Here is a 45727-nt window from a genome sequence, read left to right as displayed (position 1 = left end):
AGTAGACGGATTGCCAGGGCGGCAGGTCGTGGGGCAGGTGGCGCCAGGCGATGCCGGTGCGGTTGACGTAGAGGATGGCGTTGAAGATCTCGCGCATGTCGTGGGTGGCGACGCGGCCTTTGACGCCCGACCAGGCCACCCCCAGCTCAAAGGCTTCAGCGTCGTCAAACGGCGATGGGTCGTCGAACGCACCATGTCTTGGTGATGGTGGGGTAGGTGCGGCGATGCGGATCATGGTGGCGGAGGTGGTGGGGAGGGTTTCGTAGTCGCGGGCCAGCAGCCGACGATTTTCTTGCCGGCGTCGATACGGCTAAACCCACATAACACGCAAAGTACGTGAATCAGACGTCCTCTGAGATCAGGGCTTTCGGGCCTTGGAGGGATGTCCAGGATCATGGAGAGCATGGGTAAGAAGCGGCAGCGGTCTCGCCGGGGTTTCACGGCGGAGTTCAAGGCCCAGATTGTCGAGTTGTGCCGGCGTGATGATCACACGGTGGCGCAGGTGGTCCGGGAGTATGACCTGACCGACACCGCGGTGCGGAACTGGATCCGGCAGGCTGACCTCGACGCCGGCACTCGTTCGGACGAGCGGGCCGAGCTGGCGGCGTTGCGGCGGCAGAACCGGCAGTTGCAGGAAGACGTCGACATCCTGAAACGGGCGACGGCTTTCTTCGTGAGGGAGACCCGGTGAGCGTGTATCCGTTCATCGCCGCGGAGAAAGCCGGCAAGCACAAGGTCAAGCGTGCGTGCGGGCTGCTCGAAGTCTCCCGGTCCGCGTTCTACCAGCACGCCCGCGGCGTCGTGTCGCAGCGGCGACGCGTCGACGAGGTGCTGACCGTCAAAATCCTCGCCGTGCACGCGGCGTCGAACGGCACCTACGGGGCGCCGCGGATCCACGCCGAGCTGGCCGCTGCAGGCGCCCGGCACGGCCGTAAACACGTCGCCCGGCTGATGCGCGGGATCGGCTGCCGTGGCGGCAGCCCGCGCCAGCAGCGCAAGATGTCGGCGATCTTGAAATTCCCCAGGTCTGAGCGTTTTCCGATCACGTAATTCGGTTCTGGCGATGACCTTGTGATCAGCAGATGTTGGCGTGTCGCCTGTCGTCCTATGTGGATTGTGATAGCTGACCGCGGTGCGATCTTGAACGGCTGCTGCCGCACCTGGCGAACGTCACCATCGACCGGGTCCACGAGACCGGCGGCTGGATAGTGATCGAGGCCAGATCTGGGCGTGACCGGGCAGCGTGTCCAGGCTGCGCTACCGAGTCGGGGCGGGTGCACGGTCGCTATCACCGGCAACTGGCCGACACCGCTCTGGCCGGACGGCCGGTCGTCATCCAGCTCCTGATGCGCCGTTTGGTCTGCCGCCAGGACGACTGCGCTCGGGTCACGTTCGTCGAGCAGATCCCCGGCCTGACCACACCGCACTCCCGATACAGCCCGCCGTTACGGAAGGCGTTGATGGCGATCGAGGTGGCCTTGGCCGGTCGACCGGGCGCCAGGCTGGCGCGGAGGCTGGGCATGCCCGTCGGGCGTGACACCATGCTCAACCTGCTGCGCGCCGCACCGCTGCCGCAGCCGGGCGTGGTTACCGCGCTCGGCGTCGACGATTTCGCCCTGCGCCGCGGACACGTCTACGGCACGGTGTTGCTGGATATGGACACCCACCGGCCGGTCGACGTGCTGCCGCCTGCAGCAGCCAGGCACCGTCAGCGCCAACCTGCTCGACATACGCGGCGACCGCGTCCGCCCCGCTCGGCTGCCGCTCGTGACGCACCGAACGGCCATAACGAGCACCCCAATGCTCAGGCATCACCACGGCCAACCAGAGTTCGTCGACCTTGGCCAACGCCTCCAGCGCGGCCCGCATGGTCTCCGCGACCAACTCGACCCGGCTTAGCCGGCGCACCGCGGCCAGCACATGCGTCGAATCCGTCCTCGCACGACCACGAGATTTCACCAAGCCGGCTTCGGCGAGCCGGTCGACCATCACCTTCAACAGCCGATCCGCACGATCGCCCTGGGCGAGACGATCACGAAACTCACTAAGCACCGAGTGATCGAAACCCGGCTCGGTCAACTCCATGCCCAACGCATATTTCCAGTCGATGCGGCAGGCCACCGCCCGAGCCGCCTGACGACCGGTCAGGTTCTCCGCGTACTGCAACACCGACACCAACGCCAGCCGCGCCGGCGAGACACCACGCCGGCCATCCGAGGGAAACCAGCCGACGAAATCGTCATCGACGAACAAGTCCTGAAGCAGGTCCTGCACCCGCATCGCCGGCGTCCCCTTCGGACTCGCCGCCCACGCGACCCGCGCCGTCTCCTGCGTTCCGCAGCTCGGCGTCGATATAGTCCGCGAATCTGGGCTTTGAGCTGGGCAAACGCCGGTAGGCCCAGTGACAGGGCGTGTCACTAGGCGGCTGTGTTGTCGCAGGTCAAGCGGTTGCGGGTGTCGCGTCGAAGATCCGGGGCGGCTCGGTGACCCGCAGCTTCGTGAGCAGGGTCTTCTGGGGTTGGGACAGCTCGGTGCGCTGGGCGAACGTGCCGGCAGGGCCGGTGAGCACGCCCAGGTGCAGCCGGTCGATCTCGGTGCGGATCGTCGTCCAGGTGTGGCCGGTCTCAGTCTCGGCAACCCGGATGAGCAGCAGGGCCAGCCAGCAGAGCAGGATGTGAGCGCGGATGCGGTCCTCGCGGCGGTGGAACACCGGCCGCAGGTCGAGGGTGATCTTCATGTCGCGCCAGCCGCGCTCGACTTCGAGGAGCTGCTTGTAGCCCAGAGCGATGTCCTCGGCCGACAGTTTCGGGTCCGAGCAGCGCAGCAGATACTTGCCGTCCAGGCGTTGTTCGGCTTTGACCTTGGCCTGGTCGAGGCGCAGCAGACCCTTCGGGGTGACCCGCAGGAACCGGTTCAGACCCGGCTTGGTCGAGATCACACCGCGCAGCTCGGCGCGTTTGGTGGCAGACAGCCGGTCGGTGTCATCGATCAGGTCCGTGAGCTGGGCGATCAGCCGTTCCGGACGGCGGCGTCCCGGTCGGCGGCTTCGGAGTTGTAGCAGATGACGAACCGGTCGTCGGCGTCGATGTTGACTTCCTTGACCTGCAGGTTCTCCGCGACGCTCGCGTAACGGCCCTGCCGGGCCAGCGCGGCGTCGGCTTCGCTGGTGCCGGCTCGTAGTTTCTCGCCGAGGATGTAGTGCCCGCCGCCCTGTTGCAGGAAGCGACGGTTCTCGGCAGATGCGAAGCCGCGGTCGGCGACCCAGACGACGCGGGCCAGACTCCACTCGCGCATGTCGGTCTTGACCTGCCGGATCAGGGCGGAGTCGCCGGTGTTGCCGGGCCAGCACCAGACGCGGACGGGAATGCCGGTGCGGGTGACGGCCATCCCGACCACGACCTGGGGCAGGTCGTCGCGGGAGTCCTTGCTCTTGCCATGCGTGCGAAACCCGGTCTGCCGGGCCGCTGCCGGATCGTCGTCGGCCACGACTCGGCCCTGCTGGTCACGCCACAGTGGTTCGTCGGCCTCGTCGAGTTCGAAGTAGGTGCTGGTGGTATCGAAGAACAGCAGGTCGACCTCGAGGTTGAGCAGGTCGGCGATCTGGCCATAGACCCCGCGGGTCAACGCGGGTTCGACCTCGATGAGCTGGTCCATCGCCCGATAGCAGGCGTCGTCGGTGACGTGTGGCAGGCCGGGCAGGTACACGTCCTGGCAGATCCAGTCGGCGGCGGCCAGCTTGCTCGACGGGGCCAGGGCCCGGTTGGCGACCAGGGCGAACAGCGCCCGTTCGACGTCGACTTCCCGCCGGGAGGAGCCGACCAGCGGCCGCAGGTGCGGCTGCGGCGAGGGCGTCGGCCGGGGCGAGCAGCCGTGACAACGCGTCCACTAGGCGGCGGATACCGGCCACGTCGAGCTGGTCCTCGCGGCCGAAGGAGTACAGCACCCGGGTCTTGGACGCCTTCGTGGCCGGGTCCCACTCGTTGTGAGCCAGTTGCAGGTAGCGGATCGTCTGCCCGTCGCGGGTCTTGCGGGTCGACGCTTTCAGTACACGAGGCACGACCGTACACCGACTATGAGATCGGGCATAGATGAGCAGCTCAGCAAAGTTATCCACAGGCAGGCGTGTCACTAGGCGTTTTCGCGATTCCCGCCATGCGGCAACGCCCTGACCTGCACCTTCACCCCGCGACACCGACTATATCGACGCTGAGCTGCGGAAACGCAGGCGTCTCGGCCGGGATAACGCTTCCCGAACTGCGCCCCATCGACATCCGACGATCTCATCAGGGCGCGCCGGGCGCGGACCGCCCGACACGCCGGTCAAGATCACCAACAGCATCCCGCTTCTGCGCCAGAGCCATTCGTGTGGCACAGTCCCTTTCCCAGCGTGGCCGTGCCTTCGAGAAGCTACCCGTGCTGGTTCGGAGGATGTGTGTCAGCTTGGGCAGTTGCCAAGGTAGGTCGGGGGCCCTGACACGCGGAATCGGTGTCGCGGCCGGGCGTGGCGGACGGCCGGGTGTCGACCGCAACACGGTCGTCGGTTATCGGACGGCTCGGGCGTAGGTGCTGGCGGTGAGTCTGAAGGCGTCTCGGAAGTGTCGGTTGAGTTGGCTGCCTACCGACGGGTCCAGCGTGTTGAGCGTCAACGTGATCAATCCAGGTCGGCGGCGGTCGGTCCGCGCGCGGCGGCCCCGGCAGCGGAGTTCAAGCCGATCAGCCTGGCCATGCACATCCACGGCCCGTTCAGCGAGGGCGGAGCCAGCTACGAGGCACACCTGTACCAGGCCCGGCGCCTCGGTGTGGACCTGGTCTGGTGGACCGATCACGATTGGCGGGTCGCCGCTCACGACCACCGGCTGGCGGTGCGTTCGACGGCAGCCCGGAACCGGAGGCCGGTCTGCCTGGACCTGGACGCAGAGCACGGAAGGCCTGCTCGCCACGACAGCGGCCACGTTCGTCAACGGCCCGCACAGCGCGGACGACCCGGGCCGGGCGTTGCGGCTGTCCGCTCGTGGTGCCGGAGTGACCGGCGGGATCCTGTGGCAGGTCGGCTCGGCCTGGAACTCGACCTATCACACGTGCATCGCCGACACCGTGTTCACGCTGGACGTGCTCCCGGAGCAGGCCGGGCCGGACGCGATCCTGCTGATGCAGATGAAGCTGTCGTACCACCCGGCCCGCGGGGAGCAGCCGGCCGGCGAGTACGTCCTGCGCTACCGGATCGGCGGGGCCGGGCTGCCGGCGTACACCAGCAGCGGCCTGCTCGGTGTCGTTGATCTGCCCGCGCTGCCCGGGGCCTGGACCCGGCTGTCACTGCGGCTCGCCGAGGACATCGGGGGCTCTGGCCGGGGCTGGTCGCCGCCGACAACAGCCTGCGGGGGCTGCGGGTGGGCGTCGCTGCCGGACCGGGCCGGCCGGTGAGCTTCGTGGTCGACCGGTTGACCTTCGAGCGGACCCGCCGGGCCGGTCAGGCCCGGTGAGGAACTGCGGCCCGAGATGCTGGCGGCGTACGCGGAGGAGTACGCCGACGTCAAGCACTACCGCGCGTACGAGATCTCCCTGGCCCGCCATCTGAACTGGTACGGCGGCGACCAGAAGCTGCCCGCCTTCTGGTCGCCACCGGCGCGCGACGACGACCCGGCCGCCGCCGCGAAGATGGTCACGTTCCTGCACGCCCACGACGGCATCGTGTGCTGGAACCACCCGCTCGACGTGGAGACCCGGGAGCCTCGCCAAGCTGATGACCGAACGCGACCTGTTCGGCGTCGACCTGGTCGAGATCGGCCGCGAGCCGCAGGAGGACCTGCCCTGGGTCCTCGACGTCGCGGCGCGCAACGCGCTGTTCTTGACGGCCGTCGGGGCCAGCGACGACCACGACGGCGGGGACAGGCTCGCCGCCTGGGCGCCGACCCGCCTGCGGAGCGACGTCGTGCCCGCGCTGCGCCGGGGAGCGGCCGGGTTCGTCGACCCGGTCCACTATCGGGGAACGATGGACCTGCGGGTGGCCGGCGACTCGGCGACGGGCGCCGTCAGCCTCACCAAGGCCACTTCGGGGCAGGTGGACGCCGTGGCTACAGCGCTGCCCGCCGGGTCGTTCCTGGGGTCGTCACCGGGGTGACCAACTTGCCCGGGACCAAGTGGCTGACGCCCGCGACCACGGTGCGGGGGTGCCGGCCGGGACGCTGACCGACGGCCGTTCCCACTCACTGTCCGGCCCGGGCCTGGCGCGTACGTGCGCACCTAGGTCCGCATGGCGGACAACCACCTCATCGCCGCCTCGAACCCGGTGTGACTGCTCCCGAAGGCACCCAAGAAGGGCGTGCCGGCCGACCGCAAACGGCAGCTCTGACCCACTCGCGGTCCCACCTGGCCCTCTCGCGGTCAGACCCGGACCAGCCCGCTCTGATAAGCGATCACCACGAGTTGGGCGCGGTCGCGGGCGCCGAGCTTGGCCATCGTCCGGGCCAGGTGCGACCTCACGGTGAGCGGCGACAGGTAGAGCCGCTCGGCGATCCTTTCGTTCGACAGGCCGTGTGCCACCAGCGTCAGCACCTCCCGCTCGCGGTTGGTCAGCTCGTCCAGTTCCGGCGCCACGGGCAGCGTCGACGCCATCGGCTGGCCGAGGAAGTGACCGATCAGGCCCTTGGTCGCGGTCGGGGAGAGCAGAGCGTCACCGGCGGCCACCACCCGGATCGCGTGGACCAGGTCGGACGGCTCGACGTGCTTGCCGAGGAATCCGTCGGCGCCCGCCCGCAGCGCGAGCAGCAGGTTGTCGTCGTCCTCGAAGGTGGTCAGCACCAGCACCCGTACCCCGGCCATCTCGCTGTCCTGAGCGATCTGCCGGGACGCCTCCAGGCCGTCCATCTCTGGCATGCGCAGATCCATGAGGACGACGTCAGCCCGCTCCGACCGGGCCAGCTCGATCGCTTCGCGGCCGGTGGCGGCCTCGCCGACGACCTCGATGTCGGGCTCGGGATCGACGAACATCCGGAACCCTGCTCGGATCAGCGCCTGGTCGTCGGCCAGCACCAGCCGGATCATCGGGCCGGCGCCGTCAGCTCGACGTGCAGCCGGTAGCCGCCGTCCCCGGACGGCCCGGCCGTGAACGCGCCACCGTTGGCCGCGACGCGCTCACCCATCCCGAGGATGCCGAAGCCGGAATCGGGGTCGGCCGGGCGGGCGCCGATCGCGTTGCTGATGTCGACGGTGATCCCGCCGGACGTGTAGGCGACCGTCAGCCGGGCGAGGCCGCCGCCGTACTTCTGCGCGTTGGTCAGTCCCTCCTGGATGATCCGGTAGGCCGCCAGGTCGGCCAGGGCCGGCAGCTCGCGGGTGCTGCCCCGCTGCTGGTGCTCGACACGCAGCCCGGCCGCGCCGAAGTCGTCGAGCAGCCCGGCCAGCTGGGCCAGCCCCGGCACCGGCTCGACGACCAGGGTGTCCCGCCCGCCCGGCCGCCGGAGCAGTCCGACCACCGACGCTAACTCGCGGAGCACGGTGTCGGACAGGCGGCTGATGTTCTCCAGCGCCGGGGCGACCTGCTCGGGCCGGTGCGTGAGTATGTTGCGCGCCCCGCTGGCCTGCACCTTCACCGCGGCGATGTGATGCGCCACCACATCGTGCAACTCGCGGGCGATGCGTACCCTTTCCTGCGCGACCCGCAACTGTGCCTCCTCGTCCCGGGACTGCTCGGCGTGGCGGGCGCGCCGCTCTACCTCGGCGACGTAGGCCCGCCGGCTGCGGGTCGCGTCACCGACCGCCACGCCCACGCCGAGCCACGCGATGGTGCCCAGCATGTCGGCGGTGGTCCCTGCCCATATCAGCTGGCCGGCGACCAGAACGGCGGCGGCGGACGCGGCGAGGATCCAGCTCCGGCGCCGGTCGGCGCCGATCGCGTACGTGTGGATCAGCACCGCGATGATTCCGGTGACCAGCGGGTTCTCGGAGTGCTGGAGGATGCTCAGCGCGAGTGCCAGCGCGACGACGCCGACCAGCGCGACGACCGTCCAACGGCGACGCGCCAGGACGCCGATCAGCGCCAGAGCGGCCACAGGGCCGTCCCACGGCCCGACCTGGGGACGGCCCGGGATGTCGAGCAGGAGCAGGAGGATCCCCGCGACGACGAACGCCAGCGTGAGGAGCAGGTCCTCGACGACGGGGTGGCGCCGGAGCTGATCCAGGTCCATGCGGCGATGGTAGGCGGGCGTCGCCGCGGCCCGCATCGTCTGGTAGGACTAGCTCGCGCGGACCGGATTGGTGCTGTGGTAGTAGGCCGGAATGCCATCTTCTGTAGGATTGCCGATTAGAGCGCAGCGGGCCGATGGTCTTGGCCATGAAGCGACTGTTGACCGGCGCCGCCCTCGTGGCCCTCGCCCTGCCTTTGATCACGGCGTGTTCCTCCACCGAGGAGCCCGCCACCGCGCCGACCCACCAGCACGCCTCGTCCGCGGCGGCACCACGGGTGCTACCGCTGCGACCCGGCGAGCACTTCCAGGAGGTCAAGTACGCGAAGCCGATCACGCCCGCCCCGCCGGAGGGCGGCCTCGACGAGTACCGCTGCGTGATCCTCGACCCGAAGCTCACCAAGCCGCAGTTCCTGACCGGCGTCCAGTTCACGCCGCAGAACGTGCCCATCGCCCACCACGCCATCACCAACGTGATCGCCCCCGAGCACGCGGCGGAGGTCCGGGCGAGAGACGCCAAGACGCCGGAGGAGGGCTGGACTTGCTTCGGCTCGGTCGGTGTCGGCGAGTCGACGTGGGTGGACAACTGGACGCCCAACGTGCAAGAGACCCTGCTCGAAGGCAACCTCGGCTTTTCCCTGGCCCCCGGCAGCCTGATCCTGATGGAGACCCACTACAGCCTGCTGGGTACAGGCGGCAAGCCGGCCGGCACCGATCAGTCCACCGTGCGGCTGCGTCTCACCGACGGCAACGCGGACACCATCAAGCTCGACTCCGTGGCCCAGGTGGCGCCGATCGAGCTGCCGTGCGCGACCGAAGAGTCCGGCCCGCTGTGTGACCGGGCCGCCGCGGTCGCCAACGTCAAGAAGCGGTTCGGCGTCGCGGCCGGTTCCATGGAGGAGAACCTGCTCAAGATGTGCGGCTACGCCAAGCCCAAGCCCGGCACCACGCAGCAGTGCGACACGCCGGTTCCCGGACCGATGACGGTGTACGCCGCTCGCGGGCACATGCACCTGCTCGGCCGGGCGATCAAGGTCGAGCTGAACCCCGGCAAGCCGGATGCGGAGATGCTGCTCGACGTGCCCGACTTCAACTTCGACGACCAGGCCCTGCAGGTGCTCGCGCAGCCGATCAAGCTGAAGGCCGGTGACCTGCTCCGGACGACGTGCACGCATGACGCCGCCCTGCGCCGGCAGTTGCCGCAGCTGAAGACCCTGCCGCCGCGCTACGTGGTCTGGGGCGAGGGCACCGCCGACGAGATGTGCCTGGGCATCCTGACCGCGTCCAGCGGCTCATGAGCCCGGCGGCTGGCCGGGTCCTGCTGCCACTACGGATGTTCCTCGGCCTCACCTTCGCGTACGCCGGCCTCTCCAAGCTTCTCGACCCGAGCTACCTGGACCCGTCGTCCCCGGCCGGCGTGAGGCAGCAGATGCTGGCCGTGGCGGACACCTCGCCGATCGGCTTCCTGGTCACCCTGAGCGCCGAGCACGCGCCGGTGACCGGGCTGGCCATCGCGATCGGCGAACTGCTGGTCGGGGTGGCCGTTCTGGCCGGAGTATTCACCCGGGCGGCGGCCGCCGGCGGGCTGTTGCTGGCGCTCAGCTTCTTCCTGACCGTGAGCTGGACCGCAGACCCGTACTACCTGGGCGCCGACATCTTCGTGGCGTTCGCCTGGACGCCGCTGACGATCGCCGGCGACGGCGGGGTGCTGTCCCTGCAGAGGTTCCTGACCACGACGCTGAAACGGCGGGACCAGGGGCTGGACGCCAACCGGCGGGTGCTACTCCTCGGCGGATCGGCGGCGACCGTGCTGGCCGCCACCGGCGCAACCGTCGCGCTGGCCCGCCGCGACGAGCCGCCGGCCGGTGGTGGTGGCAGTGCGCAGCCGGGGACCGTGATCGTCGCGGCGGCGGATCTCGCCGTCGGGGCGTCGCTCAAGTTCACCGCTCCCGGTGGTCAGGCCGCCTACCTGCTGCACCCGGCGGCGGACACGTTCATCGCGGTGAACGCGGCCTGCACCCACCAGGGTTGTCCGGTCGAGCACACCGGCGACGCCTTCCGCTGCCCCTGCCACGGCGGGACCTACGACCGAGACGGCCGGGTCACCGGGGGGCCGCCACCGGCGCCGCTCACCCGGATCCCGGTCGAGGTCGTCGACGGCATGGTCACCACCGCCTGAGCGACCGTCGTCGCCGCTCGCGCGCTCTCACCCGTCGCGGCGTCCCGCGTCGAGCGCGCGGGCGGCGGCGGTGGTCCGGCGGGTGGTGAGCGCGGCGACCATGTCGGCCACCCGGCGAACGGCCGGTGAGCTCTCGCCGGTGCGGGTGGCCAGGGCTAGGTCCACGGTGGCGGCGCCGGTCAGCTCGACGTAGGCGACACCGGCCAGGGCCAGGCTGCGCACCGGCTCCGGGACCAGCGCCACCACCAGTCCGGCGGCCACGAAGACCGCCAGCGCGTGGCCGTCTCGCCCACCTCCATCACCAGGTCGGGGTGGAAGCTGGCCTCCGCGCAGGCCGCCATCACGTGCTCGTGCATCGACGAGTGTTGCCCGGAGAAGTGCGTCACGAACGGCTCGCCGGTCAGCCGGGCCAGGTCGAGGCGACGGCGGCCGGCCGCCAGGTGATGGTCGGGGAGGACCACGCCCAGGCGTTCGGTGCACAGCAACCGCACGTCGACCTCGGGGCGGTCCACCCCGTCGGGCCGGAGCACCGCGAGGTCGTAGGCGACCTCACCGGGATCCCACGTGGACTGTGACAGGAAGTACTGCAACCGTTGCACCGCCGCGTGTTGCGCCCCGACAACCGGCTCGGAGCCAGCCAGCCTGGTCAACGTTTTGTTCCGGTCCCGCGGCGCCAGCAGCCCGGTCAGATAGTCAGGGAAACCCCGCCGCTGCGCCAGCCGCGAAACAACTCGTCGGACTCGGCCGCGTAGTCCTCCAACGGTCCCGCAGCCGGCGGACACACCGCACGAACCACCAGCACCCCACCCACTCGACCCGACACCATCCGGTGCAACGCAGCAGAGTGGGTGAAGGTTACGAAGCCGACAAACTACCGCTAGGCGACCGACCGATCGGCGTCGAGTCCCACCAGGCGCACATTCCAGCCGCCCACCTCGGGCGGATGGATCTGGGTCATCGACTTGAACGGCGCGAGGCTTGCGCCGTCGCTGATCACGGTGGTGCCGACGGCCACGTCGTCGAGGAGTCAGCCGCCCTCGTTGCCGACGTACCGGAAGCCGAGCAGGATCTCCTTCCCCGCGTACGCGGACAAGTCGTACCGGTGCGGCCGGAAACCCTCGGTGGATCCGGTAACGGCAGGCCCGTCGGGACCGTCGACCGTTTTGTCGCCGGGGATGGCGGTGTAGGTCTTGCCGCCGTCGGTGGAGACGAGCACGTACCCGAAGTCGTAGCCCTCTTCGGCGCCGTACCTGGCCTGGAACGTGAGGGCGGCGTTCGAGGACGGCACGGACACCTTGGTCACGGCCGAGGAATCGGTGTTGTTCTCGTTGCCGGAGAACATCACCGCGTCACCGGGGCGGTCCGGGTCGCTGGACGTCACCGTCCACGACAGCGGTGTGACCGGAAACGTCGGATCGCCGTTGAACCGCAGCGACCGCAGCTTCGAGCTGTCGCCCAGCGGTATGTAGTCGGCGCCGTTGGGCGGGGCACCCGGGGTGGCGTAGGCGCTGTCGTCGGCCAGGTTCACCGGCGAGCTGACACTCGCGGGCGTGGCCTTGAACTTCTCGATGCCGGACATGGTCCCGCGCTCGCCTTCGACGATCCGGTCGGTGAGCACGGAGATCTGATAGGCGTGCAGGAACGTGGACAGCTTATCGCCCTCCGACTCGACCAGGGCGCGGATACTGTCGAGGCCCTGTCGGTCCGCGTCGCGGTGCAGCTTCGTGCCGGTCCTCGCCGCGGTGATGGTGCTGGGCGCCCTTGCCGCGATGGTCCAGGTGAACGGCACACGACTGCACGACGGCGTGTCGCTGGTCGCCCTGGGCTTCGCGTTGTACGCCGTGCTGGTGTATGGACCCAGCTTGCCGATGGCGGCCGGCGCCAGCCTGGCGACCCTGCTGTTCAGCACCGCCTTGATCATGATGCGGCCACCTCCATGGCTGGGCTGGCGGCGGTTCGAGCTGCTCGACGCGCTCGAGGTGTTCGGTCAGATGGTCGCCTACGGCGCGGTGATCTGGGCAGCGGCCCTGATCGTGCGCCTCCTCCGGCAGCAGCGGGCCATCGTGCGGGAACGCCGGGCCGGCGTCGAGCGCGATCGCCGGCACCTGGCCCAGATCGCCGTGGCCGAGGAACGCACGAGGATCGCCCGCGACTGCACGACATCGTCGCCCACTCGCTGCCGGTGATCGTCCTGCACGCCAACGGAGCCTCGTACCTGCTCGACGAGGACCCCGGCGAGGCGCGCGAGGCGTTGCACACGATCAGTGTGACCGGACGTGACGCGCTCGCCGAGATCCAGCAGCTCGTCGAGCACCTGCGCAGCGACGCCGTCGATGCGGGCGGTCCGAGCCCGGCCGAACCGGAACAGATCGACGCCGTGGTCGAGCGGGCCCGGGGTGCCGGCCTCACGGTCGACCTGGTCGTGGACGGCGTCGCGCCGGCGATGCCCGGTGGGGGCGCGCTCGCGGTCACCCGGATTGCGCAGGAGTCGCTGACCAACACGCTCAAGCACGCCGGCCGCCACCGTGCACGTCCGGTACCGGCCGGACGCCGTCGAGGTCGAGGTCGACGGCCGGGTCGCGGCGCCGCACCGTTCCGGCGGGTTCGGCCTGGTCGGCATGCGCGGGCGGGTTCACCTGTACGGTGGCGAGTTCGTGGCCGGACCCCGCGAGAACGGCGGCTGGCGGGTACGGGCGAGCATCCGGCTCGGCGGGGCGGCCGAACGGGCGGTGAAGGTATGATCCGTGTCGTGCTGGACGACCAGCAACTGGTGCGGACCGGGCTCCGCATGGTGCTCGACCGGCAGCCGGACATGACGGTCGTCGGTGAGGCCGGCGACGGCGCCGAGGCCCTACGGCTGCTGAGGGGCACCGAGGCCGACGTCGTGGTGATGGACCTGCGGATGCCGGTACTCGACGGGGTGGCCGCTACCCGCGAGATCTGCGCCGCCGGCCCGGAGCCACGCGTGCTGGTGCTGATCACGTTCGACACACCGGCCAGGAGGCGTTCGCCGCGCTGCAGGCCGGAGCACGCGGCTTCCTGCTCAAGAGCGTGCCACCGGACGATCTGCTGACGGCGATCCGGACAGTGACCGGCGGCGAGGCGGTGGTGGCCCCGCGGATCACCCGGCGGCTGCTCGACCGCTTCGCCGGGCGGTCGCAACGACCATGGTCGTTGCGACCGCGTTCGTGCTATTGTGTTCCGGTGACGCGTCCCGGATCCGAAACAGCGCGGCGTAGCCGTCGGGAGCGGCCCGCGAAACCCGCACTTACCAGACAGGGGATCATCGATGCCGGGCTAGGCATTTTGTCTGCGGAAGGCCTGGCCAAGGTGACCATGAGACGAATCGCGGGCGTGCTCGACACCGGTCATGCGTCCCTCTACGTGTACGTACGCGACACCGAGGATCTGCACGCCCAGATCCTCGACGCTCTGCTGGCCACCGTTAAGTTTCCGAGCAGCGGCAACTGGCGTACACGGCTTAAGGATCTGCTGACCGGCTACGGCGAGGTGCTGCGCAACCATGCCGAGCTCGCCCGCATGGCGCTGTCCACGCAGCCGAACGGCCCACACTTCACCGCGATCGTCGAGCAGGTACTGGCGCTACTGAAAGAAGGCGGCGCCGACGACCGTTCGGCCGCCTGGGGAGTTGACCTCCTCCTGCTGGTGCCCACGGCGCTGGCCGTCGAACACAGCGCGGAAGTCTCGCCGAGACTGGAAGCCGAACGGCTCTCTGACATGGAGACCCGTATCCAGACCGTCGACCCGCAACAATATCCGAACATCGCCCGGCTCAGCGCCGACCTTGTTGCCGGCGGCGGCCTGATCCGAAGCCTCTGGGCCCTGGACGTGGTGGTCGACGGCATTCTCGCGCGTACCGCCGCCAACCGTATGCAGTAGCCGAACCCGCGTACTGACGCTGGACCCGCAACTTCTGGCCGACGGAGATGACAGGAGCCGGGTGACGGGAGACTGTCACGCCCGGATCTGAGGGAGCCGGGAGGTGAGACCCCTCCCGGCCACCCGACCACTGTGTTCGGTATCCCACTCGGTCCGCGTGAACCCGGAGTGCTCGGCACTCGTCTTCAGGGTACGAGTTCCTTAAGGACGACACGGAGTAGCAGAGTGCACACAGCCGACAACAACTACGCGTTCTCCGCCTTGGCGGCCGTCGAAGGCCTCCGGCTGGACGCCGAACAGGCCGCCGTGCTGAGGGGTGGATTGCAGTCAGGTTTCCTGGCCCGATGCATGCACCCGGTCACTGTCGAGGATCTGGCTGAGTCGACCGCCCTGGACCGGTCACGCGTCGAGCATCTGTGCCGCGCGCTCCGCGCGATCGATGTCCTGCACGAAGAGTTCGGCCACTACCGGCTTGCTCCGTTCTATGCCGCGCTCGTCACCGGAGGCGCGGACGGATACGCCCTCGACGTCCTCAACGGATCGGCAGTGCGTCAACAACTCTTCACCGACCTCTTCGCCTCGGCCGGATCGGCGGCCTTCTGGAGCCTGGGGCATGCGGAGCAGCGAGCACTTGCGGCGAGCGTGAGCGTCGATCCGTTCACGTCACATGGCCGAACCGTGATGACGTCGCTGATCGAAGGCAACCCGGCCTGGCACGAGGCCTTCTCCACGGGAGCCCGCTATCTCGAGTTCGGCTGCGGGCTCAGCGGAGCGATGCTGGCCGCTGCCGCGATGTATCCCGCACTCAGCGGTGTCGGCATCGACATTTCCGCAGACCTCATCAACGTAGCCCGGGCCCGCGCGGTCGCCCTGGGTCTGAGCGACCGGATCGACTTCATCGTCGCCGACGCCGCCGTCTACACCTACCCGCATCCCTTCGACGTCGTGCTGTGGAGCCAGTTCTTCTTTTCTTCAGCCTCTCGACCGGCGGTCCTCGCCAATGCTCGCGCGCAACTCCGGCCCGGAGGGCTTCTGATCGCTCCGGTACTCATCCCGGCCGAGCAGCCAGAGACCATCCGCAGCGCGCTCGACACGCTGCTGGTCCGTTCCTGGGAAGTGCCACCCATGACCAGCGCGGAGCTCGAATTCGAAGTCGCGGCGGCTGGCTTCGTGGACATCACCGTTCACCGCAACCGTTTCGGCACGATGCTGCTAGCCCGCCGTCCCAGCCTGGTTGGCCGGGACGAGCGGGGATCATCTGTCCGGTGAAAACCGCTCAGCTGCGTGCCGGGTAGTGATGACGTACTTGCCGCGGACGCCGCCCGCTTCCCGCCGCCGATAGGCTTCGGCCACGGCGTCCATGGGAAAGATGGAGTCCACGAGAGGCCGGATCGTACCCAACTCGACGTAACGAGCGCGGGGTCGGTGTGGACGTGGCCGCGAGCCTGTTCGATGTCGCTGAGGGCAGGTCGGTCGCCAAGGGGTCGGTCGACCGCATTTCGTTTTCTGTGGTCGATGCCGCCGCCTGCACCGACCCGCGTCCGTTCAACGTGGTGTTGTGGAACCAATTTTTGTTCACCGGCGCGTCCCGGCCGAAGTCCTCGCCAACGCCTACACACGGCCGCGGCCGGGAGACCTTCTGATCGTCCCCGACCCGGCCTCTCCGGCCTCGAGCAGGTCCCTGCCACGGGAATCGGAAAACCCTCGATGACCTGAACGCCGCGGGTCGAATTTACGTCGTTACGATATGGCTGAAACCAGATCAACTGACTTCCCGGTCACCCGGCGTTGTCCGTTTTCTGAGCCGTCTGAGCAGGCGAAGGTCCGCGAGGAGCGTCCGATCAGCAAAGTACCGCTGCACGGCGGTGACGAGGCATGGTGGGTCTCCCGGTACGCCGAGGCACGGGCGATCCTGACCGACTCCCGGTTCTCCTCGGACCGCCGTCGGCCGAATTTCCCGATCCCCGGCTTCGACAAAGCCATGCGCCAGCGCCCCCAGGCCCAAGCGCCCAGCATGATCGGCATTGGACGGCGAGGAACACGCGGCCGAGCGCCGTGCCCTGATCGGCGAGTCCACCGTCCGGCGGATGGCCTGCCTGCGACCTCGCATCCAGGAGATCGTCGACGGGTTCATCGACGACCTGCTCGCCGCCGAGAAGCGCCCGGTCGACGTGGTACGGGCGCTGGCCTTGCCGGTAACGTCCCTGGCGATCTGCGGACTGCTCGGCGTGCCGTCGGGGTCGACGAGGTCCGGTTCAAGTCCGACTCCCCCGTCTACGGCGCGTACGAGCTGCCGGGTCACCTGGTGAGGGCGGTCATGCGGATCGTGGCGGACACCGGCGTCTGCGTCGGCGAAGGTCAGTGCGTGCTGACCGATCCCGGCGTCTTCGACCAGGACGACGACGGCATCGTCACCCTGCTCACCGACCGGCCCGAGGGCGGCGCCGCGGACCGGGCCGGAAACGCCGTCGCTCTCTGCCCGACCTCGGCCTCATCGATCATCGAGGACTGACGAGCCGGGCGACGACCGCGCCGGCCAATCCGGTCGGCCGAGCCAGGCGCGGAGGATCCAGAGCGGCGACGGCCTGGTCAGCCCCTCGGCCACCAGGCCGGGCGGCAATCACCCGATCGAAGACAGCACAGGCGAAGCCCCTGGTCGGGGCATCGGGTTTTGGTCGATTTGCTGTCTTACCAGGAGCCTCGCCCTCATCGATCTCCGGCCCCGCCTCCCCGCACAGACCTACAAGATCAAGTTGGTAAAGGCTCAATGACGAAAGGTGGGCGTCGTGGTAGTCACACCACCGTACGTTCTGCAGACCAATCCCGTGTGGGCCGCCCTGACCGGGCCACAGTGTGCCTTGGCGATGAACAGAGGCGACGCGGTCAGGGTCTCACCTGGTGGTACGGCGTCATTCGCCGCCGTCCGCGATCATCTTGAGTCCAAGGCATGGGATGACCTTCGCTACTTGATGGGACCTGGCGAGGTATGCACGCTGGTGACGGGCTCTCCAGTCGCTCCGACTGGCTGGGAGGTAATTGACGCGCGGTCCGCCGTGCAGATGGTCCGTGACCCCGGACCCTCCCCGGCCGCGGTCGAGTTGGTCGAAGAGTTCGAAGTCCCCGGGTTCAGCTGGCTCGGCCCGCCACCGTGGAGTCCTGTGAGTACAGTTCGCCGCTGGAGGCGGCCGGTTGCCGCGGCCGGAGAGCGCCTTCGTGTCTCGGGCTGGGTGGAGGTGGTTGCGGCGGGCCGCTCCCGATCAGCGGTGGCCGCTGCCGCGGCCGCAGCAGTTGTACGAGCGGAGAAGCGAGGAGATCACGCCTTCTTCTACGCAGGCGCCGACGATGTCCGGCTGCTCGACCACCTGGACCGTAAAGGATTTCTCCTGTGCGCGACCGGGTGGTTCACACGGCTTCGTCATGAGGGATGAGGCGCAGTCTGGCGGTATCCAACGCCCGCTCAGGACCCGCATCACACGGCTCGTGACTAATTACTTCGACCTGAAAAAGTAGATCGATGGTTATCGGCGTGGCCGGCTGTGTCGGCCACGCCGGTTCCGTCATCATGGTCGATGGCAGGAAGTCGTTGTAGCGCAAGGGATTGCGTGATGCTCCGGACTCGGAATGTGCAGCCGTCGTTGTGGGAGTCGGTACTGCCGGAGGTGTGCCTTCGGCTGCCCGCCGAGCTGGAACGTGTCGATGTGTGGCTGGACGACGAGCGGTTCTTCGCCACGTTCGTGCCGCACTTCTCGACGCGGATGGGCCGGCCGAGCATCCCGATGGAAACCTACCTGCGGTTGATGTTCCTCAAGCACCGCTACCGGCTCGGCTACGAGTGGTTGTGCGCCGAGGTAACCGACTCGATCTCGTGGCGGCGGTTCTGCCGCATCGACATCGACGGCCGGCTGCCGCATCCGAGCACGTTGATGAAGCTGACCACCCGGTGCGGGGACGCAGCGATCACCGCGCTCAACGAACAACTGCTGGCCAAGGCGGTCGAGGCCCGAGTGGTGAAGACGGGAAAAGTCCGCGCCGACACCACCGTGGTGTCGGCGAACGTTGACTACCCCACCGATACCGGGCTCCTCGCCAAGGCGGTGACCAGAATGTCGCGGATCGTCAAACGGATCCAGGCCGCCTGCGCCGCGCCACGCACCGCGTTCCGGGACCGCAGCCGGGCGGCCGGGCGGCGGGTCCGCGCGATCGCAGCCCATCTGCGTCTGCGTAACGCGCAGGCCCGCGAGCAGGCACATGCCACCGTCACCAGGATCACCGGGCAACTGGCCGGGCTGGCCGAGCAGACTTCGGCCGAGGCGCAGGCGGTGTTGCGCAATGCCCGCCGAGGGCTGACCCGGGCGGCCGGGCGGGCGCGAGGACGACTCCGCCGCGCCGCCGACGAACTCGCCGTCATGATCCAGCGCACCGGCATAGTCGTCGCCCAAGCCCGGCTACGCCTGGCCGGTGGTAAACCGACGCCGCGACCCGGCTGGTCAGCCTGCACGACCCTGATGCCCGCCCAATCGTCAAAGGACGCCTCGGCCGGCCCACCGAGTTCGGCTACAAAGCCCAGATCATCGACAACGTCGACGGCATCGTCCTGGATTACACCGTCGAGCAGGGCAACCCGGCCGACGCCCCGCAACTGGCACCCGCGATCAAACGGATCACCAATCGGGCCGGCCGGCCCCGCAACGGGTGGCCGCGGACCGCGGCTACGGCGAAGCCGGCGTCGAGACCGATCTACTCGACGCCGGCGTGACAACGGTGGCAATCCCACGCAAAGGCAGACCCGGGACCGCCCGCCAAGCCCACGAACGGCAGCCAAGCTTCCGCCGCCTGGTCAAATGGCGAACCGGCTGCGAAGGCCGCATCAGCCATCTCAAACACCGCTACGACCTGCACCGCACCCGCCTCGACAGGCTCACCGGCGCCCGAACCTGGTGCGGATACGGCATCCTGGCCCACAGCCTCACCAAAATCACCGCCCTCGCAGCCACCCAGACGTGAACGCCCAGCACCACAAATCTCCCACCGCCGGCGCTACCCCATCCGCCACAGCGACGGAGAATCACTTTTTCAGGTCGAAGTAATTAGCCAGTCCGTCAGCTTCTCCGCGTCGACGACCGTGCACTCCCGGAACCCCAGATGAGCGCGGATCTCGGCCCTGTGCCGCTTGATCGTGCGCCCGGCCCACTCGTAGAAGCCCAGCGAGCCTGCCTCCACGCCCAGCTGCCGCGCGGCGAACTCCACCACGTCCTCATGCAGCTCCGCCCGGCCGCGCGGGAACCGGCCGAACCGGCCGTAGAACTTCAGCAACAGCGCAAAGCCGAGCTGCGTATCGCGGTGCTTCGCCGCGACCAGGTCCTGCTCAGCACCGACCAACGTCCAGTGCTCAACCAGGTCCCCAAGACTCATCAAAGGACGTTTCACAGCCGGAGACCATTCCGACGCCCAACACACCCCGACAGCCCTCACACCTAGATCATCTTTTTGGCCCCTGGTGTCGTGGTTCTTACCAACACCCCGACCTGGCGGAGTGCCAGGGTTGGGCGCACGGGGCCACGAATCCGCCGCACCGCCTGAACGCCTCGCGGTTGCTGCCGCGGATCCTCCTGGCCGGCAGCCGGTACGACGTGTCCACCCCGTACGAGTGGTCGGTGAGCCTGTCCCGTCAGCTGCCGAGCGCCACGCTGCTCACCTACGACGGCGTCAGCTCCGGCTCCTATGACGACAGCCCGTGCGCCCGGCAGGCCATCGACGCGTACCTTGCTGACCGGCCGAACCTCGCCGAAGGGCACGCACTGCCCGGCGGTCGACCCCCAGCCCGAAACCGGAGCCGCGCGCGCCCTTCGTGAATCGGAGGCCGCGATGACCCGGTGGTGACGAAGTCCCGCGCCGACAGACGAGACCTCCGGGGTGGCCCTGACATCAGGGCCGCCCCTGACGTACGGCGGGCACCTCTGACCGCGATCCCCTCTATCCCATTTCACCTTGGAGATCACATGCCCACTCGACGATCCGTCCTGATCGGCGCCGGCGCCACCGGACTCGCCGCCGCCCTCCCGGCGGCCGGCATCCTGGCCGCCCACCGCGCCGCCGCGGACTACGCCGAGCTCGTTCCCGACATGCTCGCCGCCGATCGGCACCGCCTGACCACCGGCGGCCGGGTCGACGATCCGGACTCGCGCTGACCCACCTGGCGGTGCGAGCGACCGGTCCGGCCGCAGTCCGGCTGCGTACCGGCACCGGCTGGTCGGAGTGACGGGAGGTGGCCGACTGCCCGGCTGGGAACGACCGCAAGCCCGGCGGCCGGCTGCTGCTCGCCGACGGCGCGTCCGGTTACGAGATCGAGGTCAAGAACGGCGGCGCCGCGTCGGTGCTGGAGCTCAACGCGGTCGACGGCCCGCGCCACCGCCGCGCCGAGCCCCGTGTCGGTGCTGCGCGCGCCTGAAGTCTCCCGGCTGCCCTTCGGCAAGCTGCCGTGATACCTGTCGAGGGCGGCGTGGAGCGCGGACGAGAGCTATCGGCTGGAGCCGGACGGCGTCACCCTGGATACCCCGCCGGCCTTCTACCCGGTGCAGACGCTGACCGTGCACCACAGCGGCGGCGGCGAGCACGAGAACGAGGGCCTGGACGCGGGGGCCTGATGCGGGCGGTCTACTACATGCAGGCGGTCGACTTCGACTGGGGCGACTTCGGTTACCAGCTCGCCATCGACGCGGACGGCAACGTGTACGAGAGCACGTACTCCGACCCCGATCCCATCCCGGTCTTCGGTCCTGAGCTGTCACCGGAGCGCCGGCCGATGGGTGTCAACGGCTCGCACGTCGGCGCCTTCAAGGCCGGCAACATGGGCATCTGCATGATCGGTCACTTCGTGACCCGGCAGCCGACGCCTGCCGCCCGCTATTCGCTGGTCTCGGTGCTGGCGATGCTGTCGGCGATCAGCGGCCTGAACCCGGTCGGCCGGACCGACTACGTCAACCCGGTCAGTGCGAAGGCCGCCACGGTCGACATGATCACCACCCACCGCGACTGGCACGCGGCCAACCCGGACTCGGGCGCCACCGAGTGCCCCGGTGAAGCCTTCCATCGGGTCTTCCCGTCGGTGCGTCAGGACGTACGCGACCTGCTCCGCTGACCAGACCCCGGGCTGAGAGCGGCCGGACCGGCCGACCACGGCCTGGCCGCTCCCTCAGGTGGGACCGACGCCGAACCCTTGGAGTCCCTGTGCGCATCCTGTTCACGTCCGTGCCGGCCTTCGGTCACCTGCTTCCGTTGCTGCCACCGGCGACGGCGGCGCGGGCCGCCGGTCACCAGGTGGCCTTGCAATCCCATGGGTCAACGGGTACGGCGGCCCCGTCGATCCCGCTTCTCGAGGCGGGCCCGAGCCCGACCGAGACGCTGGCCGCCATGACCCGGCCCGGGGAGTCCGACCCGACGGACTTCGCCGTCGAGTTCTTCGTCGAAGCCAGGCTGAATCTCGGTGCGCGGGCGGCGTTGGCGGCTGCCCGGGACTTCGGCCCCGACTTGGTCGTCGCCGAGTCGTCCGACTACCTGGGCCCGTTCGCCGCCGCGGCGCTCGGCGTGCCCTGGGCGGCCTACGGCACCTTCCTGCCGCTGGCCGAGCCGTTCGCCGCCGCGCTGGCGCGACGAGGGGGCGGCAAGTTCGGCGAGCACGGTGTACGCCCGCTCCGCCCTTCGCGTACGTCGATCCGTGGCCGGACCGGCTGATCCGGCCGGCCGACCGCTATCCCGCCCCGCGCCTGCCGATCCGGCCGGAACCCTTCGCTGGCGAGGGTCCTGCGTGGACCATGCCGCCGTTCCCCGGCGGTGCGGATCGGTCGACGGTCCTGCTCACCTTGGGCACGGCCGCCGACGACCGCGAGGTGCTGACCCGGGTCGTCGTCGCCACCACGGCGCTCGACGTTAACGTGGTGGTGGCGCCGCACCAGACCGATGACCTGGACATGAGCCGGCTCGACCCCGAGCTGGTCCTGGTCGCCGGCTTCGTGCCGATGGCCGATCTGCTGCGCTCGGCCGACCTGGTCGTCTCCGCCGGAGGAGCCGGCACCGTACTGTCCACGCTCGGCGCCGGGCTGCCCTCGGTGCTGCTCCCGTTCGGACTGGACAAGCCGATGAACGCCGAGCGCGCTGCGGCCACTGGTGCGGCACTGGTCGTCACCGATCCGGACGCCATCGGCGAAGCCGTCGCGAAGGTACTCGGCGACGAGGCCTACCCGGCCGCGGCCGGCCGCATGGCCGACGAGATCAGTGCGATCGACAGCCCCGCGCGCGTCGTCGACATCCTCACCGAGCGAGCCGTTTCCAGGCCGAGCATCAGAGGGGGGGTCCCGTTGCCGTGAGCGACATGCAGGAGAGCACCGCGCCGGAGGGTACGCCAATCGTGCTGGTCACCGGTCATGGCACCGCCCAGCGGGCGCTGGGTGAGCGGCGTACGACCAGGGTCCTCGGCCCACTGCACCCGGACATCCCGGCGCACGTGCAGAGCGGGCTGACCCGCCAGATGATGTTCCTGGACCCGCCTGACCACACCCGTTTGCGCCGGCTGGTCTCGGCGACCTTCACCGCCCCGCGCGTCGAGGCGACGGGCGGGCGCGTCGAGGGCGTCGCGGGCGAGCTGCTCGAGGCGATGGCTGGCCGGGAGACGGTCGATCTGGCTCGGCGCGGGCGCGGTCCAGCAGGCCGACCTGGCGGTGACCAACGAACGCACCCGCGAGGCCCAGGTGGCCTTCTCCGCCCTCCTGAACCGGCTCCCCGATCTCCGCCTCGCCGTCCCCGCCGGCGAACTGACTCGGCGGTACGATTTCATGACCGGACTGCACCGCCTGCCCGTGACCGGGATGCGGTGAACACGCTGACCGGGCAGGTCGCCCTGTGCCGGGCGCAGGGACCGGTCAGCTTTCGCCTCGGGGTGGTTGATCGCGGCAAGCCGAGTCGCGGCGATCGGCCGGTGACGCTGACTGCGCAGAGTGACGGCTGCTTAGCGTGTGGGTCACCGATGACGACTGGAATGGCCGGATCTGTCGGGCCGAAACGGCCGCCTGGGCATTCTGGGGCACCCTCGAAGGGCACTTCTGCGCAACTCTTCGTGATCGCCGTGCCGAATATGCCCCCGCTCTGAACACGACCGCCGGTTGCAGCCGTTCTAGGCGCAGAACGTGGCGATTATAGGAAGGATTCAATCTTGAGGCGCAACGACGTACGGGTCCTGGGCGCGGTCGGGCTCGCGGTGGCTATGCTGGCGACGGCCGGATGCCAAGACTCGGGAACCGCCGGCGGCGGTGACACCACGGCCGCCGCGTGCGGTGGAAAGATCGCGATCTTCGGCGCGTTCACGGGCGCGGACGCGGGTCAGGTGCTCTCCTCGCTCAACGGTGCGAAGCTCGCGGTGAAGAAGTTCAACACGGCCAACCCGGACTGCAAGGTCACCATGCAGGAGTTCGACACCCAGGGTGCTCCCGACCAGGCGACGCCGATCGCCAACCAGATCGCGCAGGACCAGTCGTTCGTGGCGGTCGTCGGTGGTCACTTCTCCGGTGAGTCGAAGGCGACGATGCCGATCTACGAGGCCGCCGGCATGGTGATGGTCAGCCCGGAGGCGACCGCCGCGGAACTCACCACGGGTGGCAACAAGGCGTTCCACCGGGTCGTCGGCAACGACAACTCGCAGGGAGGGGCAGCCGTCGAGTACCTCAAGAACGTCGCCAAGAGCAAAAACGTGTTCCTTGTCGACGACGGCTCGACCTACGGCGCCGGCATCATCGCCACGGTCAAGCAGGGTCTCGGCTCGTTGGCCGCGGGCGCCGACAAGGTGCAGAAGGACCAGACCAACTTCGACGCCACCATCTCGAAGATCAAGGGTGCCAAGGCGGATACGATCGCGTACGGCGGCTATACCAACGAGGCAGCCCCGCTGTTGAAGCAGGCCCGCGCGTCCGGGGTGAAGGCGAAGTTCATCGGTTTCGACGGCCTCTATGACCCGAACTTCCCGAAGGGCGCCGGCGAGGCCGCGGAGGGCGCCTCGGTGCTCTGCCCGTGCGGGCCGGTCGCCAAGGCCGGTGGCACCTTCGGCAAGGACTACGAGGCCGAGTACCGCGAGCCGGCGGGCGCGTACGGCGCCGAGGGCTTCGACGCCACGACGGTGCTGCTGGACGGTTTCAAGGCGGGTAAGAAGACCCGCGCCGATCTGCTGGCCTGGGTCGACGCGTACGACAAGCAGGGCGTCTCGAAGAATATCAAGTTCGATCAGAACGGTGACGTGGACAAGTCCAAGGTCGTGGTGTGGTCGTACAAGATCACCGGCGGCAAGATCACTCCTGAGCAGGAGATCAAGCTCCACAGTTGATGCGACAGATCTCGGTGACCGGCAGCCTCGCCGGTCACCGAGCCCGCGCCGGGCGCACCCGGAAACACTCGGATCGTCAGGCGGCATTACCTTGTGGATTCCGTCGCGGCGGGTGGCACGAACCTGGGATTCGGATCGCGAGGCGGGGGGCCAAGATCGAGCTGTCAACATCGCCATCGTGGAGGTTAACCATGTGCCATTTCTCAGCTCTGTCCACCGGTCTCGCGCTGGCCGGTCTTGCGCTGGCCTTGTCGGCCTGCGGCGCGCCCGGCGACTCGGCGTCGTCCGGCACATATGCCCCGGCCGGCTCCGGGTCATCGGCCGGGGCAACGTCGCAGATCGGCTCCTCGTCGCAGGCGCCGGACGGTTCATCGGCACAGGCGCCCGGCGGTTCATCGTCGCAGCAGCCGGGTGGTGAGGGCGCGGCGAGCACCCGCGTCGACCCCGCCGCGGCGACTAAGCAGATCCTGGCCGGCAAGCGCCAGGGCCTCATCCACATCGCCGAGGACGACAAGGACTGGAGCGCCACGTACGAGGGCCCGATCGCCATCGGCACCGGGACCGACGACGGCGCCCTCTTCCGCATCATCCCGTCCGGCAAGGGCCGGTTCCTGATCGAGGCGCTGCGTGCGCGCGAGGAGGGCGGCCGCTGGTGTGTGAACGCTGACACCCGCGACGAGACGGTCAGCCTGGGCACCGTCAAGTGCGCGGCGAACGCGAACACCCTCTTCCGGATCAGCCCGACCGGGAAGTCGGACGAGAAGGGCCGGCCAACACACGACATCATCAACGAGAGGTTCGGCGCCGTGCAGGTCCGCAACGACGGCTCGGCGCTGTACATCCAGGAGGTCGGCGACGGCGGCACCCGTGGCACCTACAGCTTCGTCGACCGCGGCGCCGGCCGGTAGGGGCACGAGCCACCCGGTAACCCTGTGGCGTCGGAGCTCATGACCGCGACAATGGCTGGCACGGACGAGGCCGAGGTCGTTGTCGGCCATTCCGCGCGCGAGGTTGCGGGTCGGCGACGTGTTCCTGAAGATCGACGCTGATCAGAGGCGCGTCGATGTCGATATCGAGACGATGGCCCTGGCGCCGATCCCGACTCCGCAGATCCGCTGGCGCAAAGCATCCGGTGCTCGCGCTCGGCGCCCTGCCCGGCACGGCGCTCGGCCGGCTCTTGGGAGTAGCTCGTCACCAACGGCGTTCTCCCCGCCGGCCTGGTTGCCCGCAACCGCGAGGTGGCCCAGGCCGCGCTCCGGCCGTGGACCCGGTGTCATCCATGGCGATCTGCAGATCAGCCACATGTTCGTCGCTGATGACGAGATCACCGGCGTGCTCGACTGGCCCGAGGTGTCCTGGGGCGACCCCATTTCGATCTGGCGACCTTGGCCCTCGGGGCAGGAGGAGCACCTGGTCGACGTCATCGCCGTCTACGGCGCTGGCGTCGACCTCGACGTGATCTGCGCCTGGTGGTCGGTGCGCAGCCTGCTGTTCAGCCGTGGGCTGATCGAGCACCGCATTGACCCGGCCATGTCGGGCTGCGAGTTCGACGTGCTGGGAGCATCGAGGTAGACCATGACCTTCGGGAAGCGCCGCCCAGGCGGTCAACCTCTGAGCGCTTGATCCGGGCGAAGCAGGCAGTCCGGTAAATTCAAGATTGATTTCACCCTTGAATCGTGTTGAAGATCGACTTCTCTACATCCTCGGTCACAGGGTTGTCTGGGAAACTCGGCATGATGCTGCCCGTGTCCGGCGTTCACGCTTCGCCGGCGAACATCACGACCATCGCACAAGCCGCCGAACGGCTTGGCTACGACTCGCTGTGGACCTACGAACGCCTGCTGCGTCCGATGGCGCCGTTGCTTCCCGGTCCCGACGGCGAGCTGGAGCGCATCCCCGACGTCTACCGCGTCACCTTCGAACCCTTGCAGACCCTGAGTCACGTGGCCGCGCTGACCAGCCGCATCACCCTGGGCACCAACATCGTCAACCCGCTGTTTCACGCACCAGTCGTGCTGGCACGCAGGTACGCCACGCTCGACCAGTTCAGCGGCGACCGCGTCGTCGCCGGGCTCGGCCAGGGCTGGATGCCGAAGGAGCTCGCGGCCGCCGGCGTACCCCTGAAGCACCGCGGAGCCGGCTTCGACGACATCATCGCGGCGGTATGGGCCTGCTGGGGACCTGACCCCGTCGAGTATGCGGGCCGCTTCTACGCCATCGAAGCCTCCGAGACCAACCCGAAGCCGGGCCGGGGCGACACCCCGATCGTCGTCGGTGCGAACACCGACGGTGGCATCGACCGGGCGGCCCGGATTGCTGACGGCATCACGCCGCTGGCCTGGACGTTGGACGGGGCGATCGCCCAGGCGACCCGCTTCCGCGCGACCGCCGAGGAGCTGGGGCGGAGTGCGGCCGCGCTCACGGTGACAGCGCAGACCAACCACCCGATGCAACCCAAGCCGATCAGCGGGGACCGGCCGTTCCTCGCCGGTTCCCCGCGGCAACTCGCCGAGGACATCGAGCAGCTGCGGGAACAGAAGATCGACGGGGTTCTGTTCGCGTTCCCGCCGTCCGATGACCTGGATACGCAGATCGAGATGATCGAGAAGCTCCGTACCCTGGCACCTGCGGCATAGTCACGGACGTCGGCGACGCGATCTGCAGGGCGTTCTGTTCGGCCTGCCCACCATGGTCCCGCACGGAAAGGACGATGGCTGTGCGGGGCCTCGACGCCCGGGTGGTGGCGCCCGGGTTGACTTGTTCGCCGAGGTTCCGACGGCGAACATCTACGTGTTCAGCTTCATCCAGCACGACTGGGACGACGACTCGGCCGGATCCTCGCGACGATCCGCGGCGCGGCCCCCGCGAGTACAGGACGCTGCTGACCGAGGCCCGCTTCGCGGTCGACCGGATCGTCGCTACTCTGTCCCGCTTCTCGATCCCAGCGACAGGACCTGCGCGAACTTGGCATGCTCATCGACATCGGCATGACCCTCGGGCGCCGGGGTGCCGAGATGAAGATTGATGATCGGGCCTGGCGTGGTGGCGTGACACGAAGAGGGGCCCTTCGGTACGAGCAACGGCGAGAGCAGCCAAGGGCGGAGAGAACGGGACCGGCTGACCTGACGTGGCGGGCCCTCGTGGGTGGCTGGCGTTGCTTGCCGTCGGCCACGCAGACGTGTCACAAGGCAGTCTGCATAGGACGGTAGAACTCACCTCTCGATTTCTGAACCATGAGCCGCTGTCGGTCGTTCCAATGCTGCAGACCTGCGACGAATCTAGGAGCGGCAGTGGCGAACGCGGTTCAACGCAATGCGGAGAAGGTTGAGATCGGACGCACCGCGTTGCGTAGTGTGGCTGCCTTGCTCGGTGTTGCCGGGATTGTGGTCGGCGTCCTGTCGGGATGCACCGAGGACAAGCCCGGCGTTGCCGGCAGCGGTATTGGTGGGACATCAGGGCTTCGCGGGCCGGGCAAGGTCGGCGTCGTCCTGCCTGATACCACATCCTCGCAGCGCTGGGAGAGGCAGGACGCACGGCATCTTCAGAGTGCTTTCGCCGCTGCTGGCGTACCGGTGGACATTGAGAACGCCCACGGTGACAGAGCCCGGTTCGTGAAGATCGCGGAAGACATGATCTCTGAGGGCGCCAGGGTTCTCATCATCGCCAACCTCGACTCGTCGTCCGGGAAAGCAGCACTGGATCTGGCCCGAGCTGCGAGCGTCAAGACGATCGATTACGACCGCCTCACCCTCAACGGTGGCGCGGACTATTACGTCTCATTCGACAACCGTAAGGTCGGCGAGCTGCAGGCGCGGGTGCTCAAGGACTGCCTCGGCGAGAAGGGCTATCGAAACCCCGTGATCGCTGAGCTCAACGGCTCCGAGACGGACAATAACGCCAGCCTTTTCAAGGAAGGCTACGACGCCGTGCTGCAGCCGATGTACGACGCGGCGCTCTACACCAAGGGTCCGGATCAGTGGGTACCTGGATGGAGGGAGATGGATGCCGTCGCCATTTTCGACCAGATGCTCTCCCAGCAACCTAGGATTCAAGGTGTTCTTGCTGCTAACGACGGCATCGCCAACGCCGTCATCGGGGTGCTGAAGCGGAAGGGTCGCGGTGGCAAGGTACCGGTCACGGGCCAGGACGCGACTGTTCGAGGCCTGCAGAACGTCTTGGCCGGGGATCAGTGCATGACCGTCTTCAAGGATCCGAAGGCGCAGGCCGAGCTTGCGGCGAAGTTGGCCATCACTCTCTACAACGGACGCGCTCCCGACGTCGAAAAAGTGATTAAGGATCCTGAATCCGGTATCTATCTGCCGTTCGTCAGGCTTACGCCCCGGGCCATCACCAAAGCCGACGTCAAGCAGCTCATCGCTGCCGACTCCGTCGATCGCGCTGAGATTTGTGTCCCGGATCTTGCACAAGAGTGCGAGCGGGCCGGGATCTAGACCGGGCTCGGCAACGCCACCTCCCGGTTGTGCCCCCACCGGGATGATGTCAACTTTCGCCGTGGTTACCCACTCGTGATCATCTATACCTTCCTTGGTTGGCCTGCAGCCTTTGTTCCCGCCCGCGAGTCGCAGTCCGGCTCGCGGGCCGGGTGGTAGCGGTCCGTCGGGGTGGCTTGGCTGAGCGGTCTCCCCTTCGGGGCAGGTGAAGGCCGCGGATCACCCTCGCGGAGGCCGTGCGCACCGAACCAAGCTCAGCGCCGGCATCACCGCACTCCGTGACAGCGGCACGTGTCTGGCGATGTTCAACCCCGGACGACGAATTCCTGGCGATCAGCGGGTGGGGCGGGATCTGATGGACCACGGCCGGGCCGCCGACGCATAGCCGCAGGGCTGCGCCACGCCGCGAGCGAGGCCGGTCCACTCACCGCTGTCTGGAGCACGGACGGATGCGACGCCGATCGGCCCGTCCGACCGAGGCGTGCGAAGTTTGCAACGCGGACAAATCTCCCGCGAGAGCTCGGAAATGTCGGCGTCACATGATCCGAGTGTCATTTGGCACGACCATGGACGTAGCGACCATGGTCGTGATACGGTACTCGCATGACGCAGCCGGGACCCGTAGCCGCCGAGAGCGGACCGGCGTGGTCGTCGAGTCCATTGTGGAGATCTCACCTCTATGGGAAGCCACGCGATCCTCCGGTTTAGAGATTTGCGTCGGGTTCCCGATGCGCAGAATCGCCCTATGTCGCCCGGCTCGCCGCCGACCTCGTCGGGGGTGACCAGCTTGGTCCGCGGGCACGAACACCACTCCATTCAGCAGGGATGCAGTCGTAAACAACGGAGGCTTTCATGGAATCGTCAAGCGTCATCGTGGTGGGCGGCGGTCTCGTCGGGCTGTCTGCCGCGCTCTTTCTGGCCCGGCGCGGGGTTCCCGTCGTGCTAGTGGAACGGCACTCGGGCAGCTCAGCACACCCCCGCGCGATCGGATTCACGCCCCGGACACTCGAACTCTTCCGCGCCGCTGGTATTGCTTCGAGGGTGCCTGAGGCACCTGCGGGTACCGGCAGGCCCCGGCGCGTCAAAGTGGAGAGTCTCGCCGGGAAGTGGTGGCCCGAGGCCGAATGGACACCCGCCAAGTCGGTGGGTACGCCTCCACCGGACGGGTATTCGCCCAGCGGTAGCGCGGCGATCGCGCAGGACCGCTTGGAGCCGGTCCTGCGCGACAGCGCGATCGAGTTCGGCGCCGATGTCAGACTAAGCACTGAGCTGGTCTCCTTCGAGCAGGACTCCAGCGGGGTCATCGCGACGTTGCGGCGACGGGACACCGCTGAGGAGTACAGCCTCCGTGCGAACTACCTGATCGCGGCGGACGGTCACACCAGCCCGATCCGTGAGGCCCTGGGCATCGGGCGCGGCGGGCACGGCTTCATGCAGGTAGTGCGCAGCGTGCTGTTCCGCGCCGATCTCGAGGAGTACCTCGCATCGGGGATCAGCCAGTTCGAACTCGATCAACCCGATCTCAAGGGCATGCTTACGACGTACCGCGACGGCCGTTGGCTGCTGATGTTCTCCGATGACGAGGAGCGCGACGAGGACACCCTTAGAAAGCAGGTGATTCGGGCCGTGGGCAGGTCGGACGTCTCGGTCGAGCTCATCACCACGGGCCGCTGGGAGCTCAGCGCCTTCATCGCCGATCGGTTCTCCGCGGGTCGTGTCTTCCTCGCCGGCGACGCGGCCCACACACTCCCGCCCGCCCGCGGCGGTTACGGCGCGAGCACCGGCATCGAGGACGCCTTCAACCTGGCCTGGAAGCTGGCCGCGGTTCTGTCCGGCGAGTCGACCCCCCAACTGCTCGAGAGCTACGACGCCGAGCGACGCCCGATTGCCTGGCTGCGTCATGACCAGATCTTCGCCCGGGCTGACTACGCCTCCATGGCGACGGCAGAGGAGCAGCAGGTACCCATCATCGAGGACGCCGCGATGGAGTGGGGCCAGCTCTACCGATCCACGGCCGTTCTCGGCGCCGGCGATGAACTCCCATCGGCATTGCGGCCGCCGCAGTGGGCGGGGCAACCCGGCACCCGAGCGCAGCACCTGTGGGTGTCGAACGATGGCCACCGGTGCTCCACGCTGGACCTGCTGCACCACGAGTGGGTACTACTCACCGAGGATCCGGCCTGGCGCCACGCCGCGGCGGCGGCCGGCCGGACACTAGGGCTGAACCTTCACTGCATCATGGTCAGCGACACTCCCGAGGTCGATGTGATCTCGCCGCCGCATGACTTGGGCCGCCTGAGCCTCGACATGCCCATCGAGCAGATCGTCGCGGTCCCCGAGGGCAAGCTCGCGCTCGACCGCAACATTCCCACGCTCACCACCCACGAGATGTACTCGACGTTCCAGATGATGAATCTGCGCAAGCTCCAGCCGCTGTCCCGCGGCCTCATCACCGACGCGGCCCTCGACCGGATCGCCGCTGACCTGGCGACCGTGAAGTACACCCCGCCCACCCCCGATCCGATGGGGTTCCGCGCGGCTGTCCGGGCGGCTTTCGGTATCTCGAGCACCGGATGCACGCTTGTCCGGCCCGACGGCTACATCGCGTGGCGCACCGCCGACATGCCCGCAGACGCGACGGCAACACTCACCACGGCGCTGCGTGCCGCTGCTTCGTCGACGGCCAGAAGCACGGAAACGCCCCACACGGCCGCAGAAGTAGTCCCAACCGCGAAGACTATGTGAAAGGACACGAAAATGAGCACTGTATCTCTGGAAGAAAGAATTTTGAAGCTCGAGGACCTCGAGGCCATCAGAGACCTGACGGCGCGTTACGCCTCCGCAGTCAACAAGGGTTGGAACGGCAAGGAAATCGACGTCACAGCAATGCCCTCAATCTATGCCAAGGACGCATGATGGGACGCCGACTTCATGGGCATCCACGCGCAGGGCCTCGACATCATCATGGCCGGTCTGCCCGATAGCACCGCGATGGTCCAGTTTCCATGCACGCTTTTTTCAATCCGGTCATTACGGTGGACGGCGACAGCGCCACCGGCAGCTGGCTCATGTGGATCGCCTCCGCGATCGATGACGACCCGCGACTCGTGCACCTCGGCTGCGACATGACCTACACCCGGACCAACGACGGGTGGCGCATCCAGTCGGTGAACATGCAATTCGGCTCGATGCTCAAAACAGCGCCCTGAGCGAGCGACGAGACGCCGAGCCCTTGCCTCGGATCGGACCGCTCTGTGCCCGCCCAACACCGACGAATCAGCGCCTGCCCCACCACAACATCGAAGTGACGTCGTGTCTCGGCGCGACATCACCGTCGTGTCCTCTAGCGAATCCCATCAGGGAGGCTTCTCCATGGTTCCGGTCACGATCATCCGTCTCAGCGAAGGTGAGCTCATCACCAACAACGGCCCGTCGCAGATCCGCATCCTCGAGGACGGCAGCAACACCGTGCATCGCCTGGGGATTGGCGAGATTACCCTTCGCCGCATACTCCCTGCCCATTCAGCACTGCTACGCCCGGCACGACGAGGGTTTCCGGTGTGCCGTCGGGCACCGTGCGATTTACGGTGGGTCAGGACGACTTCGAGGCCGGCCCTGGCACCCGGGTGATCGTCCCGCCGGGTGCGCCGCACACCTTCGCCTGCCCAGGCGACGACCCCGCGGTCATGCTCTCCACCTTCACGCCGGACCTCTACAGGCAGTACTTCCGCGATCTCAAGAAGACGGTCGAGTCGGGGCGCATCCACGCCCGTTCATGAACGCGGGCCCTCGTTCAGAGGCGGTTATCCGGTGCGTCCTACGACGTTGCTATGCAGCGACCCATCCCGCGAGAGCGCCATCGCCGGCGGCGTTGCGGGGTGCAGGGGTTCCGGGAAACATAGATGGCGCCCGAGAAACCTGCCCTGGCTGGAAGTGCTGTCCGTCCACGCGCCGGACTACACCCATCCGGAATTCGTTCTCAACCGGGCACACACGTTCACCATCACCTTTGGCGACACCGCCCCGCCCTTGCGATACCGAGGCAAGGAATATCCACCGGCAGCCGCCGGAACGGTCACCGTGGTGCAACCCGATGAAGTCGTTCAGTCGCTGCTCACCGGTCCCACCGCGGCCTACTTCGCCACCTTCGCCCTGTTGGACCCACAACCATTGCTGGATGTCACCACAGACGGGGAACTACCCATTTTCGATCGGCTCACCTACACCGATCGTGATTTGTTCAGCGGATTCGCCATGCTGCACACCGCTCTGACCGACGGTACGGATGACACAACACTCCGGTCGATGTTCGCATCTGTGCTGGCAAGGCTGGTCAGCCGGCACGCGACCGCCGCCCGCGCCACCACCGAGGCGCATCGCCCCGCAGCCCTGCGACAAGTGCGGCAGATACTAAGCGAGCGGCTGGACACCAACATCGGCCTCGACGAACTTGCCGCCGCGGCCGGGTACAGCCGCCATCATCTGTTGCGCCGGTTCCGGCAAGCCTACGGAGTTCCGCCACATCGATACCGCACCCTACTAAGGCTCGCCACCGCAAGACCGCTGCTAGCCCAGGGCGTGTCCGCGACAGAAGTGGCGGCACGCTTGGGCTACTACGATCAAAGCCAGCTCAACCGGCACTTCAGGGAGGCCTTGGGCATCAGCGCCGGCGCGTACGCCCGAGCCGATGCAGACGCCCCGTCCGCGACTACGAACGTCTCCCCGAACACCACGCCGCCATCGTGCAATGGTCAATGAGCATCATCATGACCCGCCGACTCACCCGCCATCACCGACCCTGAAGCGGCTTCCAGACGGGCATTTGGTTCGCTGCAGCGGTCCGGGAGAGTTCGTAACACGAATGGTGTTTCTGGCATTTGGTTAGTAGAGCGCGGCGGCCGGCTAGCGGTCACCGAACGTGACGGAGAAGGCGTTAATTACGGGCTTCCAGCGTATCGTCCATCGGGTGCGGCCTGCGCCGGTCGGGTCCAGGCTGCGGGTTACAAGGTACAGGCACTTCATCGCGGCCTGCTCGGTCGGGAAATGACCACGCGCCTTGACTGCGCGGCGGTAACGGGCGTTCAACGATTCGATGGCGTTAGTCGAACAGATCACAGTCCTGATCTCGACGTCGTAGTCGAGGAATGGGATGTATTCGTTCCACGCGTTGCGCCATAGCCGGATCATCGCCGGGTATTTCGTTCCCCATTTCTCATCCAGTTCCTCCAGCGCGGCGAGTGCGGCGTCGGCGTTGGGCGCGGTGTAGATTTGTTCGATGTCCCGTTTGATCGCGTTGGAATTCGCGGGGGAGGTCAGCCGGAACGTGTTGCGGATCAGATGGATCTTATGCCGATATCGGAACGTGACTGGATAGGTGGGTCAGGCGGCTCGGCTATTGGAGGCCGGTAAGTTGATCAATCGTGTCCGCTCCGCCGTCGCCGTCGTATGACGAGTTGGTGGCGAAGGTTGCGGAGTTGACTGTCCTGTTGGAGCAGTCCTTCGTCTGGATCGCGGATCTTGAGGCCCGGTTGAAGCAGTCGTCGTCGAACTCGTCGAAGTCTCCCTCGTCGGACGGGCCTGGCCAAACCGGCGCCGAAGTCGCTGCGGGGACGGTCGGGCCGGGGTCCGGGACGGCCGAAAGGTCGGGACGGCGTCATCCTGGGACGCTTCGCGGATCCGGACGTGGTGATCCGGCATCTTCCGCAGGAGTGCGCCGGGTGCGCAGGCATCACGCCCTGTTCGTCCGCCTCCGCTACCGCCGCGACGACTACCTGCGCTTCGTCACCGACCCCACCGTCCCGTTCGAAATCAACCCGGCCGAGGTGCGACAAACGCTCCGGGCACAGCTCGCCGGCACCGGCACCGGCACCGGCGTCGACGTCAGCGAACTGGTGCCGCGCCGGCGGTGGCGAGCCATCCGGAAGTGGCGAGCAGGAACCCGCACGCCCTCGACCTCGACGACTACCTCGACGAGGTGATGGACCTGCTGACCAAGCAGCCGGCCCCGCACGAGATCCTGGTCAAGGGCGTGTTGATGCACCGCTGGGCCGAGCGCGACGGCACCTACGCCGAACTGGTCGCCCAACGTTCCAAGCCATTGGCCGGCCTTCCCGGCAGCTGATCCGCGTGGGGCCGTCAAGCTACTGGTGTCCACCTGCTGCGAAGATCACGTCGCCGGTGATCCATCGGGCGGCATCCGACGCGAGAAACACCGCAATCGGGCCGATGTCGTCAGGGGTTCCGAGCCGGCCCAGCGGGATGGCGGCGATCATCTTGGCCTCGGCAGGCCCGTCGAGGATGCCCGCTGCTCGGGTGTTTTCACCGAGAACGCCGCCTGGGGCGATGGCATTGACGCGGATTCCTCGCTCTGCGAGTTCTTTGGCGGCCACCTTGGTGATGGTATTCAGGGCGCTCTTGCTGGCGGTGTAGAGCGCAGAGTTGGGGGAGTGCAGCGTGATCCCAGCGGAGACGATGTTGATCACTGTTCCGCCGGTGATGTCTGTCTGGGCGGTGAACTCCTGTGTGGTGAGGATCGGTCCCAGCACGTTGGTGTCGAACTGCCGGTGGAATTCCTCCTGAGTTACCGCCGCCAGCGCCTGGAAGGTGAAGACGGCGGCATTGTTGACCAGGACATCGATCGGCCCAAAGGCCGATCGGGCCTCGGAAAACAGGCGTTTCACCTGGAGAGCATCGGTGATGTCGGCCTGAATCGGGATCGCCCGGCCGCCGTCGGCGGTGATCCTCTCGACAATGCGGCCGGCCTTTTCGGTGTCGCCGAGGTGATTGACTGCGACTGCGGCTCCGGCGGCTGCCAGAGAAACGGCTATCCCCGCTCCGATGCCTGTCGCGCCACCGGTGACTACGGCAGTGCGGTCCGCAAGTACGTTCACAACGCTCTAGCTCCTCGCTGACGATGAGCCCGGTCCGGCGGCACACTCTTTGCACCGGGCGGGCTGGGGCGGTGCCCGCGGTTCTAGGCTCAGGGGTGTCGGGCCGGTGCGCCGCCGCGGCGCCGCGATGGCGCACGAGGGCTGGATCGATGATCGTCTTCCTTGCGGGATATCGCCATATGATCCGCACCACCCATTTCAACATGATTTCATTGAGCCTTTTCCATCCTCAGTAGATCGGGTTCTCGACGTGGTGTAGAGCGAGGATGGCTTGCACGATCGCGGTCGTCCGGGACGGGCTACAGTGCAGCTTGGCCAGGACTTTCCAGGTCTTGAGGGTGGCGACGGCGCGTTCACCGCGAGCACGGATGCGGGCGTGGGATCTGTTCTCGGCCTTCTGCCGACGTGACAGCCGGTACCGGTGTCGTTTGAAGAGCGTGCGGACGGTGCCGCCTGCGCCTTGATATGCCTTGTCGGCGAAGGTCATCACGCTCGCGCTGGTCAGTGCGTCGACGATGCCGTGGGTTCGGGCGGCGGTCAGGGGATGGACGGCGCCGGGCAGTGCGGCCGGCGCCCAGACGAGGCGGCCGGCAGGGTCCGCGATGACCTGGACGTTCATGCCGTGCCAGCGGTGCTTGCCGGAGTAGTACGGCTTCTGATCGCGCACGCGGTCGATCGGGATCAGCGTGCCGTCGCAGATTGCGTACGCCAGCCGACCGATCCTGGTCATCGCCGCCTTCAGGTCGTCGGCGATCAAGGCGAGCAGGTCGGCGGCCTCCCGGACGTAACGCCAGGCCGTCGTGACAACGATCTCGAACCCGGCGGCTAGACGGGTCAGGGTGAGCGTCGAAGAACGAATAAGACGCTCAGGTTAAAGAACAAGCTCAGACCATGGCTATAGGCGGTAACCGAGGGATTACCCGCCAGATCGCGGTCCGTACGGTGGCTCGGCCGGTTCCCGCCTTGTGTTCTGCCACGTTACTCGGGTGGTGCGACAGCAGGGTGGCGGAGGAGGTCTGGTGGAGATCATCGGGGTGGATGGCCGGGCTGGCTATGCCTATGACGAGGATGGTCGGCTGGTGGCGGTCACGAACGCGGCCGGTCAGGTATGGCTCTACGACTACGATGCAGTCGGCCGGCTCGCCGCGGAGACCGATTTCGACGGGCGTTCACAGCACTATAGAGTATGACTCCGCGGACCGGTTGAGCGTTCGCACGAACGCGACCGGCGAGGCCACCCGCTATATCTACGACATCCTCGGTCGCGTCGTGGAGCGACGTACCGCGGGTATCGTGACGCTGTTTGAGTACGACGCGCGGGGCCACGTCGTCTCGGTGGTGAGCCCGGACGCGGAGGTCCGGTTCGAGCGGGACGGCAGGGCCGGGTGATCGCCGAGACGATCAACGGGCGCACCGTGCGCACCACCTACGACGGCGACATGGTCACCGCGCGTGTCACCCCTTCTGGACGGACGAGCGGGTGGAGCTTCGACACCGCGGGCCGGCCCGTCATGCTGTCCATCGCCGGCCACACCATCCGTTTCGACGTGGACGCCGCGGGCCGTGAGGTTCACCGGAGCACCGACGGCGTCAATGTTTTGCGGCAGGACTTCGACCGGGCCGGCCGGCTCGCTACGCAGCACATCGCCGGCGGCGCCGCCCGGGGGTTCGCCTGGGACGCCACCGGGCGCATCACCGCCATCACCGACTCACTGACCGGCGAGCGGACGTTCGCCGCGGACGATTCGGGCCGTATCCACGCGGTGCACAGCGATGGAAGACTGCTGGAGCGCTACGAGTACGACGAGACCGGCCGGCTGAGCGGTCGCGGCGATGACCGGTGGGACTTCGACGGCACCATGCTCGTCTGGTCCGGGGACGCGCGTTTCGAGTACGACGAGAAGGGCCGCCTGACGGCCCGCTTCGACGCCCAGGGCACCTGGCGCTTCGCATGGGACGCGGAGGGCCACCTCGTTCAGGTCGTCACCCCGGTCGGCGAGCGGTGGCGGTACCGCTACGACGGCTTCGGCCGTCGCATCGTCAAGCACCGCCTGGCCGGCGACGACACCATCCTGGAGGAGGTGCTGTTCGCCTGGTCCGGTGACCTCATGATCGAGGAGACCAGCGCCGGCCGGACGGTCACCTGGGAGTAACGGCCGGACGGAACAGCACCGGTCGCCCAGATCGACGACGGCCGGCTACGCACGATGATCACCGACGTGATCGGCACGCCCACCCATCTGGTCGAGGCCGATGGGCGGCTGAGCTGGTGGTCACGCGCCGACCTGTGGGGCCGGGCCAGCGAGACCGCGGCCACACCGCTGCGCTTCCCAGGGCAGTATCTCGACACCGAGACCGGCCTGCACTACAACCGGTTCCGCTACTACGACCCCGCCACCGCCCGCTATCTGAGCCCCGACCCGCTCGGCCTGGCCAGCGGACCCGACCCCACCGCTTACGTCAGCGACCCGCTGACCCTCGCCGACCCGCTCGGGCTCGCCACCTGCACACCCTCGCAGCCGTCCCTGAACCCCTTGGACCTCACCGGCCAGCCCCGGCCTCTCCCCCCGCAGGGTCCGTCCCAGCTTCCGTCCGCGCCCCTCCCGCCGTCGCCCCACGCACCCTCCTCCGGCAATTGGCTGGCAGGGACCAACACGACGTCAGCCGACCTCGTGAGAGTCTCCTCGGCGCAAAACGTCACGCTGCAGGACAGCCAGCAGGCCATGCAGCCGCTACCCGATCAGCAGCCACGCAACGACGACTTCCTCCACCTCGGTGAACAGCTGAATCCCACCCCGGACATGATCGTCCCGCGCGGTGAGGGCAAACCCGACCGTCTGCAGCCCTACGAGCCGTACGAACTGAAACCGATCCGGCTCCCCAGCGGCGAATACGTCAACCTGACCGTCAGAAACGTCGAAGGGCGCTGGTGGCGAGCAGTCGACAAGGGTCAACTGGTCGGCCCGCGACTGTCCGAGGTCAACAATACCGATACCAACGAGGGCGACCCGGAAACAGTCCTCACCACCAGCAGCCGAAACATCACCGGCGGCATGCGGAGCAGTCGGAGCAACGGCAGGTCGGATAGAAGTGGACGATACAGGCAGAATCATTCTCGCAATGTCAGCGATCCCCCTGAAATTGTAGCAAACTGGGCGCCGTCGGGAATTACGCTATACCGGGATCAGCGGCGACACATTGCGGCCCGTATAATAGCCGAAACACTTTCGGAAGTGCCCGGAGCGTTCGTCATTCACCTCCACGAGGAGCGAGCTATGGGGGTTGCTTGGTACGACTCCCACGAGGGTTTGGATCAAATTTCGCAATGGGCCTCCGGCTCTCAACAGTTCGACGCCGCGCGCGCTATCGTCTTGACTGCATGTACGACTGGCGATGATGGAAATCCCGTTTCTAGTTTCGGGCCAGAGCTGCTCTCCATTTCAATAAACGGGTCATACTTCCGCTTTCTACGAGCGGAATACACGGAAACAACCTCGTATCGGCTGATGTCGAGCCGGCCGGAAGAATGGAACGACCTGACGATACTGACGGAAACTTTGATTCAAATTTCAGTACTGGAACATATTTGACCCTGTTTGGGATCCGAGGACTGAAACTTCATATGTTCGGGTCACACGTTCTTTCGATCATCGACTGCCAGCGGCCGACGCTCCAGGAGTTTCCCATCCTTCCAGTCGACCTAGATTGAGCATCTCGACATCGGTCTCATCAACCCATGGCCCGACAACCGATACACCCGCTTCTGCCTCCACCCCGGACGGGTATTGGGAGAACTTTCGGGCGGCCGCCAGTCCCGTCGGGCCGAGGATCAACCCAAGAGGGGTTCGATTTACCGAGACAGGCACGCCTGTGCTGCCGACATGGCAAGAGGATGCGGGCGGGTCCGCCTACTCAAGCACGATTGGCGATCGGCAGTCCAGCAATGAGGATTTCACTGATCCGGCCAGTTACGAGACCCGGAAGCTTCCACCAGCGCCAACCAAAGCACCGCCGCCGCCGATCCCGGTAGTTACGCCACCGGTTACAGTGGTTACGCCACCGATCCGAGCGGTTACCCCACCGGTTCCAGTAATTACGCCACCGATCCGAGCGGTTACCCCACCGGTTCCAGCAGTTACGCCACCGATCCGAGCGGTTACCCCACCGGTTCCAGCAGTTCTGCGAGCACTTCGGGCGTTTACTCCAGCGCCCCTAGCACTTATGCCAGCCAGTCGTCCTGGACTTCCGAGGCAGACCGTCGTGCTGAGGAATACTACAATCAACAGTATTCCCAGAATCGGCAGGGTTTCACGGCGTTCGTCGATTCTCCGACGCTGGACACCGTGGCAGGGGTTGGTGACACGAGCGCGGAACTTCACGTGTTGTTCGGCAACCCGGACATTGATGCGACGAATCCGGACAGTACCCGCTATGTGGAATCGCTGGGCGAGCATCAGTGGTCCGGCCGTTTGCTGGATGTGCCGCCGGCTGCCTCGCCGCGGACTCTGGGTGATGTCCTCAGGTCCTTCCCCGGTGGGAAGGTTCACTACGGTGAGGGCTGGCACGGTGCGATAGCCCGGTTCGGCGAACTTGGCCCTGGCGGGTCCGGGATCGTGGCCTACCGGCCCGACCGCAGCAGCCGCCCCGGTGAATTCCCCGGCGAACGCCCCGTGTTCCTTCGTGGTGGCCGGCCCGGGGACCCGTTCCACGTGCTCACGGTCACCAGGACCGCGGACGGCAGGATCAGATTCACCGATCCGCAGTCGCGGGATGAGAAAGTGATCCCGCCGTTCGGGCCCGAAGGCACGGTGGTATTCGTCGACCTCAGCACGCCCGGCACCACGACCCAGGCCCCCGGCGACGGCAGCACCGACACCACCAGCGACAACGACGCCAGCCTGTCGTCGTTCCTGGAAGGCCCCGACACCACCGGCGACATCAACGTCGAGACCGGGCCCGCCGCGATCACCCGTACCTCACCGGCGGCGTTCAGCGACGTGGCGCCGGCCGCAGTCGCGAAGTCCACCGTCGAGACACCGACGGTGGGCGACCCCATCGACGTGACCACCGGCCGGATGATCCTCACCGAGACCGACGTCACCCTGCCGGGGCTGACGCTGGAGCGGACGTACCGGTCGGATTATCGGTGGGGCAGGTCGTTCGGCCGTTCCTGGGCGTCGACGCTGGACCAGGTGATCGCCGTTGATGGTGCGCAGGTGCGTTACCTTGCCGCGGACGGCTCGGTGCTCACCTACCCGTTGCCCGCGGAGGGTACGACGGTGGTGCCGGAGGTCGGCCGCGCGCTGCCGTTGCGGCGGCTCACTGAGGGTGGTTGGCTGCTCACCGATCCGGTGTCCGGTCGTATGTTGCTGTTCGCCGGGTCGGGTGGCGGGGAGTCCTTGCTCAGCGACGTCGTCGAGGGTGGCATCCGGTGGTCCGTGGAACGCGATGGTGACGGCACACCGACGGTGCTGCGCTCGTCGGCCGGCGCGACCGTCGAGTTCAGCTCGTCGGCGGGCCTGGTGACGAAACTGTGGCTGCCGGGTCCGTACGGGGATCTGGTGGCGGCCGCCCAGTTCGGTTTCGACCAGGACCTCAATCTGACCGAGGTGGTCAACTCCTCGGGCACGCCGGAACGGTTCCAGTACACCGACGGGCGGCTGGTCCGCTGGGAGGATCGCAACGGTGAGTGGTACACCTACACCTACGACGAGGCCGGCCGCTGCGTCAGCACCGATGGCAAGGGCGGCTACCTGCGCTACCAGTTTGAGTACACGCACGGCCGGACGGTCGTCACCGACTCGCTCGGCGCGGTTCGTTCGTACGAGCTCAACGACCGCTTCCAGGTGGTGGCCGAGACCGACGCGCTCGGCGCGACGACGCGCAGCGAATGGGACGCCGCCTACCGTCTCCGGTCGCAGACCGACGCGCTGGGCCGGATCATGAGCTACGAGTACGACGCCCACGGCCGGCCCACCGCGACCACGCGGCCGGACGGCAGCCGGTCGACGACCGTCTACGACGAGTTCGGGCGGGCGGTCTCCTGGACGGACTTCGACGGTGCAACCCGTACCCGCGAGTTCGGCGCCGACGGTCTGCTGTGGTCCGAGTCCGATGCCACCGGCGAGGTGATACGGACCGAGCAACTGGACGGGAACAGCCCGGGAACGCCGCTGCGGGCCGGCCCGGCGGCCACGATCCGCAACTCGGCGTTCCAGGTCACCTCGATGATGACGGAGGACGGCCCGACCCGCTACGAGTACGACGATCTCGGCCGCGTCGTCGCCACCGAGAGCGACGCCGGCTACACCCGTTTCGGCTGGACGATCGAGGGTGACCTGGCCTGGCGGGAGAACCCGGACGGCACCATCGAGGAGTACGTCTACGACGGCGAAGGCAACCTGGTCGAGGCCATCGACGCCGACGGACGACGGACATTGCGTAAGTACGGCGCGTTCGACCTGGTCACCGCCGTGACCGACGACAACGGCGCGCGCACCAGCTACGGGTACGACACCGAGTTGCGCCTCGCCACCATCACCAACACGGATGGCGAGACGTGGCGGTACACGTACGACCCCAACGGGCGGCTGGTCGAAGAGACCGACTTCGCCGGCCGCACCCAGCGCTACGCGTACGACGCCGCCGGTCAGGTCGTCGAGCACACCGACGCGGACGGCGAGGTCACCGTCTACACCTACGACCTGCTGGGCCGGGTGATCGAACGGCGCACCGGTGAGGCCGTCACCACGCTGGAGTACGACGGGTCCGGCCGGATCGTGGCGGCGGCCGACGCCGACTCGCAGATCAGGCTCGAGCACGACGCGCTCGGCCGGGTCATCTCCGAAACCGTGAACGGACAGACCGTCACCACGTCCTTTAGTGAACGATTCAGCCTGGTCACCGCGCGGACCCGGCCGTCCGGCGCCGTGACCCAGTGGTCATACGACGAGTCCGGCCGGCCCACGGTCCTAGCCGCTGCCGGGCAGCGACTCGACGCCGACCGGCTGACGGCCGAGGCGGGAGTCGCCGGGCGGGCTGCCGAGCTGGAGGGTGAAGCCGCCAGCTACACCCTCGACGCCCTGGGCCGGCCGATCACCCGGACCGACGCGACCGGCGAATGGCGCCTCGCCTGGGATCATCAGGACCGGCTGGTCGCGGTCATCACCCCCACCGGGGACCGCTGGCACTACCAGTACGACGCGTTCGGCCGACGAATCGCCAAACAACGGCGCGGCAGGACGGGCGCGGTACTCGAGGAGATCGAGTTCGTCTGGTCCGGTGACCTGCTCATCGAACAGAGCCAGCGCAAGCGCGGCGGCCAGCCGATCACCTCGACGTGGGAGTACCACCCGAAGCTGGCTGGCCCGGTCGCCCAGATCATGGACGGCACCCTGATCGCGGTGGAACCCGCCGCGACGAACCCGGACGTTGCCGGGTGGGCAGCCGGGGGCCGCTACCACGACCCGGAAACGGGCCTGCAGTACGACCGTTCCCGCTACTACGACCCAGCCACAGGCCGCTTCCTGCAACGACCGACAGCCCCCCTGCCGGCCGTCTGACCTTCACACCAAGCACCAGAAGAAAGGACTCCTTATGGACGTCGACGCCGCACGGGCACGAGCCACCGAGGCGCTCCGGCAGGCCGAGCAGGGCGGGCACCCGCTCGCCCTGCTCGATCCGGACAACCCGATCGAGCACGAGTGGTGCTGGCTGTTCCCTTTCAACACCGTCCGGACGATCGAGACCGGCGACTTCTTGGACAGCCTCGCCGTCGGCCCGCTGGTCGTGCCGAAGAACGGCAAACAGCCGTGGATCGCGCCCTCGAGCCCACCCGTGGAGAAATGGCTCAACGCCTACGCGGACCGAACCAACCTGACACCGCTCCCCATTCCCGTGATCTGAGAGGGCGGTCCGTGAGGTTATGCCCGGTTCTCGGTGAGGGTGAATAGGCCGGGTTGGCTTTCGGTCAGGATGTGTCGGTTGACCAGGCGTTTGAGCTTGGCGCGGATGCCTTCGGTGTCCTTGGGCTCGGTGCCGATGCCCAGCGCGAGGCAGACGTCTTTCGCCCGCAGAGCGCCGCGTTCCGGGGTGAAAACGGCGAGGATCCGCTGATAGGACTCGCTGATGACGACCGGCTCGGATGCGGTCACCTCGTCTGCGAGGATCTTGGTCAGGGTTTGGCGGGTGGTCGCCAGGTCGGCCAGCTCAGCGTCGATGGCAGCCACCTCGGCGGCGAGCTTGGCCTGCTGCTCGCGCAACTGGTCGCGGGCGGCGGACGCGGCGGCTTCGCGGCCGGCGATCAGGTCGAGGACGGTGCTCGTGTTCACGCGCGGGTCACCGCCAGGACGGTGTGCTCGTGCCGGTCAGCCGGCGCACGAGGTTGGCCGCCGAGGCCCACAGGGTGCGTGACACCGACGATTCGGGACGGCTCTCGTACTCGCGGACCAGGCGCCGGTGCAGCATCAACGTGCCGTTGATCTGTTCGACCACCCACCGCTTGGCGATCGGCACGAACCCCGGCTTCGTGTCGGAGCGCTTGACGACCTCGACGTCGACGCCGAGCAGCGCGCCGTGGATGCCCAGGTCGTGTTTGAAACCGGCGTCCACCCAGGCCAGGGTGACGGTCGGACTATGCTCGACGACCTTGTCCAGCAACCGGACACCGATCGCGGTGTCGGTGACGCTCGCGGCGGTCACCACCACCGCGATGATCAACCCGAGCGCATCCTCCGCGAGACCGCGTTTACGGCCCGGCACCTTCTTGCCGGCATCCTTGCCGGTGGTCACGGCCGGCACGTGGTTCGCGGCCCGGATCGACTGAGTGTCCAGCACGACCGCGGACGGATCTTCGCGTCGGCCGGCCTTCTCCCGCGCCTGGCACCGCAGCAGATCATGAATGGCCTGGTCCGTGCCGTCATCACGCCACAACGCGAAGTAGTAGTACGTCGCGGACTTCGGCGGCAGGTCATGCGGCAGATACGCCCACTGACACCCGGTCCGGTTCTTATAGAAGATCGAGTTCAGGATCTCCCGCAACGAGTAGCGGCCCTGATGCCCCGACACCGACGGATGCTTCGCTTTCCACGCGTCCAGGAACGGGCCCACCACCGCCCACTGCTCATCGGTGAGGTCACTGGGATACGCCTTTCGTTCGCCCATGACCAGCTCAACCCGCACCCCGGCCGGTCAGACATCGGCACCGCTCGAAGGTCACGACATCGAGCGATGACGAACTACGGAAAGCTCACAAACCGCCCTCTGATGAGAGGGCGTTCCGTGGCGAAGGATGAGTAGGCGGGGTACCTGCTATTTGGTGACACACGGACGTCCGACATCGTGGTGCCCTCCCACCCTGGAACATACGTGACTTCGTCGCCGCCATCCGGCGTCGGGCACGCCTGACCGACGTGGCTCGGGTCATCGCACGTGCCTGCGATGAGGAAGTCGATCCCGAGGGGGTTCCGCCGCTGCTCATGGAGGTCGTGCTCGGTGAGATCGAGAGATTGGCGAAGGCGATGATCGACCAGATACTAGAAAACGGGTTCGGCGCACCTCGATCCGAGACAGACTGCGAAGTTGGCCTGGTTCCTCGGTTTTCGAGTCACCCGAGGGCACTCCCACCGGCGCGCTCAGACCCTGGTAAATAAGGGTTTCAGGTGCGGTGGTGACGGGCCAGGCGTCGGGTCATGATGATGATCATGGACCACTGGACCATCGCGGCGTGATGTTGTGGCAGTCGTTCGTAGTCGCGGACGGTG

Annotated in this window: 49 protein-coding genes and 10 pseudogenes; 42 read left to right on the top strand and 17 right to left on the bottom strand. The window is 67.7% G+C overall.

Annotated elements, in window-relative coordinates; genetic code table 11:
• On the bottom strand, nt 1-235 hold a 235-nt coding region (locus QSK31_RS49355; protein WP_502873114.1), incomplete at its 3' end, for a transposase.
• A gap of 168 nt (nt 236-403) precedes the next feature.
• On the opposite strand from QSK31_RS49355, the gene QSK31_RS44970 reads away from it, so the two are divergent.
• From QSK31_RS44970 to QSK31_RS49025, 3 genes and pseudogenes are all read left to right on the top strand, one after another.
• On the top strand, nt 404-691 hold the full coding sequence (locus QSK31_RS44970; RefSeq protein WP_285691230.1) for a transposase: 288 nt from the start codon (nt 404-406) through the stop codon (nt 689-691).
• Nucleotides 688-1050 carry an IS3 family transposase gene (locus tag QSK31_RS44965; protein ID WP_285691229.1) on the top strand — a complete coding sequence of 121 codons (363 nt, stop codon included), beginning with the start codon at nt 688-690 and terminating at the stop codon, nt 1048-1050. The genes QSK31_RS44970 and QSK31_RS44965 overlap by 4 nt, the downstream gene beginning before the upstream one ends.
• Nucleotides 1051-1208: 158 nt before the next feature.
• A pseudogene (locus QSK31_RS49025) lies at nt 1209-1358 on the top strand (transposase family protein); the annotation flags it as partial.
• A gap of 229 nt (nt 1359-1587) precedes the next feature.
• Here QSK31_RS49025 and QSK31_RS44960 read toward each other — a convergent pair.
• Together QSK31_RS44960 and QSK31_RS49350 are read right to left on the bottom strand one after the other, a co-directional pair.
• Complete coding sequence (locus tag QSK31_RS44960) at nt 1588-2418, bottom strand: transposase (RefSeq protein WP_502873113.1); 831 nt, start codon at nt 2416-2418, stop codon at nt 1588-1590.
• Between the two features lie 22 nt (nt 2419-2440).
• Nucleotides 2441-4057, bottom strand: a pseudogene (locus tag QSK31_RS49350) (IS1634 family transposase).
• 965 nt (nt 4058-5022) lie between these two features.
• Here QSK31_RS49350 and QSK31_RS44945 point away from each other — a divergent pair.
• The gene (locus QSK31_RS44945; RefSeq protein ID WP_285691223.1) at nt 5023-5421 is read left to right on the top strand and encodes a hypothetical protein; all 399 of its coding nucleotides are present in this window, start codon (nt 5023-5025) and stop codon (nt 5419-5421) included.
• Nucleotides 5422-5537: 116 nt separating this feature from the next.
• On the opposite strand, the gene QSK31_RS44940 is transcribed toward QSK31_RS44945, so the two are convergent.
• Complete coding sequence (locus tag QSK31_RS44940) at nt 5538-5663, bottom strand: hypothetical protein (protein ID WP_285691221.1); 126 nt, start codon at nt 5661-5663, stop codon at nt 5538-5540.
• Between the two features lie 77 nt (nt 5664-5740).
• Here QSK31_RS44940 and QSK31_RS44935 point away from each other — a divergent pair, with 77 nt between their 5' ends.
• The gene (locus QSK31_RS44935; protein WP_285691220.1) at nt 5741-6118 is read left to right on the top strand and encodes a hypothetical protein; all 378 of its coding nucleotides are present in this window, start codon (nt 5741-5743) and stop codon (nt 6116-6118) included.
• A gap of 263 nt (nt 6119-6381) precedes the next feature.
• Here the strand turns inward: QSK31_RS44935 and QSK31_RS44930 are convergent, their stop codons facing one another.
• Together QSK31_RS44930 and QSK31_RS44925 are read right to left on the bottom strand one after the other, a co-directional pair.
• Nucleotides 6382-7041, bottom strand: a complete 660-nt coding sequence (locus QSK31_RS44930) for a response regulator (RefSeq protein ID WP_285691219.1) — start codon at nt 7039-7041, stop codon at nt 6382-6384.
• On the bottom strand, nt 7038-8183 hold the full coding sequence (locus QSK31_RS44925) for a sensor histidine kinase (protein ID WP_285691218.1): 1146 nt from the start codon (nt 8181-8183) through the stop codon (nt 7038-7040). Before QSK31_RS44925 ends, QSK31_RS44930 begins: the two co-directional genes overlap by 4 nt.
• A 146-nt stretch (nt 8184-8329) precedes the next feature.
• On the opposite strand from QSK31_RS44925, the gene QSK31_RS44920 reads away from it, so the two are divergent.
• Nucleotides 8330-9478, top strand: a complete 1149-nt coding sequence (locus tag QSK31_RS44920; protein ID WP_285691217.1) for a monooxygenase — start codon at nt 8330-8332, stop codon at nt 9476-9478.
• The gene (locus QSK31_RS44915) at nt 9475-10359 is read left to right on the top strand and encodes a Rieske 2Fe-2S domain-containing protein (RefSeq protein WP_285691216.1); all 885 of its coding nucleotides are present in this window, start codon (nt 9475-9477) and stop codon (nt 10357-10359) included. Before QSK31_RS44920 ends, QSK31_RS44915 begins: the two co-directional genes overlap by 4 nt.
• 27 nt (nt 10360-10386) lie before the next feature.
• Here the strand turns inward: QSK31_RS44915 and QSK31_RS44910 are convergent, their stop codons facing one another.
• The 4 genes from QSK31_RS44910 to QSK31_RS44895 form a co-directional block, all read right to left on the bottom strand.
• Nucleotides 10387-10581 carry a type 2 periplasmic-binding domain-containing protein gene (locus QSK31_RS44910; protein ID WP_285691215.1) on the bottom strand — a complete coding sequence of 65 codons (195 nt, stop codon included), beginning with the start codon at nt 10579-10581 and terminating at the stop codon, nt 10387-10389.
• Nucleotides 10539-10958 carry a LysR substrate-binding domain-containing protein gene (locus QSK31_RS44905; protein ID WP_285691213.1) on the bottom strand — a complete coding sequence of 140 codons (420 nt, stop codon included), beginning with the start codon at nt 10956-10958 and terminating at the stop codon, nt 10539-10541. Before QSK31_RS44905 ends, QSK31_RS44910 begins: the two co-directional genes overlap by 43 nt.
• A gap of 278 nt (nt 10959-11236) precedes the next feature.
• Nucleotides 11237-11374 (bottom strand): hypothetical protein, encoded by a 138-nt coding sequence (locus tag QSK31_RS44900; protein WP_285691212.1) that lies wholly within the window; start codon nt 11372-11374, stop codon nt 11237-11239.
• A 12-nt stretch (nt 11375-11386) separates the two neighbouring features.
• A complete protein-coding gene (locus QSK31_RS44895) occupies nt 11387-12148 on the bottom strand; it encodes an immune inhibitor A domain-containing protein (protein ID WP_285691210.1) in 762 nt (253 codons plus the stop codon).
• On the opposite strand from QSK31_RS44895, the gene QSK31_RS44890 reads away from it, so the two are divergent.
• The 6 genes and pseudogenes from QSK31_RS44890 to QSK31_RS44870 all read left to right on the top strand — a co-directional run bounded on the left by QSK31_RS44890 (nt 12138) and on the right by QSK31_RS44870 (nt 15528).
• Nucleotides 12138-12545, top strand: coding sequence for a sensor histidine kinase (locus QSK31_RS44890; protein ID WP_285691209.1), 408 nt, complete (start codon nt 12138-12140; stop codon nt 12543-12545). The two genes, QSK31_RS44895 and QSK31_RS44890, sit on opposite strands and share 11 nt — an antisense overlap.
• Nucleotides 12542-12625 (top strand): annotated as a pseudogene (locus tag QSK31_RS49020) (hypothetical protein); the annotation flags it as partial. The gene QSK31_RS44890 and the pseudogene QSK31_RS49020, both read left to right, overlap by 4 nt.
• Nucleotides 12626-12884: 259 nt before the next feature.
• A complete protein-coding gene (locus QSK31_RS44885; protein WP_285691208.1) occupies nt 12885-13100 on the top strand; it encodes a sensor histidine kinase in 216 nt (71 codons plus the stop codon).
• Nucleotides 13097-13515, top strand: a pseudogene (locus QSK31_RS44880) (response regulator); the annotation flags it as partial. The gene QSK31_RS44885 and the pseudogene QSK31_RS44880, both read left to right, overlap by 4 nt.
• Before the next feature lie 180 nt (nt 13516-13695).
• A complete protein-coding gene (locus tag QSK31_RS44875) occupies nt 13696-14259 on the top strand; it encodes a TetR/AcrR family transcriptional regulator C-terminal domain-containing protein (RefSeq protein ID WP_285691233.1) in 564 nt (187 codons plus the stop codon).
• 225 nt (nt 14260-14484) lie between these two features.
• Complete coding sequence (locus QSK31_RS44870) at nt 14485-15528, top strand: SAM-dependent methyltransferase (protein WP_285691207.1); 1044 nt, start codon at nt 14485-14487, stop codon at nt 15526-15528.
• On the opposite strand, the pseudogene QSK31_RS49015 reads toward QSK31_RS44870, so the two are convergent.
• Nucleotides 15514-15663, bottom strand: a pseudogene (locus QSK31_RS49015) (zinc-binding dehydrogenase); the annotation flags it as partial. The gene QSK31_RS44870 and the pseudogene QSK31_RS49015 overlap by 15 nt on opposite strands.
• Before the next feature lie 29 nt (nt 15664-15692).
• On the opposite strand from QSK31_RS49015, the gene QSK31_RS44865 reads away from it, so the two are divergent.
• From QSK31_RS44865 to QSK31_RS44850, 4 genes and pseudogenes are all read left to right on the top strand, one after another.
• Nucleotides 15693-15902, top strand: a complete 210-nt coding sequence (locus QSK31_RS44865) for a hypothetical protein (RefSeq protein ID WP_285691206.1) — start codon at nt 15693-15695, stop codon at nt 15900-15902.
• A 381-nt stretch (nt 15903-16283) separates the two neighbouring features.
• Complete coding sequence (locus QSK31_RS44860; protein WP_285691205.1) at nt 16284-16568, top strand: hypothetical protein; 285 nt, start codon at nt 16284-16286, stop codon at nt 16566-16568.
• Nucleotides 16569-16576: 8 nt separating this feature from the next.
• Entirely contained in the window at nt 16577-16771 is a 195-nt protein-coding gene (locus QSK31_RS44855) for a ferredoxin (RefSeq protein ID WP_285691204.1), read from the top strand.
• Nucleotides 16772-17864: 1093 nt separating this feature from the next.
• Nucleotides 17865-19263 (top strand): annotated as a pseudogene (locus QSK31_RS44850) (ISNCY family transposase).
• 69 nt (nt 19264-19332) lie between these two features.
• Here the strand turns inward: QSK31_RS44850 and QSK31_RS44845 are convergent.
• A complete protein-coding gene (locus QSK31_RS44845; RefSeq protein WP_285691203.1) occupies nt 19333-19671 on the bottom strand; it encodes a DUF4158 domain-containing protein in 339 nt (112 codons plus the stop codon).
• A gap of 26 nt (nt 19672-19697) precedes the next feature.
• Between QSK31_RS44845 and QSK31_RS44840 the strand changes: the two genes are divergently transcribed.
• The 17 genes and pseudogenes from QSK31_RS44840 to QSK31_RS44760 all read left to right on the top strand — a co-directional run bounded on the left by QSK31_RS44840 (nt 19698) and on the right by QSK31_RS44760 (nt 33834).
• On the top strand, nt 19698-20111 hold the full coding sequence (locus tag QSK31_RS44840; RefSeq protein ID WP_285691232.1) for an alpha/beta hydrolase: 414 nt from the start codon (nt 19698-19700) through the stop codon (nt 20109-20111).
• Nucleotides 20112-20258: 147 nt separating this feature from the next.
• The gene (locus QSK31_RS44835) at nt 20259-20447 is read left to right on the top strand and encodes a hypothetical protein (protein ID WP_285691202.1); all 189 of its coding nucleotides are present in this window, start codon (nt 20259-20261) and stop codon (nt 20445-20447) included.
• Nucleotides 20448-20524: 77 nt separating this feature from the next.
• Nucleotides 20525-20707 carry a hypothetical protein gene (locus QSK31_RS44830; protein ID WP_285691201.1) on the top strand — a complete coding sequence of 61 codons (183 nt, stop codon included), beginning with the start codon at nt 20525-20527 and terminating at the stop codon, nt 20705-20707.
• Between the two features lie 195 nt (nt 20708-20902).
• Nucleotides 20903-21397, top strand: a complete 495-nt coding sequence (locus QSK31_RS44825; RefSeq protein WP_285691200.1) for a peptidoglycan recognition protein family protein — start codon at nt 20903-20905, stop codon at nt 21395-21397.
• 89 nt (nt 21398-21486) lie between these two features.
• Entirely contained in the window at nt 21487-21990 is a 504-nt protein-coding gene (locus QSK31_RS44820) for a glycosyltransferase family protein (protein WP_285691199.1), read from the top strand.
• Between the two features lie 80 nt (nt 21991-22070).
• The gene (locus QSK31_RS44815) at nt 22071-22622 is read left to right on the top strand and encodes a glycosyltransferase (protein ID WP_285691198.1); all 552 of its coding nucleotides are present in this window, start codon (nt 22071-22073) and stop codon (nt 22620-22622) included.
• A 351-nt stretch (nt 22623-22973) separates the two neighbouring features.
• Nucleotides 22974-23129 (top strand): hypothetical protein, encoded by a 156-nt coding sequence (locus QSK31_RS44810; RefSeq protein ID WP_285691196.1) that lies wholly within the window; start codon nt 22974-22976, stop codon nt 23127-23129.
• 335 nt (nt 23130-23464) lie between these two features.
• Entirely contained in the window at nt 23465-24625 is a 1161-nt protein-coding gene (locus tag QSK31_RS44805; protein ID WP_285691195.1) for a branched-chain amino acid ABC transporter substrate-binding protein, read from the top strand.
• 191 nt (nt 24626-24816) lie between these two features.
• Nucleotides 24817-25533: a hypothetical protein gene (locus QSK31_RS44800; RefSeq protein WP_285691194.1), complete on the top strand. Its 717-nt coding sequence runs from the start codon at nt 24817-24819 to the stop codon at nt 25531-25533.
• 118 nt (nt 25534-25651) lie between these two features.
• On the top strand, nt 25652-26197 hold the full coding sequence (locus QSK31_RS44795; protein ID WP_285691193.1) for a phosphotransferase: 546 nt from the start codon (nt 25652-25654) through the stop codon (nt 26195-26197).
• A gap of 173 nt (nt 26198-26370) precedes the next feature.
• Nucleotides 26371-27261: a TIGR03619 family F420-dependent LLM class oxidoreductase gene (locus QSK31_RS44790; RefSeq protein ID WP_285691192.1), complete on the top strand. Its 891-nt coding sequence runs from the start codon at nt 26371-26373 to the stop codon at nt 27259-27261.
• Nucleotides 27262-27915: 654 nt separating this feature from the next.
• On the top strand, nt 27916-29076 hold the full coding sequence (locus tag QSK31_RS44785; RefSeq protein ID WP_285691191.1) for a sugar ABC transporter substrate-binding protein: 1161 nt from the start codon (nt 27916-27918) through the stop codon (nt 29074-29076).
• A gap of 852 nt (nt 29077-29928) precedes the next feature.
• Nucleotides 29929-31821, top strand: coding sequence for an FAD-dependent oxidoreductase (locus QSK31_RS44780; RefSeq protein ID WP_285691190.1), 1893 nt, complete (start codon nt 29929-29931; stop codon nt 31819-31821).
• Between the two features lie 12 nt (nt 31822-31833).
• Nucleotides 31834-31992: a nuclear transport factor 2 family protein gene (locus QSK31_RS44775; RefSeq protein ID WP_285691189.1), complete on the top strand. Its 159-nt coding sequence runs from the start codon at nt 31834-31836 to the stop codon at nt 31990-31992.
• Nucleotides 31993-32075: 83 nt separating this feature from the next.
• Nucleotides 32076-32285, top strand: a pseudogene (locus tag QSK31_RS44770) (nuclear transport factor 2 family protein); the annotation flags it as partial.
• 378 nt (nt 32286-32663) lie between these two features.
• On the top strand, nt 32664-32855 hold the full coding sequence (locus QSK31_RS44765; RefSeq protein WP_285691188.1) for a cupin domain-containing protein: 192 nt from the start codon (nt 32664-32666) through the stop codon (nt 32853-32855).
• A gap of 154 nt (nt 32856-33009) precedes the next feature.
• On the top strand, nt 33010-33834 hold the full coding sequence (locus QSK31_RS44760) for a helix-turn-helix domain-containing protein (protein WP_285691187.1): 825 nt from the start codon (nt 33010-33012) through the stop codon (nt 33832-33834).
• A gap of 144 nt (nt 33835-33978) precedes the next feature.
• Here QSK31_RS44760 and QSK31_RS44755 read toward each other — a convergent pair.
• A pseudogene (locus QSK31_RS44755) lies at nt 33979-34437 on the bottom strand (transposase); the annotation flags it as partial.
• Between the two features lie 59 nt (nt 34438-34496).
• Between QSK31_RS44755 and QSK31_RS49345 the strand changes: the two are divergent.
• The 3 genes and pseudogenes from QSK31_RS49345 to QSK31_RS44740 form a co-directional block, all read left to right on the top strand.
• Nucleotides 34497-34652 (top strand): annotated as a pseudogene (locus QSK31_RS49345) (DUF6444 domain-containing protein); the annotation flags it as partial.
• 141 nt (nt 34653-34793) lie between these two features.
• Nucleotides 34794-35054: a hypothetical protein gene (locus tag QSK31_RS44745; protein WP_285691186.1), complete on the top strand. Its 261-nt coding sequence runs from the start codon at nt 34794-34796 to the stop codon at nt 35052-35054.
• Nucleotides 35000-35197 carry a hypothetical protein gene (locus tag QSK31_RS44740; RefSeq protein ID WP_502873112.1) on the top strand — a complete coding sequence of 66 codons (198 nt, stop codon included), beginning with the start codon at nt 35000-35002 and terminating at the stop codon, nt 35195-35197. Before QSK31_RS44745 ends, QSK31_RS44740 begins: the two co-directional genes overlap by 55 nt.
• A gap of 19 nt (nt 35198-35216) precedes the next feature.
• On the opposite strand, the gene QSK31_RS44735 is transcribed toward QSK31_RS44740, so the two are convergent.
• Both QSK31_RS44735 and QSK31_RS44730 read right to left on the bottom strand, forming a co-directional pair.
• The gene (locus tag QSK31_RS44735) at nt 35217-35966 is read right to left on the bottom strand and encodes an SDR family NAD(P)-dependent oxidoreductase (RefSeq protein WP_285691184.1); all 750 of its coding nucleotides are present in this window, start codon (nt 35964-35966) and stop codon (nt 35217-35219) included.
• A 229-nt stretch (nt 35967-36195) separates the two neighbouring features.
• Nucleotides 36196-36807, bottom strand: a pseudogene (locus tag QSK31_RS44730) (transposase family protein); the annotation flags it as partial.
• A 178-nt stretch (nt 36808-36985) separates the two neighbouring features.
• On the opposite strand from QSK31_RS44730, the gene QSK31_RS44725 reads away from it, so the two are divergent.
• The 5 genes from QSK31_RS44725 to QSK31_RS44705 all read left to right on the top strand — a co-directional run bounded on the left by QSK31_RS44725 (nt 36986) and on the right by QSK31_RS44705 (nt 43871).
• On the top strand, nt 36986-37156 hold the full coding sequence (locus QSK31_RS44725; protein ID WP_285691183.1) for an RHS repeat domain-containing protein: 171 nt from the start codon (nt 36986-36988) through the stop codon (nt 37154-37156).
• Nucleotides 37157-37351: 195 nt separating this feature from the next.
• Nucleotides 37352-38119, top strand: coding sequence for a hypothetical protein (locus QSK31_RS44720; protein WP_285691182.1), 768 nt, complete (start codon nt 37352-37354; stop codon nt 38117-38119).
• A gap of 54 nt (nt 38120-38173) precedes the next feature.
• Nucleotides 38174-39556 carry an RHS repeat-associated core domain-containing protein gene (locus tag QSK31_RS44715; RefSeq protein ID WP_285691180.1) on the top strand — a complete coding sequence of 461 codons (1383 nt, stop codon included), beginning with the start codon at nt 38174-38176 and terminating at the stop codon, nt 39554-39556.
• 1023 nt (nt 39557-40579) lie between these two features.
• On the top strand, nt 40580-43528 hold the full coding sequence (locus QSK31_RS44710) for a DUF6531 domain-containing protein (RefSeq protein WP_285691178.1): 2949 nt from the start codon (nt 40580-40582) through the stop codon (nt 43526-43528).
• Between the two features lie 34 nt (nt 43529-43562).
• Nucleotides 43563-43871 (top strand): YrhB family protein, encoded by a 309-nt coding sequence (locus tag QSK31_RS44705; RefSeq protein ID WP_285691176.1) that lies wholly within the window; start codon nt 43563-43565, stop codon nt 43869-43871.
• A 17-nt stretch (nt 43872-43888) separates the two neighbouring features.
• Here the strand turns inward: QSK31_RS44705 and QSK31_RS44700 are convergent, their stop codons facing one another.
• Both QSK31_RS44700 and QSK31_RS44695 read right to left on the bottom strand, forming a co-directional pair.
• Entirely contained in the window at nt 43889-44296 is a 408-nt protein-coding gene (locus tag QSK31_RS44700) for a hypothetical protein (RefSeq protein WP_285691175.1), read from the bottom strand.
• A 7-nt stretch (nt 44297-44303) separates the two neighbouring features.
• A complete protein-coding gene (locus tag QSK31_RS44695; RefSeq protein ID WP_285691174.1) occupies nt 44304-45128 on the bottom strand; it encodes an IS5 family transposase in 825 nt (274 codons plus the stop codon).
• Nucleotides 45129-45727: the final 599 nt, after the last annotated feature.

The sequence above is a fragment of the Actinoplanes sp. NBRC 103695 genome, from assembly GCF_030269485.1.
Taxonomy (GTDB): domain Bacteria; phylum Actinomycetota; class Actinomycetes; order Mycobacteriales; family Micromonosporaceae; genus Actinoplanes.
Note: the sequence above shows the minus strand (reverse complement) of the source record. Positions and strands in the feature narration are given on the sequence as shown.

Coding starts and splice junctions, on each gene's coding strand:
- QSK31_RS44970 (WP_285691230.1), top strand. CDS start 404: ATGGGTAAGAAGCGGCAGCGGTCTCGCCGGGGTTTCACGGCGGAGTTC.
- QSK31_RS44935 (WP_285691220.1), top strand. CDS start 5,741: ATGACCGAACGCGACCTGTTCGGCGTCGACCTGGTCGAGATCGGCCGC.
- QSK31_RS44930 (WP_285691219.1), bottom strand. CDS start 7,041: ATGATCCGGCTGGTGCTGGCCGACGACCAGGCGCTGATCCGAGCAGGG.
- QSK31_RS44925 (WP_285691218.1), bottom strand. CDS start 8,183: ATGGACCTGGATCAGCTCCGGCGCCACCCCGTCGTCGAGGACCTGCTC.
- QSK31_RS44920 (WP_285691217.1), top strand. CDS start 8,330: ATGAAGCGACTGTTGACCGGCGCCGCCCTCGTGGCCCTCGCCCTGCCT.
- QSK31_RS44915 (WP_285691216.1), top strand. CDS start 9,475: ATGAGCCCGGCGGCTGGCCGGGTCCTGCTGCCACTACGGATGTTCCTC.
- QSK31_RS44875 (WP_285691233.1), top strand. CDS start 13,696: ATGAGACGAATCGCGGGCGTGCTCGACACCGGTCATGCGTCCCTCTAC.
- QSK31_RS44855 (WP_285691204.1), top strand. CDS start 16,577: ATGCGGATCGTGGCGGACACCGGCGTCTGCGTCGGCGAAGGTCAGTGC.
- QSK31_RS44845 (WP_285691203.1), bottom strand. CDS start 19,671: ATGAGTCTTGGGGACCTGGTTGAGCACTGGACGTTGGTCGGTGCTGAG.
- QSK31_RS44835 (WP_285691202.1), top strand. CDS start 20,259: ATGCCCACTCGACGATCCGTCCTGATCGGCGCCGGCGCCACCGGACTC.
- QSK31_RS44825 (WP_285691200.1), top strand. CDS start 20,903: ATGCGGGCGGTCTACTACATGCAGGCGGTCGACTTCGACTGGGGCGAC.
- QSK31_RS44815 (WP_285691198.1), top strand. CDS start 22,071: ATGCCGCCGTTCCCCGGCGGTGCGGATCGGTCGACGGTCCTGCTCACC.
- QSK31_RS44800 (WP_285691194.1), top strand. CDS start 24,817: ATGTGCCATTTCTCAGCTCTGTCCACCGGTCTCGCGCTGGCCGGTCTT.
- QSK31_RS44780 (WP_285691190.1), top strand. CDS start 29,929: ATGGAATCGTCAAGCGTCATCGTGGTGGGCGGCGGTCTCGTCGGGCTG.
- QSK31_RS44775 (WP_285691189.1), top strand. CDS start 31,834: ATGAGCACTGTATCTCTGGAAGAAAGAATTTTGAAGCTCGAGGACCTC.
- QSK31_RS44715 (WP_285691180.1), top strand. CDS start 38,174: ATGATCACCGACGTGATCGGCACGCCCACCCATCTGGTCGAGGCCGAT.
- QSK31_RS44705 (WP_285691176.1), top strand. CDS start 43,563: ATGGACGTCGACGCCGCACGGGCACGAGCCACCGAGGCGCTCCGGCAG.
- QSK31_RS44695 (WP_285691174.1), bottom strand. CDS start 45,128: ATGGGCGAACGAAAGGCGTATCCCAGTGACCTCACCGATGAGCAGTGG.